The organism is Arthrobacter sp. EpRS71, from assembly GCF_001512285.1.
Classification (GTDB): Bacteria; Actinomycetota; Actinomycetes; order Actinomycetales; family Micrococcaceae; genus Arthrobacter.
Genome location: NZ_LNUV01000006.1, coordinates 1,873,295 through 1,930,116, shown reverse-complemented (window position 1 = coordinate 1,930,116; position 56,822 = coordinate 1,873,295). Strand labels below are relative to the sequence as shown.

The following is a 56,822-nucleotide window of genomic DNA, read 5'->3' as shown; positions in this document are numbered from 1 at the left end:
TCGTTCCCAGCGCTGAGAACGACCTCAACTGCGACTTAGTTGGGTGCGGAGGCGTCGGAAACAGACATCCGATCATTCGTGGCTACTATTGGTCCATGGCTGTCACAGACGAGGCGATCAGCAAGATCAAAGACATGCTGATCCGCGGCGAACTCAAGGCCGGCGATCGACTTCCGCCGGAAAAGGAACTGAGCGAACGGCTCGGTCTTTCAAGGAGTTCGTTGCGCGAAGCCGTGAAAGCCCTTGAGCTGATCCGAGTGTTGGATGTTCGCCGCGGCGACGGCACCTACGTGACCAGCCTTGACGCGAAGCTGCTCAACGAAGCCGTGGCCTTTGTGGTGGACCTGCACCAGGACCGTTCCATCTTGGAGCTCTTTGAGGTCCGGCGAATCCTGGAACCCGCCACCGCGCACTTGGCGGCCGGCAAAATCACGCCGGACGAGCTCCTGGCGCTCAGAAGCACCATGGACGGCATCGACGAGAACACGGACGTCGAGGAACTCGTGGCCCATGACCTGCAATTTCACAGCATCATCACCGAGGCCGCGGGAAACGACTACCTCGGGAGCCTCTTGGAAGCCCTGTCCAGCAGCACGGTGCGGGCCCGGATTTGGCGTGGGCTGACGCAGGAAAAAGCGGTGGCGCACACTTTGGCCGAGCACCACGCGATCGCGGACGCCCTGGAACGGGGCGACGCCGAACTGGTGCGGGCCTTGGTGACCGTGCACATCAGCGGCGTGGAGAACTGGCTGCGGCAGGCACTCTAGACTGCGGCAGGCAGTCACTCTAACCCTGGGCCGAAGGGGTGGCTCCCAAGCCGTAGACCCGGATGGCCGTCTCCTCCAGAATCAGTTCCTGCTCCGAGGGAGTCAACGAGGACACCAGTTCCAGCAGCACATCCAGCGTCCGGCCATAGGGTGCACCCAACGTACTCACTGGCCAGTCACAGCCAATCATCAAGCGTTCGGGACCGAAAGCCTCCAACGCTGATTCGAACAGGGAACGCAACGCATCCGGGGTGTACTCAACCCCGGGCAGGTGCAGTCCGGACAGTTTGGCCACCGAGTTCGTTTCCCGCCCTAGCGCCATGAAGTCCGCCCGCCACGAGACCATGAGCTCAGGATCAGCCAGCGGCGGCTTACCCAGGTGGTCCAGCACAACGGTCAGTTCCGGCATGTCGCGGGCGAGCCGAACCGCAGAACCAAGATGCCTGGGGAACGCATCCGGGATGTCCAGGGTGAGCCCGCGCTGAGCCATCAACGCCAGGGACTCCCGAACAGTGGGTAGATCCAGAAAGTCGCTTCGCGGATCAGCGTGCAGCAGGTGCCGCACTCCCTTGAACACCGGGTGGGCAGAGAACCGGTGCAGCTGCTCCGCAGCTTCGGCCGGCGCATCCAACCTGATCCAGCCAACCACTCCAAACACCCAGGGATTCCGCGCGGCAATGGCCATCATGCTCTCGGTGTCGGCAACGGCGTCGTCGGCCTGCACCAGAACGGCTCCCCTGACCCCGGCAGCGTCCAACGCCTCGCGCGCCTCATCTTCGCCGAAACTGCGGAAGAGAGCACCATGCTGCGGACCAAGCCACGAATAGGGCCGCGCACCGCCGGTGACGAAAGAGTCCAGGGTCCACAAGTGGAGGTGCGAATCAATCACCGCCCAACACGCCCCAAAGCCTCCCACAGCCCTTCCGGTACGGGCGCCTCCATACGGGCCGAGTTCGTGGCCACCTGTTCAGGGGAAGTCGCCCCGGCTGTCACATTCACCACTGCCGGATGCCGCAACGGGAACTGAAGTGCCGCCGTCGGGAGTTCCACGCCGAAATCGCGGCAGACGGCCGCGAGCGCACGCGCCCGTTCCAGCACCTCCGGCGGGGCCTGATCGTAGTTGTAATGGGCGTCTTCGGGGACGTCGGGCCGGGCCAGGAGGCCGGAGTTGTAGGCGCCAACGCTGACGACGCCGATGCGGCGCTCCAGACAGCGTTCAAGCAGCGGGACGTCGGGCTGCTCAAGCAGCGTGTACCGTCCGGCGAGCATCACGAGGTCCAAGTCGGCGGCTTCGACGCATTCCAACGCTGCCTCGGCGGAGTTGATGCCGACACCAATGGCCCGGACCAATCCCTCGGAGCGCAGCTTCTCCAGAGCAGGAAGGCCTTGGGAGATTCCGGCCTGCAGATCGTGGACGTCGGGGTCGTGGAGGTAGGCGATGTCCACCTGGTTCAAACCGAGCCGTTCCAGGGAGTCCTCGATGCTGCGCCGGATGCCCGCTTCGGAAAAGTCCCATACACGCCGGGTGGCGGCGGGGACGTCGAAACCCTCGGGGTCCTGTCCACCGCTGGCGTTGGGTTCCAGAAGCCTGCCCACCTTCGTGGAGATGACGAACTCCTCGCGGGGCTTGTCCCGGAGAACAGCGCCCAATCTTTGCTCCGACAGGCCCAGGCCGTAGTGGGGTGCGGTATCGAAGTAGCGGATTCCGGCGTCCCAGGCTGCCAGCACTGTTGCGAGCGCTTCTCCGTCGGGGATGGCCCGGTAGAGGTTTCCTATGCCCGCCCCGCCGAAGCCGAGCTTGCCGAAGCCGAGCTTGCCGAAGCCGAGCTCGCCGAGCTCATGTGCGTTCATGGCAGTTCCCATACTTTCTGGATACCCGCATCCTCCCCTGAGTAATCGTCCTGGACCTCCAAAAGTTCGGCCATTCGCGCTTGCCACGGCACGTTGGCCGGATGGTGGGCGAGTGCATGCCGCATCGCTTGGTAGTCGTCCACGTCCACCACGTGGAAGAGGTCGAGTCCGCTGCGCCAGATCCGCCAGTTCCGTACGCCGGCCTCTTTGAGCGCTGCTACCAGCTCAGGGGGAATGTTGGCGTGGGCGTCGGCGTACTCTGCTTCCGTTCCGGCCTTGAGGCGGGTGTGGAGGGCGATGCTTTCAGTCACGAGCCGCGTCCTTGAGGTAGAGCTCCAGGACGGGAACCGCCACATCAGGCCGTTGAACGGGGAGTTTCACGGTGAGGGTGCCCGGCGGTTGGCCCCCGGGAATAGTGTTGAAGGCTTCCTGGTCCGGGTCCACTTCCTGGAGGAATACCTCGGATGCGTCGTTGAGGAGTTGGGCGTACTCCACCTTCCCTGCGAGCCCGGGGAGGTGAATGTACTCGAAGGGCCAGGCGAACAGGTGGACGTAGAGCCGGTTTCCCCGCTGGGTGTACCGGGCATCCGGCGGAGCGATGAACTGTGCGGGACCGGCTCCGTAGATGGAGCGGGAGTGCAGTTTCATCCACTCTCCGATGCCCTTCAATGAGGACAGCGCACGCGGATCGATGCTCCCGCGTCCCGTGGGGCCGATGTTGAGCAGCAGGTTCCCGTTGTTGGATACCCCGTCAACCAGCATGCGGATGAGCAGGTCCACGGTCTTGTAGTTGAGGTTGTCGCGGTGGTACCCCCAACTCCCGTTCAGCGTTTGGCAGGCCTCCCAGGTGACCGCTTCGCCGTCGAGCATCATGGGTTCGGTGGGCTGGTACTGCTCAGGTGTGACCACATCCCCGGGGATACCCAGGCGATCGTTGACCACGATCCCGGGTTGAAGTTCCCGTACCATCGCCAGCAGTTTCCCGGAGTCCCAGTCATCGCTGCCCTTGCCGCCCCAAAATTCGGCGATCTTGGTGTCGGCGTAGGAGAAGTCGAAGAACAGGTAGTCGATGGTTCCGTAGTTGCTCAGGAGTTCCCGCACCTGGCCGTGCAGATACTCGCGGTAGCGGCCCATATCGCGTCCGGCGTTCAGGCTCTCGACGTCGGCGCTGTTGCGTTGCGGATGTACCCCGTCAATGGTGAAGTCCGGGTGGTGCCAGTCGATCAGCGAGTGATAGAAGCCCACCCTGAGCCCTTCGGCGCGGAGTGCCTCCACATAGGGCGCGATCAGGTCACGGCCGGCGGGCGTGTTGGTGGCTTTGTAGTCCGTGAGCGCGGAATCCCAGAGGCAGAAGCCGTCGTGGTGCTTGGTGGTGAGGACTACGTACTTCATGCCGGCGTCCCGGGCAGCACGAGCCCACTCGCGGGGATCATAGAGGTCCGGATCAAAGCGTTGGAAGTACTTGGAGTACTCCTCCACAGTGATTTCTTCCTGGTTCATCACCCACTCGTGCCGTGCCGGGAGCGCGTAGAGGCCCCAATGCACGAACATGCCAAGGCGTGCTTCTTCAAACCAAGGTGCGTGCCGGATCAACGGGATTCCTTCCAGACGGGGCCGTGGGGAAAGCTGTACGCGGCCAGTGTTTCACGGAGCATTTCGTTTCCAGCGCCAGGGTTCGACGGCGGCCAGTACGCGCCGCTGTGGACCACCACGGGTGTGATGAAGTGTTCGTGGAGGTGGTCCACGAATTCAATCGTGCGATCCTCTTTGGTTCCGGACACGGCAACAAAATCAAACATGGACAAATGCTGCACGGCTTCACAGAGCCCAACGCCGCCAGCATGCGGACATACGCGCACGCCGAACTTGGCAGCGAGCAGGAGAATGGCTATGTTCTCGTTCACTCCGGCCACGCGGGCGGCATCGATCTGCAGGACCTGGAGCGAGCCTGCCTGGAGCATTTGCTTGAACACCACACGGTTCTGGACGTGCTCGCCGGTGGCCACGGGGATTGGCGCCACTCCCCGGGCGATGGCGGCATGGCCCAGGATGTCGTCCGGGCTGGTGGGTTCCTCGATCCAGGCGATGTCATAGGGGGCAAGGTGGGCCATCCAGTCAATGGCTTCCTGGACGTCCCAGCGCTGGTTGGCGTCCACCGCGATCTTGATGTCAGGCCCCACGGCTTCACGGGCTGCCCGGACGCGGCGGATGTCGTCCTCCAAGGAGGCGCCCACTTTCAGCTTGATCTGGGCGAATCCGTCAGCCACGGCTTCCTTGGCCAGCCGCGTCAGTTTCTCGTCGCTGTAACCCAGCCATCCCGGCGTCGTGGTGTATGCGGGGTAGCCCTCAGCGCGAAGTGCCGCTGTGCGCGCTTCCCTGCCGGGCTCGGCGGCGCGAAGGATGGCCAGCGCTTCGTCCGGAGTCAGCGCGTCCGTGAGGTAGCGGAAGTCCACCAGTGCTACGAGTTCTTCGGGTGTCATTCCGGCCAGCAACTCCCACAAGGGCAGTCCTGCACGCTTGGCTTTCAAATCCCACAGCGCATTCACCACGGCGCCGATTGCCATGTGCATGACGCCTTTCTCGGGCCCCAGCCACCTCAGTTGGGAGTCGTGTGCCAGCAGCTTCCACGTGGCGCCCATGTCATTGAGCAGCTCCTCAACTGACCGGCCGAGGATGTGACCGCGCAAAGCATCAAGCGCTGCGGTTTCCACCTCGTTGCCGCGTCCAATGGTGAAAACGAAGCCATGGCCTTCGAGATGATCGCCGGCGTCGGTGCGGATGATCAGGTACGCGGCGGAGTAGTCCGGGTCCGGATTCATGGCATCCGAGCCGTCCAGTTCCAGGGATGTGGGGAAGCGGATATCGAACGTATCCACGGCGGTGATGGTGCTCATGCGGCTCCTGAAGTGCGTCACGATTCTTCACCGAGCCTAAACATCCGATGTCTACCTTGTCAATGGGTCACATTTCCGTATTATGGGTGAAAACACCACACTAGAGCTCGGATGTTAGTCCCGAACGCACGGAGGAAGCCATGACCTTGAAATTCGCCAGGCTGGGTACAGCCGGAAACGAACAACCGGCCGTCATTGCCCAGGACGCCGACGGCACCGAGAAATACTTCAGCCTTACGGCCCTGACTACCGACATCGACGGCGGTTTCCTCGCCTCCGACGGCATCGGACGGACCCGCGAAGCCCTGAACAAAGGGGAACTTCCGGAAATCTCACCGGAGGGCCTGCGCATCGGCGCACCCGTGGCACGTCCCGGCGCCGTAGTGGCCATCGGTCTCAACTACACGGCCCACGCCGCCGAATCCGGCGCCACCCCGCCCGAAGTTCCCGTGGTGTTCCTGAAGCCGAGCAACACCATCGCCGGGCCGTTCGACGCCGCCCCCATCCCGCCGTCGTCGGAAAAGTACGACTGGGAAGTGGAACTAGCCATCGTGATCGGCCGGGAAGCGTCATACCTTTCCTCCGTCTCCGACGCCGAAGACTGCATCGCGGGCTACGCCGTGGCCAACGACCTCTCGGAGCGCGACTACCAGATTCCTGGCGCTGCCGGACAGTGGACCAAAGGCAAGTCCCTCCCCGGTTCCACTCCCCTGGGCCCGTGGCTGGTTCCCGCTGCCGACCTCGACCCCCGCAGCCTGCGCCTCCAGACACTGGTCAACGGCGAACCACGCCAGGATTCCAATACCTCGGACATGATCTTCGACCCCGCCACGATCGTCCACCACCTCAGCCAGTACATGGTCCTGGAACCGGGCGACATCATCATCACCGGCACCCCCGAGGGCGTGGCACTGTCCGGCCGTTTCCCCTTCATCCAGCCCGGCGATGTGGTGGAGCTGGAAATCGAAGGGCTGGGACGCCAGCGGCAGGAGTACTTCCGCGCACAGGCCGGCTCCCGGTCCGGGGCAACCGCCCCCGTCAGCATCAACGCCTGAGCCCGCCATGACACCCTCGGTGAGCAACGAGTTCCACGGACTGACAGCACTTGTGACCGGCGGCGCCTCCGGAATCGGGGCAGCCATCGCGGACCGCCTCGTCGCCGGGGGTGCACAGGTTGCGGTCCTGGACCTCGCACCCGAAAGCAGCCCGCACTTCGGGGTGCAGTGCAACGTAGCCGACGACGCGTCGGTGCGTACCGCCGTCGAGCACGTAGTGCAGCACTTCGGTGGGCTGGACATCGTGATCAACAATGCGGGCATCGGCGCGCAAGGAGACATCTCGGCCAACGATGACGACGAATGGCTGCGTGTCCTGAACGTCAACGTGGTGGGCATAGCGCGCGTCAGCCGCGCCGCCCTGCCGTATCTGCGCACATCCCCGGCGGCCGCGATCGTGAACACCTGCTCCATCGCGGCCACGGCCGGCCTCCCGCAGCGTGCCCTGTATTCGGCATCGAAAGGTGCAGTGTTGTCGCTGACGCTCGCCATGGCCGCGGACCACATCCGTGAGGGCATCCGCGTCAATTGCGTGAACCCCGGCACCGTGGACACCCCGTGGGTCGGCCGGTTGCTCGACTCCGCAGCCGACCCCGCAGGCGAGCGCGCTGCCCTTAACGCCCGCCAACCACACGGCCGGATGGTGGACCCTGCCGAGGTGGCCGGCGCCGTCGCTTACCTGGCGAGCCCGCTGTCCGGTTCGACGTCGGGAACCTCACTGGCGGTCGACGGCGGCATGCAAGGTCTGCGGCTGCGGCCGGTTCAGTAAGGGCTGGTTCAGTCCGGCTTTCGTAACGCAACCCCGTTTCGTAACGCAACGGGCCCGCAACCTCCTGCAGCGATGCTTCGCCTATGCTCAACTCCAAGAGATCAACGGCGACTCACTTAACAGACTCAGGAGATACAGCCATGAGCAACTGGCGCATCAGGGACTTTCACTCGTCCGATTTGGACGGCATCCTGCACCTCTGGGAGTCACTCAAGGCGGACGGCGTGGAGCCTGTGTACGCGTTGTCGGAGGTCCTGGCGTCCTGCGAAAAGGACCATGCGGTGGTAGCGGTGCAGGGAGAGCAGGTGGTGGGTGCCGCCGTCGGACGCGCCGCGCACGACCAAGGCTGGATCGTCTTCCTGGCCACGCTCACTGAGTTCCGCGGCCGTGGGATCGGCACCTCGCTGCTGTCCGCCGTCGAGAACCGTATGGCGCCGCACGGCCTCAACAAACTCTCCGCGCTCATGCCGGAAACGGAAACGCGGGTGGAAGCGTTCCTGGGCCGCGGCTTCGTGGTGAAGAAGAACCTGCGCTACTTTGAGCGGACCATTCCCGTTCAGCGGCAGGAACTCGGAGCGTTGGGGCTGCTGGGTGGCCGCATCCTTGCCCGCGATCTCTGGGAGAACGTGGCGGGCATGCGCCGCGAGAAGGAACTCCTGGAACGTCGCCTGGTACTCCCCCTGGCCGAGGCCGACCTCGCCGACGAATACGGTGTGGTTCCACCCCGGGCCGTGGTGCTTTTCGGCCCTCCCGGCACCGGTAAAACCACCTTCGCCAAGGCCATCGCTTCCCGCTTGGAGTGGCCGTTCGTTGAGGTCTTTCCCTCCCGCCTGGCCGCCGATCCCAAGGGCCTGGCGGGTGCGCTGCGCGAGACCTTTCTGGAAATCGCCGAGCTGGAACACGCCGTAGTGTTCATCGACGAAGTGGAGGAGATCGCGTCCCAACGTGCCGGTGATCCGCCGTCGCCGTTGCAGGGCGTCACCAACGAGCTCCTCAAAATCATCCCGGCCTTCCGCGAACAGCCCGGCCGTTTGCTGGTGTGCGCCACCAACTTCATCCGCGCACTGGACACCGCGTTCCTGCGCCACGGCCGGTTCGATTACGTCATCCCCATCGGACTCCCGGACGTCCATGCCCGCGAAGCCATGTGGCAGCGATTCATCCCTGCCTCCGTGGTGGACTCGGTTGATATTGCCCAGCTGGTGGAACGGACCGAGGGCTTCTCACCCGCGGACATCGAGTTCGCCGCCCGCAGCGCCTCCCAGCGGGCTTTGGAAAAAGCCGTGTACGACGACGACCCTGCTTCGGGCGGTTCGGCTGGCGTTGCGTCCAACGGGCGGAAGGGGCCGGTCACCCAGGACTACCTCGACGCGATCGGCGACACCCGGACCACCGTCAGTCCCGAGGTGCACCAGGACTTCCTCGAAGACATCGACGTTCTGGGGCGCGTATAGCCTTCTCTCTTCCCGAGTTCGCCGGAACCGTGTCAGATCGCCGGAACTCTCCAGCGGTCTCGACGCATTCCGGCGATCTCGGCGAGGAGACATGGGCAGCGGTAATCTTTGAGCCATGTCCTTGAATCCCCTTCGCCATGCGCTTTCCCGCATGGGCGGCCGTGATCCCCATGAAAAGCACCGCACCGCGACTCCGCTGGAGCTCTTCTTCGACCTGACCTTCGTTATCGCCTTCGGTGTTGCCGGTAACCAGTTCGCCCACGCTGTGGCGGAAGCGCATTTCTGGCCCGGTCTCCTCGCCTTCTCCTTCGCCATGTTCGCGGTCATTTGGGCCTGGATTAACTTCACGTGGTTCGCCAGCGCCTACGACACCGACGACTGGGTGTTCCGCGTCGTCACCATGGTGCAGATGGTCGGTGTCCTCATTCTTGCCATGGGCATTGAACCCGTTTTTCACTCCATCATCGAGGGCAGGCACGTAGATAACTTCACCATGGTGCTGGGCTACATCGTCATGCGGGTGGCCTTGATCTTCCAATGGCTGCGTGCAGCGCGGCAGGATCCCGAACGCCGAGAAACCTGTTTGCGCTATGCCAAGTACGTGGCGATCGTCCAGGTGGGCTGGGTTGTTGTGCTGCTGGTGGACGCGAGTGTCCTGAACACCTTCCTCATGGCCGCCCCGTTGTTCGTCATGGAAATGGCGGCACCCTACTTCGCCGAACGCAAAATCCGAACCCCGTGGCATGCCCACCACATCGCGGAACGGTACGGGCTCCTGGCGATCATTGCCTTGGGCGAATGTTTGATTGGTGCCATTGAAACCCTGCGAGCCATTGTGGCCACCCACCAGTGGTCCATGGATGCAGCGCTCGTTGGATTGAGCGGCACCGGCCTGGCCTTCGCCATGTGGTGGATCTACTTCATCCTGCCCTCAGGCCCGGCTCTGCACGTTCAACGGCACCGTTCATGGGTGTTCGGCTACGGGCACATGCCGATCTTCGCAGCGATTGCCGCTACCGGCGCGGGATTGCACGTTGCTGCCTACTACATTGACCACGAAGCCCACATTCCCGCGGCCGCCGCCGTGGCTTCCATCGCCATCCCCATCATTGTGTTCAAGGTATCGCTCAGTACCCTGTACGGCATCCTGCTCGGCGTGGATCGGGAACACTTCTGGAGCACCACGCTGGTGGTACTGGGACTGGCTTCAAGCATCGCCATAGCCGCTGCGGGCGCTTCCGTGCCCATCTGCATGCTAGCCATGATGCTGGTCATGGGCCTGTCCATCGCCTACGACGAGCGCCGCGGGCACAAGGGCCGGGCAGCCGCCCTCCGTCGGCTGGAAACCGCCGCGGGCTAAGCCCTCCCACTCGCGTTGCGAGGCCCGCTCTACGCCCCAAATCCCCCGCCAAGCACGCAAAGCAGGCCCCACAACTCAGACCACTCGCGTTGCGAGGCCCACTCTGCACCCCAAATCCCCCATCAAACACGCAAAACAGGCCCCACAACGGGCGGCTAAGTGCAACCGGGGCTACTCGGGAACGATCTCGTCCAGCTCCGGGATCAGGTACGGGTTGATCCGCTCCAGGATCATCCGGACCTCTTCGCGCGGAACGGCCGTGTACAGCACAGGGCGGGCATCGGCGTAGCGGGTTACCGGAGGCTTGTCCGGCCACTTCTCGGCAAGCGCTTTGACCCTCTCGGGCAGGGAGTTGTGGGCGTTGTCGGCGATCTTCACCAACGTTGCGTCGTGGTCCTCCGCGACGAAGCGGATACCGGCGTCGTAATCATCCGGATCATCATGGAAGCGGCGGGTGACGCGCTCAATGATGTCAACCGCACGCTCGGACACCCCCATTTCCAGCAGGGCTTGCCGGGTGATGGGGGTGTCTTCGGCGATGTCGTGAAGGTAGCCGGCGATCTGGATGTCTTCATCAAAGTCGGCGAGCGCATCACCCACGGCCAGGACGTGATCCCGATACGGCCGTTTGAGCTTGTCCTTCTGCCGATTGTGAGCCACCTCGGCCAAAACCTGGGCTGTCTCTACGGTAAAGCGTGGTTCGGTCATGCTGGCCTCCGGCTTGAAGAGGGACCGGCGGGGATCGGTCCTCCCCTTCAGGCTATCCGCTGTTCCGAAACCCGAAACACCGGCCCGCCACTGAAGACCGGCCCGCCAGTCCTACCAGTCCTGAACGGCGCGAGCAGCAATGGCGACGGTGACGGCCCTGGGCAGGCGCTGCGCGAAACCTGCAGCGACGCGGTTGACCCAACCGGAGACCACGCTGCCGGGAGTGTCCTTGCGATCCAAAGCCTTGAGCGCTGTTCCCACAACCTGCGCGGAGGTCTGCATCTTGCCGACGGCTGCTGAGTCGCCGCCAAGGACGTCGAAGAACTCAGTGCGCGTCGCACCCGGGCAAAGGGCCAGGACGTTGAGCCCGGAGTTTTTAGTTTCGTGGGCCACTGCTTCGGTGAAGCTCAGGACGAAGGCCTTGGTGGCGCCGTACACGGCCATGCCGGGAATGGGCTGGAAAGCGGCAGTGCTGGCGACGTTCACCAGCGCACCCTTTCCGGAGGCGAGCAGAGCTGGCAGGAAGGCGCGGGTTATATCCACGAGGGCGGCCACATTCAGCGAGATCTCAGAGGCAATGGTGTCCGGGTCTTCCTCCACCAACGGACCATGGGTTCCGAATCCCGCGTTGTTGATCAAGGTGTCCACGGTGATTCCCCGCCCGGACAGTTCGCTGAAGAGCTCGCGTCCGGCACCGGGCCGGCCCAGGTCCAGGGGAACGACAGTAATGGTGACACCGTGCCGGGAGCGCAAATCCTGTGCCAACTCTTCAAGACGGTCTGCACGCCTGGCTACCAGGACAAGGTTAGAGCCCCGGGCAGCAAACTGTCCGGCGAACTCGGCGCCGAGGCCGGAGCTGGCACCGGTGATGAGTGCAGTGGTTCCTGCGTAGGTCATGGTCATTGGTGGGTCCCATCGGTTGAGGCGTACCTAATGTAGTCGCTGTCTACATGGTAGGCAGTGTCTACTTTGTTGTCAATGACTACATTGGCCTAGACTTAAGCCATGACTGACCAGCCCTACCACCACGGCAAACTCCGGGAAGCCCTCCTGGAACGCGCCATGGAAACCATCGAAGAAGCTGGCGTGGATGGACTCTCCCTGCGGCAGTTGGCCCGCGACGTGAACGTCAGCCACGGCGCCCCGGCCAAGCACTTCCGCGACAAGCAGGCCCTGATCGACGCCGTGGCACTGGCTGGCTTCGAGTCAATGAACCGCCTCATCCAGGACGCCGCCCAGTCCGGTGAAGACCTCCGCGACCGTTTCGTCAACGTTGGGAAGGCCTACGTCCACTTCGCCGTGGAACACCCCGCCCTACTGACGGTGATGTACTCCACCAAGCACCACCCAGACTCCAGCGATGAGCTGCGGAACACCGGAGTACAAGGAATACACCTCGCCCAAGCCATGATCGCCGAGGCACAAGAGGCCGGCGCCCTGGCTGCCGGCAACCCCGAAACACTGGCCATGGTGTGCTTCGTGAGTCTCCATGGCACAGCCCTTCTGGCAGCTGGCGGGCAGGTGGACGGAAATTCAGTGGAGGACGTCATCACCGCTACCACCGACACTTTGTGGGCAGGAATGGCGTCCGGAGTCCCGGCCGCACAGCTCCAGCTTCCCTAAGCCGCGAAGCCAGCAATCACTTCCCTGACCGCCGAGCTCAACAGGAAGTTGCGGCACCCCACGCCCCCGGGCTCGGCAGTCTGCGGCACGTACCCAAAGCCGAGTTCATACACGGGGTCCGCGAAGCCCAAAGACGCGCTGGCGCCGTCGTGCCCGAACGCGCGGTAACTGCCGAACGGCATCCGCGTGTGGGACTTCATGAAAACGGTGCCGAAGCAGCCCGTCTCGCCAAACACGCGGTCGATCCCGAAGACCTGCTCAGCGGACACAGTTCTGATGGTCTCCTCCGTCAGAAGTGGCGGCATGGCAGCTTCGCCTTCCAACCCGGTCAATGCGGCCGCATAGATCCTGGCCATGCCTTCGGCGCTGGCAACACCGGCCACCGAACTCATGCCGGCAGCCCGGACATCCCTGATGTTGGGAAGATCAAGGATGTCTCCCACGGCCGCGTTGGCGGCCAAGCCGAAGTGGCTGGCCGGGTCCACCCATGGCCACGAGGGATCGGCCGCCCAGCGGAACGGCTCAAAGCGGGCCTCCTCGGAATCGGGCAGGCCAAGGTAGAAGTGGGCGCCGGTCACGGCACGGATCCGCTGCTCGAAGACCTCCTGCAGCGTGGAACCAGTGATGCGGCGGCACAGCTCTTCCATGAAAATGCCAATGGTCAGCGCGTGATATCCGAACGCGGCTCCGGGCTTCCACAGCGGCGGCAGTGGGGCGAGCTTGGCGGCTGCGAGCTCGGAGTTGTTGACCTCGTGGAGGGTCAGGCCGCCTTCCACGCCAAGGAGCCCGGCCTGATGCGAAAGAAGCTGGGCAACGGTCACGGACGACTTGCCCTCAGCACCGAATTCGGGCCAGTACTTAACCACGTCCGCTTCAAGGTCCAACTGGCCGTCTTGGACGAGCAACGCCATGACCAGGCCGGCCATGCCTTTGGAACACGAGAAGACGCCTGTGACCGAATCGGGGCGGAGGTGCGGACCGCCGCTGAGGTCCAGTACTTTGACGCCGCGGTGGTAGGCCGCAACTTGCGCGGAGTAGTCAGGGTCCTGCTCGAGAAAACTGCCGAAGAGCTCGGCGACGGGTTCGAAACCTGGGGCGATCAGCTGTGACTGCATCCAGACAGCCTACGCGGCAACGGGTTCAGGCCCGGGGAGTTTTCCACACCCAAGGCTCTCCGGGGAGCTCCTGTGGGCGGAATCGCGGCAAGGCCTCTTCCAGTGTTCCGGCAGGCAAGCGGAGGGACGCAAGGACCAGGTCACGCACGCGTTCGGCGGGAATTCCGACGGCGGCGAGGTCGCTCAGCGTGACGGCACCGTCGCGCTTTGCCAGCCTGACGCCGTCGTGGTTTACCACCAGCGGAACGTGGGCGTATTCAGGGGCCGGCAGCCCCAACAGCGTCGCTAAGTAGGCCTGCCGAGGGGTGGACGGGAGGAGGTCATCGCCCCGCACCACCTGGTCAATTCCTTGGGCTGCGTCGTCAACAACTACAGCGAGGTTGTAGGCTGTGACGCCGTCATTTCTCCGCAGGACAAGGTCGTCCACAACACCCACATAGTGGCCGTGCAACTGGTCCTCAACAGCCCACTCTGAAACGTCGGACCGCAGGCGGATGGATGCCGGGCGCGTCGCTCGCCGGATCTCGCGTTCGGCGTGAGAGAGTCGCCGGCACGTCCCGGGGTAGGCGCCTTGCGGCGCATGCGGCGCGGACGGCGCTTCCTGGATCTCGCGCCGCGTGCAGAAACACTCGTAGGTCCGGCCTTCGGCGGTAAGACGCTCAATCGCCGCGGCGTACAGCGTGCCTCGCTCAGTTTGGCGTACGACGGCGGCGTCCCACCTGACGCCCACAGCCTGCAGGTCGCGGAGCTGCTCCGCTTCAGCGCCGGACCGGGCACGGTCCAGGTCCTCGACGCGCAGCAGGAAGTCCCGGCCACTGGACTTCGCGAACAGCCAGGCGAGAATTGCTGTGCGAAGGTTGCCGACGTGCAATTCGCCGGAGGGGCTCGGGGCGAAGCGGCCAGCTGGAGTCATGATCCAAGCCAACCACAAGAGCCCCTCAGCTACCGCAACGATCCGGTAGCTCAGGGGCTCTTGCTGTGACGCCCGGGTGAAGGGGCGGGTGCAGAATGACAATGCTGTGAACAAGAGTCAATCAGCGGCTGCTTCCTTGCGGGAAACCTGTGCAGGGCTCCGGGTGGTGTTCCGGGGTCCTGGTGCCTGCGGGTTTCGGCGGTAGCCTCGACCTGCTTCGTTGTCACCATTTGAGCAGGAGACATACAGTTGGTGCAACGGACATCACAATCATTGGTCGATCTGACCAGTCTGGTGCGAAAACTTAGTCAGGGAGTGGTCACATTGCAGGAACTCGACGCCACGGACCGCCGGATCCTCGCTGCTTTGGACGAGGATCCACGCGTGCCCATCATGGTGCTGGCCCAGAAGCTGCACCTCGCTCGTGGAACAGTTCAGTCGCGCCTGGAACGAATGACGGCGTCCGGAGCCCTTCGCCCCAACAGCAGCCGGGTCCTGCCCTCGGCTTTGGGGCGTGGTGTGGCTGCGGCTGTCAGCGCCGAATTGGACCAAAGCCACTTGAACGAGGCCATCGCGGCCCTGCGGGACATCCCCGAAGTCCTTGAATGCCACGCCCCCGCTGGAGATACCGACCTCATCATCAGAGTGGTGGCCAAGAGTCCGGACGATCTTTACCGGGTATCCGAAGAGATTCGCCTGTGCCCCGGGATAGTGCGCACATCCACCAGCATGTTCCTCCGGGAAGTGATCCCGTACCGGACCACTGGCTTGCTCAAGGAGTAGGGCCCTAGACCGGCGGTCCGACGTTGGTTTTCAGGTTCTTCATCACCAGCGTCGACGTAAGCCGCTCCACCGCGGGAAGAGCCGCCAGTTCGTCGTCGTAGAACCGCTGATAGGCGGGGAGGTCCGCAGCAATGACCTTGAGCAGGTAATCCGGGGACCCGAAAAGCCGCTGGGCCTCCACGATGTTGGGACTGGCTGCCACACGCTCCTCAAACTCCGCCATGATGGTGCGTTCCACCTGTTTGAGCGTGACAAAAACAATCGCTTCAAAACCCAACCCCACAGCCGCAGGATCGATGTCTGCACGGTAGCCGCGAATCACCCCCGAGGACTCCAGATCACGGAGACGCCGATGGCAGGGAGCCACCGTCAAGCCCACCTTCGAGGCAAGAGCCGTGGCAGTCATCCGGCCGTCTTCTCTGAGGTGGCGCAAAATACTTCTGTCGATTCCGTCGATCACGCAATAATCTTACCCAGAACAGGGAATAGCGGGCTAAAAATGGGAACACTTATGGGCTGATTTTCCCTAGAGTTTTCCTACCACCTAGCCCTGGAGAGAAAACGTGAACCCCCAGCTGTTCCTGGCCTTCATGATCGTCGCCGTGAGTTTGGCGTGCACGCCCGGCGTCGACTGGGCCTACTCGATCTCGGCCGGGCTCAAGCAACGCAGTTTCGTCCCCGCCGTCGCCGGGCTGTGCAGTGGATATGTGATCCACACCTTGCTGATGGCGGCCGGGTTGGCGGCCCTGCTTGCTCGAGTTCCCGGGCTTCTCGGGTGGCTGACCATCGCGGGAGCCGCCTACCTCCTGTGGCTCGGCGTGGCTACCATCCGCTCCTGGCGAGGCGCGAGCTACAGTGCGGAAGGCGGCGTCGTGCAGTCCGATAACCAGCTCCGCACGTTCCTTCAGGGCATGGGCACCAGCGGTATCAATCCCAAGGGCCTGCTTTTCTTCGTGGCGCTGGTGCCTCAGTTCGTGAGCCCCGAGGCAGCACTGCCCGTTCCGGTCCAGTCGGGCCTCTTGGGCCTGACCTTCGTCATCCTTGCCGGGATGGTCTACACGGCCGTCGCCTTGACCTCCAGGAAGCTGCTGGCATCCCGGCCCGGCGCTGCCCGCGTGGTGACCCTTGTCAGCGGGATCATCATGATCGGGTTGGGGACAGTGCTGCTGTCGGAGCAACTCCTACCGCTTCTACAGCCGGCGGGAGCTTAGGCGGCAAGCAGTTCATCCAACCGCTCGTATCCTTCGATCACGCCGTAGTCCATTCCCGTGGCCAATGCCATGTCCCGGGCTTCAACGGAGGGGTAAACCTCGTGGGCTGACATCCGCGTTCTGCCATCGATTTCCTCGAACGTGGTGGTGCTGATGACCACCTGGTTGGGTGCGCCCTCGAACTCGATGGTCTGGATGATCAGGGCGTCGGATTCAACGGTGTGGAAAACGCCGCGGAAGCCGTACATCCCACTATCGTCACCGCTTTCGTAGCGCCAACTGCCGCCTGTGGTGGCGTTGTACTCGGTAATTTTGGTCGTCGTGCTGCGCGGACCCAACCATTTGGCCAGGAGGTCCGGGTCAACATGGGCTTTGAAAACTGCACTGACGGGAGCGTCGAATTCGCGGACCGTGTCAACGAACGGCACGCCACTATCAGCGGTGATGGTTGTTGGATTGCTCATTTCGGTTCCTCTTTCCTTGTTTGTTCCTCGTGCGGAATGCCTGCACCCAGCAGCTGGTCCAGCTGCCGGAAGCGGGACTCGGCAATGAGCCGGTACTGGTCAATCCAGGCGGTCAACCGCTCCAAGGCGGCTGCATCCAAATGGACAGGCCTGCGCTGGGCGTCCCGCGATCGGGTGACCAATCCTGCGTGTTCCAGGACCTGTATGTGTTTGGAAACCGCCTGCTTGGTGATGGCGAATGGTTCAGCGAGCTCGTTGACCGTGGCGTCCCCCCGGGACAGCCGGGCCACCATGGCCCGCCTCACCGGATCCGCCAAAGCCATGAACGCCCTGTCCAGGGTGTCCGGGCCCTGAGTATCTGATTCCATTGCCGCGTGCGCCTTTCGTAGCAATCAATCTATAATCAACTAAATCGTTGATCAACTGATTGGTTGATTAAGAGAGTACGCCTCTCCCACGGAAGGCACAATGGCTTTTCTACCCGCCGCCCAGATTCCGGAAGTCGTTCTCCCAAAGACGCCGCATTTCAGCGTCCTTACGGATCACTTCCAAGGTCTCCAACTCAGCAGGCGGGGCCTGCCGTTTGGACCGCGGAGTCAGCGTACGGCGGCCCTGGTCAAGGGCTAACAACGCCCGGTCCGTCAACGCGTCATTCTTCAACGCCAGATTAGTCTTCCTGCGCCGAAGCACTTCCTTCAAGGCCACCTGGGCCGACTCGAAGTCACCCCTCGCCCGCTGTGACCGCGCACGTATTAACAGAAGCGCCGCCGAGAGATCGTCCGTGTTCAGCAAACCCTCCGTCCACAGCACCACGTCGCGGTGGCGCTCCACAGCGAACGCCGCCGTGCAACGCGCCAACGCAGAAGGCAACGACGGCGGCAACGTCACCACCGCTTCCAACGCCGCCTCGGTCATGCCCATTTCGCGGAGGCAATGGGACAACGCCAGGAACACGGATTCCTCGCTGAAGAGGACCGGAACCTCAATGCGCTCGGCCACCTCAACCCGGGTGACCACCTGCCCAAGGTACATTGCCGAGAACTGGCTGGCGTCGTCGTCGATCCTTGTTGTTAAACCGCGCTGCAGCAGCTCGGAAGCGCGCAGGAACCCGCCGTGCTTGTAGGCGAGCAGGCCCGCCATGACGTGGCACAGCCCCGCCCATCCGGGATTCATGCGGCCGAAAGCCAACAGAGGATCGGGGTCGGTGGACGTAAACACGGCCTCGTGCATGGCCTTCGCCGTCTTGGAGGACAGCATCTTCAACCGCGGGACATTTCCGGTAACGGACAAACGCGCCTGGTCACGACCACCGAGCACCCCGGAAAGCACGTCGTTCATGCCGTCAGCCAGTCCTCGCACAGGCGTACGAACATAGCCCTCGCGGAAAGGCGTCAAATCCCGGGTGTCATGGAAGATCGTGTGCACACGTCCGTTGGGAGCTTGGCTCATAAATCCATGCTAACCGCCGCTGAACTGGGCACATCCCCTGCTATCGGAGGCATTTCAGGAGTATTATGGCGGCGTCGGCAAGGTTTTGCCACACCCCTTGCCGCAGGTCGGCTCTCCATGAGAAGAGCCGGGTAACAGCGTGAAAGGGAGGACTTGATGACCACCGCTTCGCACCCCGCCGAACACCACCACATGATGGGGTTGACACTTCACAACACCGCCATGGGCGTTGGCATTGTATTTCTGCTGGTAGGCGTCCTGGGCTTCATCCCGGGGATCACCACCAATTTCGGCGCCATGACCTTTGCGGGACATGAATCCGGCGCCATGCTGCTTGGAGTCTTCCAAGTGTCCGTACTCCACAACATCGTTCATCTGCTGTTTGGCGTGGCCGGCTTGGCCATGGCAAGGAACGCTCGCATGGCCCGCCTGTTCCTGTTGGGCGGCGGCGCCGTATACATCGTTCTTTGGATCTATGGCCTGGTCATCAACCAGGAAACAGGTGCCAATTTTGTCCCGTTCAACACGGCTGACAACTGGCTGCACCTCATCCTTGGTGTTGCCATGATCGGTCTGGGCGCCTGGTTAGGCAGGGATGCCATGGACGAAACCCCGGCGCGACGGAAGATTTAAGCCCCTTCCGCACGTCTTATAGAACAACGACGGCGGCTGTCCCCTTTGAGGGATGGCCGCCGTTTTGTTTCGGCGCCCCCCCTTCGCCGAGATGCCACTTAATGACAATGTTCGCGCCCGGGATTGTCATCACATGCCAACTCGACGGCGGTTTACGGCTTAGCGCGGCGCGCGGCCACCCAGCCGTGTGGTGACCTTGGCCGCGGCTGCGGCGCAGGCTTCACCGAGGCTGTTCAGGGTGTCCTGCGAAACACGGAATTTCGGCGCCGGAATGAGGACGGACGCAACGATGTCGCCGCGATGATCGTAAACGGGCGAGGCCACGCCCACTTCCTCAATGGACGTCTCCCCGAAGTTCACGGCCCAGCCGCGCTTCATTGACTCCCCCACCCGGGCCAGATAGGTCTCAATAGCGTCCTCGTCCAGACCGGGAAGGGTGATGGAACCGCTGCGCAACAGCTGACGCACACGGTCCTCGTTCTCCGAGCCAAGGAACACCTGCACTGAGGAGCTCAGTGCTTCGTTGTACCTGGCACCCAAGGGGGTGAGGTGCTTGACTTGGTGACGGCTGGGAATCTGTTCCACGCACATGGACTCGTTGCCGTTCCACACCATGAGCGCGCTGGTCTCCCCCGTCCGCTCAGTCAGTTCGCGCAGCACCGGGTAGGCCACGCGGCGCTCTTCGAGTTCCGCCAGGAGGGGGCCCGCCATGGCGATCATCCCCAGGCCCAAGCGGAACCTGCGCGAATCGACGTCGCGCTCTACAAGGTTTTCCTGTTCCAGCGTCGCCAGGATGCGGCTGACGGTGCTCTTGTGCAGGCCGATCCGCCCAGCGATTTCGGTGACTCCCAGAAGCGGTTCATCAGCTGTGAAGCTCCTCAACACGGCAATGGCGTTGACGATGACGGAGGTGTTTTTGCTGTCGCCGTTGCCGTTGCCGGTATCAGGAGCTTCGCTGGAATCAGTGGGAGTCATGGGTTCACTATATTTCGCCGGGGCACGGGGTTTAGTTGGGAAGGGAGGTGCGGCCGGTGGACACCACGCTGTATCCACCGGCCGGACCACTAGGCTCCGATGATGTTGTACTCGGGACCGAACGGGAACTTGGTGATGTTCTCCGCACCGTCCTCGCCCACCACCAGGATGTCGTGCTCGCGGTAACCGCCGGCTCCCGGCTGCCCGTCCAGCACGGTGATCATCGGCTCCATGGAAACCACCATGCCCGGCTCCAGCACGGTGTCGATGTCCTCGCGCAGTTCCAGTCCGGCTTCGCGTCCGTAGTAGTGGCTCAGCACACCGAAGGAGTGGCCGTATCCGAACGTGCGGTTGGCCAGCAAGCCGTGGCTGACGTAGATCTCGTTGAGCTCGGCAGCGATGTCCTTGCAGACGGCGCCGGGTTTGATGAGTTCAAGGCCGCGCTTGTGGACCTCCACGTTGATGTTCCACAGTTCCAGGGATCGGGCATCCGGTTCGCCGTAGAACAGGGTCCGCTCCAGCGCCGTGTAGTAGCCGCTGGTCATGGGGAAACAGTTCAGGGACAGGATGTCGTGTTCCTGGATCTTCCGGGTGGTGGCCCAGTTGTGGGCGCCGTCGGTGTTGATGCCCGACTGGAACCAGACCCATGTGTCGCGGATTTCGGAGTCCGGGAACGTGCGGGCGATCTCGTGAACCATGGCTTCGGTGCCGATCAACGCAACCTCGTACTCGGTAATGCCTGCCGTGATGGCGTTGCGGATGGCTTCACCGCCCAAGTCGCCGATGCGGGCGCCGTGCTTGATAACCGCGATCTCCTCATCCGACTTGATCATGCGCTGACGCATCGCCGCCTGCGCGACGTCGACCAGCGTCGCTCCGGAGAAGGCTGCCTGGATCTTGTTGCGGTTGTCCAATGGCAGGGAGTCATCTTCGACGCCGATGCGGCGCGGGTTGATCCCGCGGGTCCGCAGGACTTCCTGGATGGCGTGGATGTAGTTGTCCCGGCGCCAATCCGTGTACACCAGGTTGTCGCCGTAGCTGCGGCGCCAAGGCATACCGGCGTCGATGTTTGCCGTAATGGTCACCGTGTCATCTTTGGTGACCACCATGCCGTAGGAGCGGCCGAAGTAGGTGAAGAGGAAATCGGAGTAGTACTTGATGGAGTGGTAGCTGGTGAGGACCACGGCGTCGAGGTCCTTCCCGGCCATGATCCGGCGGAGGCCTGCGAGGCGGCGCTGGAACTCCGCATCGGAGAAGGTCAGCGAAACTTTGTCGCCATTGTTGAGGACCTTGGTGCGCTCGAGCTTGGCCACGTCGTTGACGGCCTCGTTCTGGGTGATGGTCATGGTGGTTCCTTTCAATGGGTGGGTTGTCCTAGTCCTGCAGCAGAGGCTTCTTGGAAGTCTCGGCGGCGAACAGGACTGCGATGAGGGAAACTACGGCGGCGGCCACAAGGTACCAACCGGGTGCCAGCTTGCTGGCGGTCATACCGATCAGGAGGGTGGCCATGAACGGCGCGGTGCCGCCGAACAAGGCGTTCGAGAGGTTGAAGCTGACGGCGAAGCCCGTGTACCGGACCTTCGTTGGGAAGAGTTCGGCGAGGAAACTGGGCAGGGTGCCATCGTTGAGGGTGAGCATTCCGCCCAGAAGGATCTGAACCAGGACGATCACCAGGAAGTTGCGGGTGTCCAGGAGCATGAACGCCGGCACCGTCAGCAGTATGAAGAGGACCGACGCGGTGATCAGCATGCGTTTGCGGCCTAACTTGTCCGAGGCAATGCCCGTCAGGAAGATGAATCCGATGTAGCTTGCCAGGGCAATGGTGGTGGCCAGGAACGACTCCGTTGCACCGAAGCCCAACTCCTCCGACAAGTACGTGGGCATGTAACTGAGGATCACGTAGAAGCCCACCGCATTGAGCAGCACCGCACCCGTGGCAATGATGAGCTGCTTCCGGTACGTCCTGAACATTGCCAGCGCGGGTGCCTTGACGCCGTCGTCCTTCTCGGCCAGTTCCCGGAACGCCGGGGTGTCCTCCAGCTTTGTTCGGATGTACCGGCCAATCAGGCCCATGGGCGCCGCCAGCAGGAAGGGCAGCCGCCAGCCCCACTCGTTGAGCTGCTCCGCGGTCAGGACTGAACTCAGCAGGGCGGCCAGGAGGGATCCCAGCAGCAGTCCCGCTGCGGTACTGGCAGGCACGACGGCGGCATAGAGTCCGCGCCGGTTCGCCGGCGCATATTCCACCAGGAAGGCGGACGCCCCTGCGTACTCGCCGGCCGCGGAGAAGCCTTGGACGACCCTTACGAGGAGGAGCAGAATCGGCGCCATCACGCCGATGGTGGCGTAGCCCGGTATCAGTGCGATGCAGAACGTGGCCACTGACATCAGCACGATCGAAAGGGAGAGCGCCTGCTTTCGTCCGAGGCGATCACCGATATGGCCCCAGATGAACCCACCAAGCGGCCTCACGAAGAAGCTGATGGCGAAGACACCGAAGGTTGCCAGGAGAGCTGTCTGCCGGTCCGACTCCGGAAAGAAAACTGTAGAAATGATGCCGGCCAGGTAGCCGTAAACGGCGTAGTCGAACCACTCAACAAAGTTGCCGATGAAGCTGGCAGTGACCACTCGCCGTCGAGTGTCCTTGCTGACCGTGTGGTTGGGGCTGGGGGTTTGGCTGTTGTTGTGGCTGGCGCCGGAAGCAGGTGCTGTGCCTTGCTCGGCTGCCACAGAGGATTCATTGCTCATGTGTCCACCAAAATCATTGGGGTTGCATTCAACGCAACGCTGTTGCACCAGCGTATGTGTGAGCGACGCCACGGTCAAGGGTTGTTTTGAGAGATTAAGTAAGTCACTTGCGATAGAGCGGCACATCGTGTGCGAAGGAGTTTTGTTGTAATGAGCGCATCGACGTTGCGCAGAACGCATTATTCGCCCATTCGATGCTCTCTCACATCCCTAGCCCTTCAACCAATCGCTCTCTCACTTCCTTGAAGAAAGTTCGCCGTAGTTAGGCACCGGCAGCATCGAGGCCTGAGCCCTAGTGCGCACCCGGGCGATGGAATAAGCACCCCAAAGGAGAAGAGGGGCGGGCCCACGCACTGGGACGTGAGAGAGGGGCGGGCCCAAACCCGAGGGACGTGAGAGAGCGACCCGCTCAAACACGAGGGACGTGAGAGAGGATCGGGAGGGGGTGGGGTTGTCCCGGCAGCGCGCGTCTAAGGGAGGAACGACCGAGCGCGCAGAGGATGAGCCCGCCGCCGGAAGGCGGGAGTGCGGCAGGACAGGAAGCCTAGAGGACCTTGCGGATGGTCTCTTCGAAGCTGACCACGTGGTGCAGGGCAAGCTCGGCGGCGCGGTCTTCGTCGCCGTCGGCAATGGCGGTGAGGAGGTCTGCGTGTTCGGAGATGTGCCCGGACACGGAGGGCATCTTCTCGAGCATGTGGCACCAGATGCGGGTGGCGAGGTTGTCGTAGCGGATGAGGACGTCTTCAAGATGCGCGTTGGCGGAGGCCTTGTAGATGAGCCTGTGCACTTGGATGTCGTAGCGCATGAGTTCCTGGGAGGAGTTGTCCTGCCCTTCAAGATCCCGGATCGCGGCGGCGACGGCGCGGAGCTCGGTACGCATGGCGGGGCTGGCCATGCGGGCAGCTTTCCTGGAAGCGAGCGGTTCAAGCAGTTCGCGGATTTCGGAGACTTCGGCGAGCTGGGTGATGTCCACGCCGGTGGCGAACGTGCCGCGCCGGGGGTAGGACACCACGAGGTGGTCGCTTTCGAGGCGTTTGATGGCTTCGCGGACGGGAGTGCGCCCAATGCCGAGCTCCAGGGCAATTTGCCCGTCGTTGATGGGGTCGCCGGGTTTGACGTCCAGCATGATGAGCCTGTCGCGCAGCAGCAGGTAGGCGTTCTCCGCGAGGGACGTACCCTGCGGAGCTGATTCCAGTGCTTCCAGTGCGGCGCTCATTGCTCTCTCCCGTTGTCACAACCACGGTCCCATGGATGAGTTTCCCGGACCTGTTGACGACTATGTGATCTCCAACATACTATGGCAATAGTTCTAATATATCAGTTGCCTAACAGTCGGCCACTAGACAAGCTTTTGAAGGAGAACACCATGGTTGAACCGCTGATCCGCCCGCTCGCACAGGCGGACCCGGAGGTCGATCAGGCGATCGCTCAAGAACTCATCCGCCAGCAGTCCACGCTGGAAATGATCGCCTCTGAGAACTTCGCACCCACGGCCGTCATGGAGGCTCAGGGATCGGTTCTGACCAATAAGTACGCCGAGGGCTACCCGGGCAAGCGCTACTACGGCGGCTGCGAACACGTTGATGTGATCGAACAGCTCGCCATTGACCGCCTGAAGGCCCTGTTCGGCTCAGAGTTCGCCAACGTGCAGCCCCACTCCGGCGCCCAGGCCAACGCCTCGGCCATGCACGCACTGATCACTCCGGGCGACACCATCATGGGTCTGAACCTCGCACACGGCGGGCACCTGACCCACGGCATGCGGATCAACTTCTCCGGCAAGCTGTACAAGGTTGTTCCCTACGGAGTTCGCGAGGACACCCACACCGTGGACATGGCCGAAGTTGAGCGCCTGGCACTGGAAAACAAGCCACAGCTGATCGTCGCCGGCTGGTCCGCATACTCCCGCCAGCTGGACTTCGCTGAATTCCGCCGCATCGCGGACCTGGTGGGCGCCTACCTCATGGTGGATATGGCCCACTTCGCGGGTCTGGTGGCTGCAGGGCTCCACCCGAGCCCGGTCCCGCACGCGCACATTGTCACCAGCACCACCCACAAAACCCTCGGCGGTCCCCGAGGTGGCGTGATCCTCACCAACGACCCAGACATCGCCAAGAAGGTGAACTCCGCGGTGTTCCCCGGTCAGCAGGGTGGTCCGCTGGAACACGTCATCGCCGCAAAGGCCGTGGCCTTCAAGATGGCTGCCGAGCCCGAGTTCCAGGAACGCCAGGTCCGCGTCCTTGAAGGCTCCAAGATCCTCGCCCAGCGCCTCCTCCAGGACGACGTTGCTGCAGCCGGCATCTCCGTTGTCAGCGGAGGAACTGATGTCCACCTGGTGCTCGCCGACCTCCGCCACTCAGTCCTTAACGGTCAGCAGGCTGAAGACACCCTGCACCGCATCGGCATCACCGTCAACCGCAACGCCGTCCCCTTCGACCCCCGCCCGCCGATGGTCTCCTCGGGCCTGCGCATTGGCACCCCCGCCCTCGCCGCACGCGGTTTCAAGGCTGAGGACTTCACTGAAGTCTCGGACATCATTGCGACGGCGTTGATCGCCGCAGCGAAGAGCGGCACCACCGCAGACGGCACCGAAGGCGACGTGACCTTGGACGACGCCACCGCCGTCGAACTCCGCCGCCGCGTCACCGCACTGGCAGAGAAGTTCCCGCTGTACCCGCACCTTTCCAAGAACGGCAATGGCGCCGCAACCGCAACCGCAGCAGAACTGATTGGAGCAGCCAAGTGAGTGCAGACCACCTCCCCGAACACCCGGACTTCCTCTGGCGCAACCCGGACCCGAAGAAAAGCTACGACGCCGTGATTGTGGGCGGCGGCGGGCACGGCCTGGCCACCGCGTACTTCCTGGCGAAGAACCATGGCATGACGAATATCGCCATCCTGGAAAAGGGCTGGCTGGCCGGTGGAAACATGGCCCGCAACACCACCATCATCCGTTCCAACTACCTGTGGGACGAGAGCGCAGCCATCTACGAGCACGCGCTGAAGCTCTGGGAGATCCTTCCCGAGGAACTTGAGTACGACTTCCTCTTCAGCCAGCGCGGCGTCATGAACCTCGCCCACACCTTGGGCGATGTCCGCGAAAGCGTTCGCCGTGTGGGTGCCAACAGGCTCAACGGCGTGGATGCTGAATGGCTTGACCCGCAGCAGGTCAAGGAACTCTGCCCCATCCTGAACATCAGCGACAACATCCGCTACCCCGTCATGGGCGCCACGTACCAGCCGCGGGCAGGCATCGCCAAGCACGACCACGTGGCGTGGGCCTTCGCCCGCAAGTGCGATGAACTGGGCGTGGACATCATCCAGAACTGCGAAGTTACCGGCTTCATCAAGGACGGCAACCGGGTGACCGGAGTCCAGACCACCCGCGGCACCATCAACACCGAAAAAGTTGGTCTTTGCGCCGCCGGCCACAGCTCGGTCCTGGCAGAAATGGCCGGCTTCCGCCTGCCGATCCAGAGCCACCCGCTCCAGGCACTGGTGTCTGAACTGCACGAACCCGTCCACCCCACGGTGGTCATGTCCAACCACGTCCACGTGTACGTCTCCCAGGCCCACAAGGGCGAACTGGTGATGGGTGCCGGCGTCGACTCCTACAACGGCTACGGCCAGCGCGGCTCGTTCCACGTGATCGAGGAGCAGATGGCAGCAGCAGTGGAACTCTTCCCGATTTTCGCCAGGGCCCACGTGCTCCGGACCTGGGGCGGCATTGTGGACACCACTTTGGATGCCTCCCCGATTGTTGGACTCTCCCCGGTGGAGAACATGTTCGTCAACTGTGGTTGGGGAACGGGCGGCTTCAAGGGCACTCCGGCGGCAGGCCTGACGTTCGCGCACACCATCGCCACGGGCGCTCCGCACCAGCTGAACAAGCCGTTCGCACTGGAACGCTTCGAGACCGGCGCCTTGATCGACGAACACGGCGCCGCAGCCGTAGCCCACTAGCCAGGACAGGACAAGACATGCTCCTCATTTCATGCCCCAACTGCGGGCCACGCGACGAAACCGAATTCCACTACGGCGGCCAGGCACACGTCGCCTACCCGGAGAGCCCCAACGACCTCACGGACCGCGAATGGGCTGAATACCTGTTCTACCGCGAGAACACCAAGGGAACCTTCGCCGAACGGTGGGTCCACAGCACCGGATGCCGCCAGTGGTTCAACATGCTCCGCGACACCGTGAGCTACGAGATCCACTCCATCTACGGGATGGGTCAGCCCCGGCCGGACATCAAATCCACCGGCCAAAGCAGCGAACCGACTCAGCCAGGCGAGTTCACCCAGGCCGGCGAGTTCGGTCAAGCCGGCGAACCAGGCCTCGCCCCCGGCGCCGCTTCACCTACGGCCACCACCCCCATCTCCTCGGAAGGAGTCTAGAAGTGACCAGCAAGAACGCACGCCTCGCCACCGGCGGACGCATCGATCGCAGCATCTCTTGGCGCTTCACCGTGGACGGCCAGGAATTCACCGGCCACCCGGGCGACACCATCGCCTCGGCACTGCTGGCCAATGGCCACATCAACGCCGGCAACTCCCTCTACGAGGACCGACCCCGCGGCATCATGGCCGCCGGCGTGGAAGAGTCCAACGCCCTGGTGAAGATCGCCCCCCGCTTCCGCGGTCACGTCGCCGAGTCCATGCTTCCCGCCACGGCAGTTTCGCTGGTGGATGGCATGAACATTGAACTCCTGTCCGGCCTGGGCAAGCTCGACCCCAACGAGGATAAGGCCGAGTACGACAAGAAGTATGTCCACACGGACGTCCTGGTGGTCGGCGGCGGTATCGCAGGCCTTGCACCGGCCCGCGAAGCTGTCCGCACGGGTGCCCGCGTCATCCTCATCGATGACCAGCCCGAGCTCGGCGGCTCGCTGCTGTCCGGTTCCACGGCTTCGGATCTGGCAGAAGAAATCGAAGGCAAGCCGGCCCTGGAATGGGTTGCTGACGTGGAGGCCGAGCTGGTTTCCGCTGCAGAATGCACGGTGCTGAACCGCACCACCGCTTTCGGCTCCTACGACTCCAACTACTTCATCGCAGCCCAGAACCGCACCGACCACTTGAGCGTGCCTGCGGCATCGGGTGTCTCCCGCCAGCGTATTTGGCACATCCGTGCCAAGCAGGTTGTCCTGGCTCCGGGCGCCCACGAGCGTCCGCTGGTCTTCGAGAACAACGACCGCCCGGGCATCATGCTCGCCTCGGCAGCCCGCACCTACCTGAACCGTTATGCCGTGGCAGCAGGATCCCGCGTGGTCATCAGCACCACCAACGATTCCGCGTACGCTCTTGCCGCGGATCTGAAGGCAGCAGGCGTGGCGGTTGCCGCCGTCGTCGATGCCCGTCCGCAGATCAGCGCGAAGGCCGCTGCCGCCGTCGAGTCCGGTATCCGGGTGCTCGTCGGCAGCGCCGTGGCGGATACCTCCGCAGATGAGAATGGCCGTCTGAGCGGTGTCACCGTCCGCAGCATTAACGACGACGGCGAACTCACCTCGGGCGTCGAACAGCTGGCTGCCGATCTCCTTGCAGTTTCCGGTGGCTGGAGCCCGGTGGTTCACCTCCACAGCCAGCGCCAGGGCAAGCTGCGTTGGGATGACGAGCTCGCTGCCTTCATCCCCACCAAGCCGGTCCGCGACCAGCAGGTTGTTGGCGCAGGCCGTGGCAGCTACGAACTCCAGGACTGCCTGGCAGAGGGCATCTCCGCGGGAGCGGCCGCATCCATTGCTGCCGGCTTCGAGTCCGCCACCACCCCGGTGGAGTTGCAGGAACCCGTGGCCAGCGCGCCGAGCCGCCAGCTCTGGCTGGTCCCCGGCCAGAGCGGTGAGCCGGGCGAGTGGCACCACCACTTTGTGGACTTCCAGCGCGACCAGTCCGTGGCCGACGTCCTCCGCTCCACCGGGGCAGGCATGCGGTCCGTGGAGCACGTCAAGCGGTACACCTCCATCAGCACAGCCAACGATCAGGGCAAGACGTCCGGCGTCAACGCAATCGGCGTCATTGCCGCAGCGCTGAAGTTCGGCGGCGCAGAGAGCATCCCGGGCGTCGGCGAGATCGGAACCACGGCGTACCGTGCACCGTTCACCCCCGTCGCCTTCGCAGCCTTGGCCGGTCGCCAGCGCGGCGAACTGTTCGACCCCGCCCGGGTCACTTCCATCCACCCGTGGCACGTGGCCCAAGGCGCACTGTTCGAAGACGTTGGACAGTGGAAGCGCCCCTGGTACTACCCGCAGGGCAGTGAAGACATGGACACGGCAGTCCTGCGTGAATGCGCCGCCGTCCGCGATTCCGTGGGCTTCATGGACGCCACCACGCTGGGCAAGATCGAGATCCGCGGCAAGGACGCAGGCGAATTCCTGAACCGCGTGTACACCAACGCGTTCAAGAAGCTCGCCCCGGGATCCGCCCGCTACGGTGTGATGTGCACCTTGGACGGCATGATCTTCGACGACGGCGTGACCCTCCGCTTGGATGATGACCGCTACTTCATGACCACCACCACCGGCGGCGCAGCCAAGGTGCTGGACTGGCTGGAAGAGTGGCACCAGACAGAGTGGCCGGAACTCGACGTGGTCTGCACATCAGTGACGGAGCAGTGGAGCACCATCGCCGTAGTTGGCCCGAAGTCCCGTGCAGTGATCGCCAAGGTTGCACCCCAGCTCGCCGAAAACGGTGGCCTGGAGGCAGAGAACTTCCCGTTCATGACCTTCCGCGAAACCACGCTGGCGTCCGGAGTTCAGGCCCGCGTTTGCCGCATCTCCTTCTCCGGCGAACTCGCCTACGAAATCAACATCCCGTCCTGGTACGGACTCAACACCTGGGAAGCAGTTGCTGCCGCGGGTGCCGAGTTCAACATCACCCCGTACGGCACGGAAACCATGCACGTGCTCCGCGCCGAAAAGGGCTACCCCATCGTGGGGCAGGATACCGACGGCACGGTCACCCCGCAGGACGCCGGCATGGACTGGATTGTCTCCAAGGCCAAGGACTTCATCGGCAAGCGTTCCTACCTCCGCCAGGATGCAAGCCGCGAGGACCGCAAGCACCTGGTAAGCGTCCTCCCCGTGGACCACTCGCTCCGTTTGCCCGAAGGCACACAGCTGGTGGAAAAGGGCATCCCGGTCAACCCGGCCAACGGACCCGTCCCCATGGAGGGCTTCGTGACCTCCAGCTACCACAGCGCCGCGCTGGGCCGTTCCTTCGCCCTGGCTCTTATTCAAAACGGCCGCAACCGCATCGGCGAGACCCTGGTGGCCTCGCTGGGAGACCAATTGGTGGACGTGGTTGTTGGCGAAACCGTACTTTTCGATGCTGAAGGGACCCGCAAAGATGGCTGAAACAGCAACACCAGCAGAAACCGTGAACAGTGTTCGTGGGGCACGCCGTAGCCCGGCCGAGCACCTGGCTGACGCTTTCACCTCCGGATCCGTGCCGGGCACGGTGACTATCACCGAGATTCCGTACCAGGCCATGGTGGGCGTCCGGGTGGACCGAGCGTCCGACGCCGGTGCCCGCGTAGCGTCCGTAACCGGCGGCTTGCCAGCCGCTTGCGGTGAAGTGACGGGGACCGGATCCGTTCACACCCTGTGGCTTGGTCCCACCGAATTCATGGTGGTGGCACCGGAAGAAGCCCACGACTCCCTGGGTGGCTCCTTGGTCAGCGATCTGACCACGGCGCTGGGCAACGACGCGGGCCAGGTGGTGGACCTTTCCGCCAACCGCACCACGTTCGAGCTTTCCGGCAGCCATGCCCGCGCAGTGCTGGAGAAGACCTGCGCTTTGGACCTGCACCCGCGCGTTTTCAAGGCCGGCACGGCTGTCTCCACTGAGCTCGCCCACATCCCGGTGATGCTCTGGAAGACCTCGGCGGAGTCCTACCGGATCTTTCCCCGGGCCTCGTTTGCCGATTTCCTGGGACGTTGGATCCTGGACGCCATGCGGGAGTACGCCTCACCTGAGGTCCCCTGATGGCACTGAGTGTGCTTGATCTGTTTTCTGTTGGCATCGGGCCGTCGTCTTCACACACGGTTGGCCCCATGCGCGCGGCAAAGCAGTTCACGGACGGTCTTGAATCGTCCGGCCAGCTTCCGGCCACGGTGCGCGTCCAGGCTGAGCTCTTCGGCTCGCTGGGCGCCACCGGCCGGGGCCACGGCTCAGACAAAGCCGTGGTGCTGGGGCTGCAAGGCCACTCCCCCGAAACTGTTAACACACATACCGCAGACGACCAGGTTGCAGCTGCAGCCCTCGACGCCGAACTGCGCTTGGGCGGCAACCACCGGGTGGACTTCAACTGGGACGAGGACGTGGTCCTGCACCGTCGCAAGTCGCTGCCTGCACACCCCAACGGCATGACGTTCCGCGCGTTGGACCACACGGGCGCCGTGCTCCGGGAACGCAGCTACTACTCCATCGGTGGCGGCTTTGTGGTGGACGGTGACGTCTCCGGCGCAGACAAAGTGGTGGCCGACGACACCGTCCTCCCCTACCCCTTCACCACGGCAGACGAACTCCTTGCCATCTGCCTCCGCGAAGGCAAGTCCATCTCGGACATCATGCTGGCCAACGAGCTCGTGTGGCGTTCCGAGGAGGAACTGCGTGAGAAGTTGCTGGGCATCTGGGCTGTCATGCAGGAATGCGTGGACAACGGCTGCTCTGCCGAGGGAATCCTGCCCGGAGGCCTGAAGGTCAGGCGACGGGCGCCGTCGTTGTTCAAAAAGCTTTCCGAAACCGACGCCGACCTGAACGGTAGTGCCTCAGCGGACCCGCTCCTCGCCATGGAATGGGTCAACCTCTTCGCCTTGGCAGTGAACGAGGAAAACGCTGCGGGCGGCAGGATCGTCACCGCGCCCACCAATGGCGCCGCCGGAATTGTCCCGGCAGTGCTGCACTATTACACCAAGTTTGTTCCAGGAGCCAACGACGACGGCGTCGTGCGGTTCCTGCTGGCGGCGGCCGCCGTCGGAATCCTGTTCAAAATCAACGCGTCCATTTCCGGTGCCGAGGTGGGCTGCCAGGGTGAAGTGGGTTCCGCCTGCTCCATGGCGGCGGCCGGCCTCTGCGAAGTCCTGGGTGGAACGCCCGAGCAAGTGGAAAATGCCGCCGAAGTTGGCATTGAACACAACCTGGGCCTCACCTGCGATCCCGTGGGCGGGCTGGTGCAGATTCCCTGCATCGAACGCAATGCGATCGCCAGCGTCAAAGCCATCAACGCCGCCCGTCTTGCCCTGCACGGCGATGGCAGCCACAAAGTTTCCCTCGACAAAGCCATCAAAACCATGCGCGAGACAGGCGCAGACATGAAATCCAAGTACAAAGAGACCTCCCGTGGGGGCCTCGCCGTCAACGTAGTGGAGTGCTAGCCATGACTGCCATCCAAACCGAAACCACTACCGGCTCCACCGCGGAGACCACTGTGGAACACGTCCTCACCCTCGACTGCCCCGAAGGTCCCGGAATTGTGCACGCTGTGTCCGGCTTCCTGTTGGACCACGGCTGCGACATCATCGACAACAAGCAGTTCGGTGATCGTGCCGAAGGCCATTTCTTCATGCGGGTGCATTTCGCCTCCTCCGGCGACGAATCCACCGTGGAAACGCTGCGTTCTGCTTTCTCCCCCGTTGGCGAAAAGTACGGCATGAACTGGCAACTGGAACGCCAGGGATACAAGCGGCGCGTGCTGATCATGGTCTCCAAGTTTGGGCACTGCCTGAACGACCTCCTGTTCCGCGCACGGATCGGCGAGCTGCCCATCGATGTAGTGGGCGTAGTGTCCAACCACACCGATCATCAAGGTTTGGCGGAGTGGCACGGGATCCCGTTCTTCCACATCCCTGTCACTGCCGCCACCAAGCCGGCCGCCGAGGGGCGCTTGCTGGAGATCATTGACGAGCTGGACGTGGAACTCATTGTGCTGGCCCGCTACATGCAGGTGCTCAGCGACGACCTGGCCCGTAAACTCGACGGCCGCGCCATCAACATCCACCACTCGTTCCTGCCGAGCTTCAAGGGCGCCAAGCCCTACCACCAGGCATACGCACGTGGTGTGAAAACTGTGGGCGCCACAGCCCACTACGTGAACGGCGAGTTGGACGAAGGTCCCATCATCGCCCAGCAGGTAGTGGAAGTGGACCACACGTTCGGGCCGGACGATCTCGTAGCCGCCGGCCGGGACACCGAATGCAAGGCCCTCAGCAACGCCGTTCGCTGGCACTGCGAGGGGCGGATCATCCTGAATGGGAACAGGACGATCGTGTTGAAGTAGGGCTTACTTGCTGCCGAGATCGCGGGTCGGCTGCGAATTCGCTGTCCTTAGCGGGCGAATTCGCAGTTGACCCGCGATTTCGCGCTATACAGGAGTTGCATGGTTACGGGCCTCCGTACGCCACTTCCACCCACACGCCGATGATCCACGTGCTCGCGGCGGCGCAGGCCAAGGCAAACTCCACCAGCATCCCTATGCCGGTCGCTTTCAGCGCAGCACCGCTGGACCGCAGCGCGGCCTGGAAGTTGCGCGTGCGTTGGACTTCGCTGAGGAGGAGCCCCAGCGCGAACCCCACAAAGAGACCCACCACCGGGATCACGAACATTCCCACGACGCCCAGGACCACGCCAATCAGCACCGACCTGTTGGGGATTCCATGCTGCTTCATTTTGCGGCCGGTCAACACGGCACTGGCTGCCATTCCGGACACCACAAACAGCATGCCCACAGCAAAGATCACCCATCCCATGCCACCGGCGCCGCCCCAGATGGCCCACGCCAAGAGGCTTGCGCCGATCAGGATGCTGCCCGGAAGTACAGGGATGATGGTCCCGGCGACACCCACTGCTATGGCCAGGCCGCACAGGATGGTCACGATAAGTTCGGCGTTCATGGTCCTCAGTCTAGGCACAGCAACGCGGGGTCACTTACGCCCCCTTCAACGCAGCATAAGGGGGCATAAGTGACCCCGCGTTGCTTCAAAACCACAAACGACGGCGACGCTCCCCAGCACGGGAGGCGTCGCCGTCGTCGGACTTGCGTAAGTAGCCGCTACTCGGTGACGGCTGCGGCAACTGCCGCGGTGACGGCCGGTGCAACTCGAGCGTCCAGCGGGCTCGGCACGATGTAATCCGCGGAGAGGTCTTCTGCAGCCAGTTCAGCGATGGCGTTGGCCGCGGCGATCTTCATGGCGGGCGTGATGCGGCGGGCCTTGGCATCGAGCGCGCCGCGGAAGATCCCGGGGAAAGCCAGCACGTTGTTGATCTGGTTGGGGAAGTCGCTGCGACCGGTGGCAACAACGGCTGCGTACTTCTGGGCAACCTCGGGCAGAACTTCCGGGTCCGGGTTGGACAGGGCAAACACGATCGACTGATCGCTCATGAGCTTCAGGTGTTCTTCATCCAGCTTGGAGGAGGAGACCCCCACAAAGACGTCGGCGCCGGTCAGTCCCTCACCGGGACCGCCGCTGATGCCGCGGGGGTTGGTGCGCTGAGCCATGCGGGCTTTGACGCTGCCCGGATCTGCCACGAGATCGGCACGATCGGCGTTGACCACGCCCTTGGAGTCGAGCAGGATGACGTCCTTGATGCCCACGGCGAGAAGAATCTCGGCAATGGCGATGCCAGCGGCACCTGCGCCGGAAACAACAACCTTGAGGCCGGCGAGTTCGCGTTGGGTCACCTTGGCCGCGTTGGTCAGGGCGGCGAGGACCACCACGGCGGTGCCGTGCTGGTCGTCGTGCATGACCGGGCAATCAAGGGCTTCAATGAGGCGCTCTTCGAGTTCGAAGCACCGCGGAGCCGAAATGTCCTCGAGGTTTACGGCGCCGAAGCTCGGGCGGAGGCGGACCAGGGTCTCGATGATCTCGTCCACGTTGGTGGTGTTGAGGACCAGCGGGATGGAGTCCAGGTCGCCGAAGGACTTGAACAGGGCGGACTTGCCTTCCATGACCGGCAAGGAAGCGCTCGGACCAATGTTGCCGAGCCCCAGCACGGCGGTGCCATCGCTGACCACAACAACCAGGCGTTCGGCCCAGGTGTGGGTGCGGGCAAGCTCGGGGTTGGCGTGGATCGCCCGGCTGACCTGGGCGACGCCCGGGGTGTAGGCGATGGAAAGGTCGCGCTTGTTGTTGAGCGGAACGGTGCTGGAAATGGTCAGCTTGCCGCCTTCGTGGGCTGCGAAGATCTCTTCTTCGCTCAGTACCAACGCTTCGTTATCAGGTGCAATTGTCTCGATGGACACGTCTTTGTCTCCTCAGGCTAGCCGTGGACCCACGGCACGATGTCGGGCAGGAACAGAACTGCTGGTGCGGGCCAAGGGTGACTGGTCCGGCATTGCTTCTGCAGATAGGGGGCTGCTAGCCGCTTCGGTGTTTCCAGCTTAGGTAAGCGTCGGGGGTACAAGATTCAATACCAACAGAGACGATTCGAGAGTAAAACGTTCAACCAAGCTAAAGTGTGATCCGCGTCATGCCAAAATCGGTGTTCTGCGGTCCTAGTGGTCTAGACCAGTACGTGCTTTGTTACTCCCCGGTGAGCAGCGTGCACGCTTTTTTCAAATCCTTCTCCGCCTCAAACAGAGACAACCTGCGGCAGCGGACCGCCTGTACCAACCCGCTCACCAAATGCAACAGGATACGGGCCCTGACGGTGTCCTTGCCGGTGTCCTTACTCAACGAGCCCACTATTTCCTCGGACAGAGCGTCAATCTCACGCAGCAGCTGAGCCGTGTCATCATCCTTGCCGGCAGGACGGATAAGGCAGTGTTCCACACCTGGCTGCATGACCCGCAGGTGGAAAATCTCCATCATCAAACCAGCGAGGGCGTGGCCTTTGCCCTCCCGCAGACGGACGCCGTCGCGGAGTTCGCGCAACTGCTGCCTGTAGACCGCCAGCATGAGATGCGCTGTGGAGGGAAAATAGCGGTAGAGCGTACCGAGCGGAATGTCAGCCCGCGCCGCGACGTCGGAAAGACTCAGGGTATCGAATTGCCGCTGGGCAAAACCGGCCGCCGTCTTCAAGATGCGGGCATAGCGCAACTGCTGCCGCGGTGTGGTGGGCGCGGCAGCCATACGGGGCAGCCCCGTCGACAGGTCAAGGGAGTAAGGTTCCAGTGAGTTTGTTGCGGGCATTTCCGGCGATCTCTTGGCAGGCTGACAAGGAAACGGCCGGCGGGGTCAGTGACCGCGGCTGGCCGATCGCATCAATGATACGGGAGCAAAATGACCGTTTCCTGAGAGCCCACTTTGTGCCCACAAGCCATGCCTTTCCCGTCTATCCGGGCCTGCAGACATACACTTCATGCAGGTTTGGAAGCCACTCGGGAGGAACACGCATGGGGACATTACGACGCCGGATTGCAGCTGCGCTGCTGGCCGCCACCGTGGCGGCCATGGCACTTAGCCCCCTGCCGGCGTCGGCCGCGCCAAGCAACGGGCCGGACCCCATAGTCAACGGTGAAGCGTTTGTGGGGAAGACGCTGACCGCGGACATCGGCCCCTACACGTTTTATGGCTGCGGGGGCGGCAAAGGCCCTGACTTCACGGTCTACTGGACCCGGGACGGCTTCCTCGTAGCCGGTGAAACAACACGCAATTACACGCTGGAGCGGGATGACACCGGCGCCCGCATGGCCGCGCACGTTACCGCCAGCACAGCAGCCTGCGGGGGAGAGTCGCTGCACAGCAACGAAACCAAGCCCGTTGGTGCCGCGAACCGGGCGGCAGGTTTCACTGGACGCAGCTTTGAACTCTTGACACGCGCCAATGACGGTTCGCTGGTGCTCTACGGGCGAAGCGGGGGCGCTTGGGCCCCCGCCCGGACAGTGGGATACGGCTTCAACATCTTCAATACTGCGTTCTCCCCCGGCGACTTCGATGGTGACGGCAAAAGCGACATGCTGGTGCGTGACTCCGCCGGCGGGCTCTACCTCTTCGGCGGAGACGGCGCCGGTGGCTGGAAGCCCGCCAAGTCCATCGGCAACGGCTGGAACGTGTTCGACTCCATCGTCAGCCCGGGCGACTTCAACGGAGACGGCCACAACGACGTCCTCGCCAGAGAACCCGGCGGAGCCCTCTATCTCTACCCTGGCAATGGTGCCGGAGGCTGGCTGGCTCGGTCCGCCGTCGGGACCGGATGGAACGTCATGGACACCATAGTGACCCCCGGCGATTTCAATGGCGACGGCAATGTGGACATCCTGGCGCGCGACCGCAGCGGCTATCTGTATTTCTACGGCGGCAATGGCTCAGGAGGCTGGTCGCGGTCCTGGATGATCGGCGTCGGATGGAACGCGCTCAAGTTCGTAGGCGGCGCCGGTGACTACAACAGCGACGGCTTCCCCGATGTTCACGGGGTGGACCAGCAGGGCCGCCTGCTGACCTACTACAGCGACGGCAGGACGGGCTGGAAGGGTTCCGAAGCTGTAGGAGCCGGTTTCGGATGGTTCACAGCAATCTTCTAGGAAGATCCCAGTCGCGGTACCATTAACCGCATAAAGTCTGGGGAGGACACAATGTTTGCTTCATCACGCCCTACGTCCGGCGTGCGCCGGATAATGGCCGGAATCGGGGCTGCGGTCTTAGCGGCAGTAGTGCTGGCCCCAGCGCCCGCCATGGCCACCATGGACCCCGAACCGCCCGTCATCACCGGAGCCCCCTATGTAGGTGCGACGCTCACCGTCACTTGGGATCCCATGGCCTACAAGGGCTGCGGCGCTGCGGCGGGCCCCGACACGCGCATCTACTGGACGCGCGACGGCGAAGTGGCAACGGACCACCCCACCTGGCCTCATTACCTGCTCGGCGAGGAAGACCGCGGCAAAACCATCGCCGCGCACCTCGTAGCCAGCTACCCCTGCGAGGATTTGGAAGTCGCCAGCGAGGAAACCGCGCCGATTTCCGCTTCCAACCGGCCCAATGGATTCACTGGCCGCGGCGCTTTTGAGCTATTGGCCCGCCGTTCCGACGGTGCACTGATGATGTACCCGCGGGTGTACAACAGCTGGGAACCCGCGCGGACCGTGGGTGCCGGGTGGAACATCTTCCCCACAGTGCTGTCCCCCGGCGACTTTGACGGCGACGGCATCAACGACGTCATCGGCAAGGACTCGGCCGGTGGTCTCTACCTGTACAGCGGTAACGGCTCCGGCGGCTGGAACGGCCCCCGAAAAGTCGGGACGGGGTGGAACATCTTCACTTCGCTGGTCTCTCCCGGGGATTTCAACAGCGATGGCACCAATGACGTCCTGGCCCGCGACGCCAACGGGATTCTATACCTTTACCCGGGGGACGGAAACGGCGGATGGCTGCCCCGGTCCGTGGCGGGACAGGGCTGGAACGCACTGAACGCGATCATCACCCCCGGCGACTTCGACGGCGACACCAACGTTGACATTCTTGCCCGCGATTCCGCCGGGTATTTGAGGCTCTACAGCGGCAACGGTTCCGGCGGCTGGAACGGCATGACCGTAGTTGGCCAAGGCTGGAACGGTATGAGCAAGATCGGCAGCGCAGGCGACATCAACGCCGACGGAAACCTCGACGTCTTTGCCGTGGACGGGTCCGGCCAGCTGCGCGCCTACTACGGCAACGGCACCGCGGGTTGGGCTGGCGCTGAGGTGGTCGGCTGGGGTTGGGGCGGGTTCACGGACCTGTTCTAGCGTCAAGCCGCCATTTCGCGGGTTCCCTGCGCATACGCTGTTGCGAACGGCATTGTGAGCAGGGAACCATCGAATTGGCGTGTGTTCGCCAACTCTGTGCCGCCCCGCCGACTGCTTGCACTCATCACCGCTCCGGCCTTGGCCGCTGGCCTCGTGGCCTCGGCCCTCCCTGCTTCCGCCGCTGAAAAAGCAGTGGATACCACGGCCTCCCACACACAAGATGCGGTGCCCAGCAAAGAAACCGCCCAGGGGCTTCCCCCCGAAGATCGAAAGGTTTCGACGGCGACGGAACCTTCGATCTGTTCGCCCGGGGACAACGCGGGCCGCTTGCTCCTCTACCCCACCGATGGACGGGGTAATTGGCGGGCGCCGCAAGTGATCGGCAACGGCTGGCACATCTACAACCTCTTGGTTTCACCGGGCGACTTCGACGGCGACGGAACAGTGGACGTCATGGGCCGAGACGGCTACGGACGCCTCTTCCTCTACCAAGGAAATGGCGCCGGAGCGTGGAAACAGGCGTTCCAGATCGGTCAGGGATGGCAGGGTTTCGTCAACCTGATCGCACCCGGTGACTTCAACGGTGACGGCACCAACGACATCCTTGCCCAGGATGCTGCAGGGGCGGGGCATTTCTATGGCACACCCGAAGCCGTGGTCCTCGCGCGCACCCGCTTTGGCGATTTGCAGGCCCGTTCATCTCAGCGCAACGGCTTCTTCTTCGATTACGGTAGCCCCGATTCCTTTGACGGAACCATTGGCAGGGGTTGGGAGGCGCTTAGCCGCTTCGGGATTGCCGGTGACTTCAACGGAGATGGCTACAACGACGTTTACGGCATCAGCCCGAACGGCCTGCTGACGATGTACCTCGCCGATCCTTCAGGCTTCAGCAGCTGGGGCATCTACGGTTTCACATGGAAAGGGCAGCCGGTAGTAGGAAGCGGCTGGAACGTCATGAACTACGTCTTCTAGGCCTAGTCCACGCTCTTGATCTTCACCACGAAGACGGCGCCCAAGAGCCCGATGATTGCGGCGGCTACGTACAACGAGACGTAGCCGCCCCAGAAAAGGACAAACGGAGAGGCGATCAAGGGGGCGATCACCTGCGGCAAGGAGTTGGCGATGTTGATAACGCCCAAATCCCGGCCGCGGTCCATCCCAGTGGGAAGGACCTGCGTGATGAGTGCGAAGTCAACGGCGAGATACGCTCCGAATCCGATCCCCAACACCACCGCACCGGCAAGCCCGCCGATCCACGTCGGCGCGAAGGCCAGGATCAGTGACGCCAGCGCAATGATCACCGACGAAGCGATCACCAAAGGCTTCCGCTTGCCCATCCTGTCGCTCAGCCTTCCCCCGAGCACGCTGGTGACAATGACCGAGACTGCGTAAAGCCCGGTAAGAATGAGGACACCAAACGACGGGTCGATTCCCTCGGTTTCCTTGAGACGCACAGCATCACTCAGGAAGAACAACAGATACAACGTGACCATGTGGTTGCCGGTGCTTACCAGAAGGCGAGTCAGCCAAGCCCACGCGAAATCCGGGTAGCGCTTGGGAGAGACCCAAAAGCCTTTGAGGAATTTCGCCATCTTGAACGGTGGTCGCTCGGTTGGCGGAAGCTGCTGGTCATCATTCTTAAAGAGATAAACCACGACGCCGGCGAGCAGCGCTGCAGCGCACAGCCAGTAACCTGCGGCAAAGTTTCCAACAACGACCGCAGCGATCACGGCTCCGATCAGAATGCCTACAGTCTGTCCCATGGCGGCCAGTCCACCCACAGTCCCCCGCTGTGGAACCGGGACACGATCAGGTATGGCGGCCGTAATAGCGGCGTACATGGCGTTGGCTCCAGCCTGCACAAGGCACCACAGCAAAGTCATTGCCGCAACGTTGGGAGCACCGGCCAAAGCGACGAGCGCAACGGCTCCCAGGATGGCGCCCATCAGGACCCAGGGAACACGGCGACCAAACCTGGAGGTAGTGCGATCGCTGAATGCCCCGAAGAGCGGGTTTGCCACCATGGAGACGGCCGCACCGCAGCCCGTGACCAGAGCAAGGATCGCTTCCTTCTGGCCTTCGTCAAAGTGAGCTGCCTGCAGGCCCAAGAGCACTTGGAGGGGGCCAAAGAACGCTGCGTTGATGCCCAGGTTGACCAGCACCACGCCAGTGACCCAGATCGGCCGGACACGGGTGACAGGCTCGGCCAGGGCCGTGGCGGTCCCGCCCCGGACTACGGCTGGATCCGGCACCGGGCCCGGTAGATCGGACAAGCTCATAGCAGGTTCCCCCTCATTCAATGTTTGGATTCAGCCTAGCGCGACGGAGCGACGCTGAACCGCCGTCGGGATTTTTATCCACATAGGCCGAAACATGTCCTGCCCTGGCCCTGAGGCAAGGGTTAGTGTGGCCTCAAACCGATAGAGGAGCAGCATTGTGAGCGAGCAAGTAAATACCGCCGATCTTTACGACGAGCGCGGAGAGGAACTCGAATCCATCGCCATCCAGTTTCAAAGCCTGGGCGGACGCACGCATTTCAGCGGGCCTGTCCGCACTATTCGGTGTTTCGAGGACAACGCCTTGGTCAAGACCGTCCTCAATACACCTGGCGAAGGTGCCGTCCTGGTCATCGATGGGCAGGGGTCGCTGAGGACCGCACTCATGGGAGACATGATTGCGGAAAGCGCTGTGGCCAACGGCTGGGCAGGCGTAGTGATCAACGGCGCCATTCGAGACCGCGAGGCGATTTCCCGCTTGCCTCTGGGCGTCAAGGCACTCGGCAGCAACCCGAAGAAGAGCGCCAAAACAGGTGTGGGCGAGGTGGATGTTCAGCTGGTCATCGACCGCGTCCGCATCCAGCCAGGGGTGATGATCTTCTGCGATCCGGACGGCATTCTGATCGAGCACTGATCCTTAGGGGGCTGCCGACTTAGAGGGAAAGTGGAAGAAATATTCTCCCTTCGGGAATCAACCGGGCTGTAAGATAGTTACTGAAAGCAACTATCCTGCTTAATCCACTTTTCTGCCACCTCTGGAGAAGATATGTCCAAAACTGCGCCTGTACGGGCTGCCGGAGAGGTCCTGACCCATCGTCAGACACTCACGGTCATGGTGGGGCTCATGCTCGGCATGTTCCTGTCCTCGCTGGACCAAACCATCGTGTCCACCTCTATCTACACCATCGCCAACGACCTCGACGGCCTGTCCCTTCAGGCGTGGGCCACCACGGCGTACCTCATCACCTCCACGGTCAGCACTCCGCTCTACGGCAAGCTCAGCGACATCTTCGGCCGCCGCCCGCTATACCTCGTGGCAATCGTGATCTTCCTTGCCGGCTCCCTCTACGCGGGATCTGTCCACTCGATGACCGAGCTCGCCATCGCCCGCGGCATCCAGGGCCTCGGCGCCGGCGGTTTGCTGGCTTTGGCGTTGACCATCATCGGTGACATCGTGGCGCTGAAGGACCGAGCGAAGTACCAGGGCTACTTCATGTCCGTCTTCGGCATTTCCTCCGTTCTCGGTCCGGTGATTGGCGGCGCCTTCGCAGGCTCGGCAAACATTCTGGGCTTTGACGGCTGGCGTTGGGTCTTCTTCATCAACCTCCCCATTGGGCTTGCCGCCCTTGTGGTGGTGTTCATGTACCTCCACCTCCCGGCACGGCATGTGAAGCAAAAGATCGACTACTGGGGCGCCGCTGCGATCACCCTTGCCATTGTTCCGCTGCTGCTGGTCGCAGAACAGGGCCGCACCTGGGGTTGGGCTTCCGGCGCAGCCTGGCTCTGCTACGGCCTTGGTGTCATCGGCATCGTGGCCTTCCTCCTGGCCGAGAAGCGCGCCGGGGACTACGCGCTGATTCCGCTGCGCCTCTTCAAGAACATGACATTCGGGCTGTCATCGCTGCTGAACTTCATCATCGGCATCGGAATGTTCGGCGCCATTGCCATGCTGCCCATGTATCTGCAGCTCGTGAAGGGGCTCACCCCTACCGAGGCCGGCCTGATGATGATCACGTTCACTGTGGGCATCCTCTTCGGCTCCATCTCTGCCGGCCGGACCATTTCCTCATCCGGGGTATACCGGATCTTCCCCATCATGGGCACGGCAGTGCTGGCTGCCGCCGCCACTGTGATGGGCCTGGTCCTCGGCGTCGATACCGGTTTGTGGGTTCCCGGCTTGATCGCTGTGTTCTTCGGCGTCGGTTTGGGCTTCTGCATGCAGCCGCTGACACTTGCCATGCAGGTTTCCGTCCCGCCGAAGGATATGGGAGTGGGCACCTCAACAGCCGCGTTCTTCCGTTCCATGGGCGGCGCAGTAGGCACGGCTGTTTTCATCTCCATGCTCTTCAGCACAGCCGCTGACAAGATCGCCGACGGCATGAAGACTGCCGCAGCCAACCCGGACTACCAGGCTGTCATGAAGGACCCGGCTGTGGCTTCCGATCCGGCCAACGCCAAGCTCTTCGATTTCTTCAAGAACGGCGCCAACAACGACTCCCTGAACGACACCAGTTGGCTTCACACGGCCAACAGCACGCTCACGAGGCCCATTACCGAAGGCTTTGCCCAAGCAATCGACATCGTGATGCTGACGGCGGCCGGACTCATGATCATTGCCTTCCTGATCAGCTTCGCCTTGCCCAACAAGAAGCTCACGGATCCCAAGGCCGCAGCCAAGGAATCCGTTCCCGCGCACTAAGCCTGGTCGCTAAAGAGTTGGTCACGAGCCAGCTGATTAAACGAGCTAGTTGAACTCAAAGAACGGCAGGCAGTCCCCGGGCTGCCTGCCGTTCCTTGCGTTCAAGTAGTTCCGCCAACGACGCCTTTTCACCCTCTCGAAGGGACACGGGGGCGCCACTCAGCGAGCTCCCAGCCAACAAACAGGCGTACATACGTTAACAGCATGAATGCATGTCACGTCGGTCACTTGACTGGAATTGGAGCGATATGACGTGCCACACTGTGTAGCGCGAGTGCACCGGCGTCCCCGTCGGACAGCCGACGACGTCCCGCACATCGCTTCCAAACCCACATTCCCTAAGGGAGACCCATGTCCAGTTCCAGCACCGAAGGCGCGCCCCCAGTTTCACGGAAGGTGATCGGCCTGGCCGTCGCCGGCGCGGTGGGAGGATTCCTCTTCGGCTTCGATTCGTCCGTGGTCAATGGTGCCGTGGATGCGATGGCTGACGAGTTCGTCATGAGCGAGGCCGTCACAGGCTTCGCCGTTGCCGTCGCCCTGCTGGGCTGCGCGGCCGGCGCCTACTTCGCCGGCAAGATCGCCGACCGCTATGGACGCATCCCCGCCATGAAGATCGGCGCGCTGCTGTTCTTGGTGAGCGCTGTGGGAACGGGCCTCGCCTTTGGTGTGTGGGACCTCATCTTCTGGCGCTTGGTGGGTGGCTTGGGGATCGGACTTGCCTCCGTTATTGCCCCGGCATACATCTCCGAAATCTCACCCCGGCACGTCCGTGGCCGTTTGGCTTCGCTCCAGCAGCTCGCCATCACCACGGGTATCTTCGCAGCGCTTCTCTCCGACGCGGTGCTGGCCAACTCGGCTGGCGGCGCCGGCGGCACGTTGTGGCTGGGCATTGAAGCCTGGCGCTGGATGTTCATCGCCTGCGCCGTGCCCGCCACGGTGTATGGCTGGATCGCTTTCCGCTTGCCGGAGTCCCCGCACTTCCTGGTCCTCAACGGCAAGGAAGACCAGGCCCGCAGTATCTTCAACAAGATCATCCCGGGGGACGACATCGAGCGGCACATCCGCGAGATCCGCGAATCCATCCAGGAAGAAAAGCTCTCCACCAAGAAGGGCTCCCTCCGCGGCAACAGGTTCGGTCTTCTTCCAGTGGTGTGGATCGGCATCATCCTCTCCGTCCTGCAGCAGTTCGTCGGCATCAACGTGATCTTCTACTACTCCACCACCCTGTGGAAGGCCGTGGGGTTCCAGGAGAAGGACTCGTTGACCATCTCCGTGGCCACCTCCGTCACGAACATCCTGGTGACTCTTGTTGCCATCGCCCTGGTGGACCGAATTGGCCGCCGTCCCATCCTGCTCACCGGTTCCATCGGCATGGCTGCTTCCCTCGGCGTCATGGCCATGGCCTTCTCCTCCGCAGTCGGTACGGGCTCCGAGATCAGCCTCCCGGGCGCGTGGGGGCCGGTGGCACTGGTGGCAGCCAACGTCTTCGTGATCAGCTTCGGCGCCTCGTGGGGTCCGCTTGTTTGGGTGCTGTTGGGCGAAATCTTCCCGTCCCGGATCCGCGCCCGGGCCCTCGGCTTGGCCGCAGCGGCACAGTGGATCGCGAACTTTGCCATCACGCTCAGCTTCCCCATCATGGCGGCAGGTTCGCTGCCACTGACGTACGCCATGTACGCGGCGTTCGCGGCGGCGTCGTTCTTCTTTGTCATGTTCAAGGTTCCGGAGACCAACGGCATGTCCTTGGAACAGGCCGAAACCCTGTTCGTTCCCAAGGGAGCCCCGGTGGCACCCCTGCCAGTCACCAGGGACGAAGCGAAGTAGCGCACAAAGAAGCCCGGCGGATTCCGCCGGGCTTTTTGTGTTTGCGGGAGATTTACACCAGGTGAGGCTCGTGGGATTTCAGGTAGCCGCGTCCTCCAAAAGCAACGAGGATGGCGACCACCATGGCCACTGCGCCGGCGAAGAACGGCACCTGCGGGCCGAAGTGCTCGCCGAGCTGGGCCGCCGCGAACGGTGCCAGCGCGCCGCCCATCCACCGCACAAAGTTGTAACCGGCAGAAGCAACGGGTCGGGGCGAATCAGAAACACCCATGGCCAGTTCCGTATAGACCGTGTTGTTGATGCCGAGCAGGGCACCGGCCACGATGACCAGCACGACGACGGCCGTCACCGAGTGCCCGGCAGCCAGTCCCAGCCCGATCAGGTCGAGCATGAGCGCGGCCAAGGTGCCGGTCAGGACTTTTACGGCGCCAAACCGGTTCTGGAGGACGGGAGCGACGAAGACGGAGAACACAGCGACGGCGACGCCCCAGCCGAAGAACACTCCCCCGATGCCGTAGGCGTCCATGCCCAGGATGAAGGGGGTGAAGGCAAGGATAGTGAAGAAGCCATAGTTATAGAACAAGGCGCTGGCTGCAGTAGTGCGGAGGCCCTTGTGTCCCAGTGCCAGCAGCGGATCCCTCAGACGGGACTTCGTCGCCGGGGCGGGTGTTTTGGGAAGCAAAGCCAGCAGCGCGATGAAAGCGGCGGCCATGAGGACTGCGGTGCCGAAGAATGGGGCACGCCACTGCCAGCCACCCAAGAGGGCACCCAGCAGCGGGCCGAGGGAGATACCCAGGCCGAGCGCTGCTTCGTAAAGGATGATGGCCGTGCCGGTTCCACCACTGGCGACGCCGACGATCACGGCAAGTGCCGTTGCCACGAACAACGCGTTACCAAGACCCCAACCGGCCCGGAATCCCACCAGCTGTTCAACGCTGCCGGAGAGGCCGGACAAGGATGCGAACACCACGATGATGGCCAACCCGATCAGGAGCGTCTTCTTTCCGCCAATCCTTGAAGACACGAATCCGCTGATCAGCATGGCGATTGCGGTGACCAGGAAATAGCTGGTGAACAGCAACGAGACTTCACTGGTGGATGCCTCAAGATTCTTGGCAATCGCGGGAAGGATCGGGTCTACGAGTCCGATGCCCATAAACGCGAAAACGGCCGCGAGCGCAGTGGCCCACACCGCCTTGGGCTGCTTGAGGAGGGAAGCCTTCTCGGCTTCCAAGGTGGTTTCGATGGTTGTTTCGGCGCTTGCTGAAGCGTCAGCCAACTGGCGTGACATTCAATTGCTCCTTGTCGGTGCTTTTTCTGTTTAGTTCTGGAACGAGCTGTTGAGCTTGGCGATCACAGGCAGCGCGGACGCGAGATGCTCGATTTCTTCGCTGCTGAGGTCTTGGAGCAGTTCGGCCACCATGGCGTTTCGCCGCTGGTTGGCGGATTCGACGGCGGCCGTTCCGGCTTGGGTGATTGCTACCTGGACGGCCCGTGAGTCGTCGGGGTCAGGTTGCCGGGTGACCAAGCCTGCCCGCTCAAGTTTGATGATCTGCTCCGTGGCGCTGGGGACTTTGATGCCCAGGTTCTTGGCGATATCGCCCACGCGGAGGCCGCCGTCGGAAATCATGGACAGCAGGCTGAGCTGCGCTGCGGTGAGCTCACCTTCGGGATCCAGGCGGCGGAACATGTACACGCCGAGCCGAAGTGACTCGCGGAATTCCTGGGCGAGGTCCAGCAGCCGGGGATCAAAGGTGTTCATATTTAGGTAGCCTAATAGTTAGGGTGCCTAAATGTCAACGACCCACGCACCCAACTAGGTCGCAGATCAGGTCGTTCTCAGCGCTGGGAACGACCTGATCTGCTACTCAGTTGGGTAGGAAGGTGAGCTTCATGCCCTCGTGGCTCGCGACGAATCCCAGGCGCTCATAGAAGCGATGGGCTGCAACCCGGGACTTGTCCGTGGTGAGCTGCATCAGCGAACAGCCACGCTCCCGGGCCTGGTCAATCGCCCACTGAATCATCAGCGCACCAACGCCCTGTCCCCGCAGCGAACCGGCCACCCGAACAGCCTCAATCTGCGCACGCCAGGATCCCCTGCGCGACAAGCCCGGAATATAGCTGAGATGGAACGTCGCAACCACCTCACCGCCCAGTTCGCCCACCACCAAAAGGTGCGCGGGGTCGGCATCGATCGCGTCAAAAGCCAGCTCATAAGGCGCTAAATCGTCGGCATTCTCACGAGTGGCACCCAGTTGGTCATCTACGAGCAACGCGAGGATGCGCGGCAGATCGCCCTTGCGGGCGCGCCGGAGGGTAAAGATTCCATGCTCGACGGCGGCAGTCAGCAGGGCCGGTTCGGCGCTGGATGGAGTAGTCACCACCCCAGCATGCCACTTCGGCCCGAACACCTCGGAACTCAGTATTGCTAAGTACCGGTACTTAGTTCTACTATGTACCGGTAGCTAGTGATACTGAGTAGCGAGGGAGGTGTCCGATGGGCAAGCAAATGACGGAGATGCTCAAAGGCACATTGGAGGGCATCGTTTTGGCCCTCCTCACCGGGAAGGCAGCGTACGGATACGAAATCACCACGCAGCTCCGGGAGCAGGGATTTACTGAGATCGCTGAAGGCACCGTGTACGCACTGCTGGTCAGGATCGAGCAAAAGGGGCTGGTTGACGTTGAGAAGCGCCCTTCCGAGAAAGGGCCGCCCCGCAAGGTCTACACGCTCAACACTCAGGGCGAAAAGGAACTGAACGAATTCTGGAACACCTGGAGCTTCTTGTCCGGACGGATTGAAGAGCTCCGCAAGGAAGGAAAATAACATGGCCGCAAAATGGATCGAACTGGTCACCGGACCGCTCGAGCAGAAGAAACAGTACAAGCAGGCAAAGGCCCGGCTCGATGCCCTGCCTGAGCCGTACCTCACCGCAGCAACCGCCTTCAACCGGTACCTGATGTACTACGGCGGCGTCACCGACGGCGACACCATGGTCCAGATGCTCACGGACTTCGCAGACCTTTGGGAACGCGCCGCAGTAGACGGCACTCCCGTCAGCGAAATCGTGGGCGAAGATCCGGTGGAGTTCGCCGAATCCTTCGCCCAGGCCTACGGCGGAAATCGCTGGATCGACAAAGAACGCGAGCGCCTCAACAAGGCAATCAATAAAGCGAGGGAGGCGGAATCATGACCGCTGCAGCAATCCGCGTAGAGGGAATTGAGAAGTCGTACAAGGACCTCCACGTACTCCGGGGTGTGGACTTCGAGGTAGCGTCCGGCAGAATTTTCGCGCTGCTTGGTTCCAACGGGGCGGGCAAGACCACCATGGTGAAGATCCTGTCCACCCTGCTTAAAGCGGATGCCGGCTCGGCCGCCGTCGGAGGCTTTGATGTGGCCACCGAGTCGCTCAAGGTGAGGCAGGCCATCAGCCTCACCGGGCAGTTCGCGGCAGTGGACGAGGTTCTCTCCGGCAAAGAAAATCTGGTGCTGGTGGCTAAGCTGCGTCATTTGAAGAATCCCGGTGACATCGCCGACGATTTGCTGGCGCAGTTCAGCCTCACCGAGGCAGGGTCCCGCAAGGTGGCGAGCTATTCAGGCGGCATGCGTCGTCGCCTGGACATTGCGATGAGCCTGATCGGCAACCCGCAGGCGATTTTCCTGGACGAGCCCACCACAGGCCTCGATCCCGAAGCCCGCCTTGAGGTGTGGCAGATCGTCAAGAACCTTGCCAGGCAAGGGACCACGGTCCTGCTCACCACGCAGTACCTCGACGAGGCTGAACAACTGGCGGACCGGATCGCCATCCTGCATGAGGGCCGGATCATCGCCAACGGCACCCTGGCTGAACTCAAGCAGTTGCTCCCGCCAGCCAAGATCGAGTACGTCGAAAAGCAGCCGAGCCTGGAGGACATCTTCCTGGCCCTGGTGGGCGGCGGCAGCACTGCTGCCGGGAACAACGAGTCAGTAAAGGACAGGTCATGAACACCCATTTCTTCGCAGACACCTCGGTCCTGCTGGGCCGGTCCATGCGGCACATCTTCCGGAGCGTTGACACCATCATCACCACCGCGATCACCCCGATCGCCCTGATGCTGCTGTTCGTCTACGTCTTCGGAGGGGCCATCAGGACCGACACCGAGAACTACGTCAATTACCTGCTTCCGGGGATCATGCTCATCGCCATTGCATCCGGCATTGCCTACACCGCAGTCCGGCTGTTCACCGACATGCAGAGCGGCATCTTTGAACGGTTCCACTCCATGCCGATCGCACGCTCGTCGGTTCTCTGGGCACACGTCTTGACCTCATTGGTGGCCAACGGACTTTCGCTGGTGATCATCGTGGTGGTGGCACTACTCATGGGATTCCGCAGTTCCGCCAACGTCCTGGACTGGCTGGCCGTGGCTGGCATCCTGGCACTCTTCACGCTGGCACTGACCTGGATCGCGATCATCGCAGGCCTCTCGGCGAAGTCCGTTGACGGCGCGGGCGGGTTCTCCTACCCGCTGATCTTCCTTCCGTTTATCAGCTCGGCCTTTGTCCCGACGGAAACCATGCCGGGCCCGGTCCGGTGGTTTGCCGAAAACCAACCAGTCACCTCCATCGTGAACACCATCCAGGATCTGCTCGCGCAGCGTCCCGTGGGTGGCGACATCTGGGTGGCCCTGGCGTGGTGCTTGGGGATCCTTGTCGTCTCCTACGCCTTCGCCACCGCAGCCTACAAGCGCCAGATCGCTTAGGTCCCACCCGGCCACAACAACGGCTAAAGCTCCTCTTTTCCACAGAGGAGCTTTCGCCATGCAGACCGATTCGCCATTGGTCAGACATTAGCTATAGCTTTATCGAACAGATTTGTAACGGCCGTCACCATTGTGGCTGATCCTTCGAAGGGTTCTTGAACTAATGTCCGACCAGACAACACCGGAGTTGCTCCACGCCTCCAGCAGGGACAGCGAACCTCACCTGTCACGTTCGCTCAGCAACCGCCACATCCAGCTCCTGGCCATCGGCGGCGCCATTGGAACCGGTCTCTTCATGGGCTCCGGCAAGACCATCTCGGTAGCCGGCCCCTCCGTGATCTTCGTGTACATGATCATCGGCTTCATGCTGTTCTTCGTCATGCGCGCCATGGGCCAGTTGCTCCTTTCCAACCTGAACTACAAGTCCTTCAGCGACTTCGCGGGCGACCTCCTTGGACCCTGGGCAGGCTTCTTCACCGGTTGGACCTACTGGTTCTGCTGGGTAGTCACCGGCGTGGCAGACGTCATCGCCATCGCAGGCTACGCCGACGAACTCTGGCCGGGAATCCAGCTCTGGATCCCGGGCCTGGCCACCATCATCATCCTGCTCCTCCTGAACCTGCCCACGGTGAAGGCCTTCGGAGAGACAGAGTTCTGGTTCGCGCTTATCAAGATCATTGCCATTGTGGCGCTGATCGTCGTGGGCCTGGTGATGATCTTCACCGGCTTCCAGTCCAACGCAGGAACCGCGAGCTTCACCAACCTCTGGAGCCACGGCGGCTTCTTCCCCAAAGAGTTCATGGGCTTCGTAGCCGGCTTCCAAATCGCCGTCTTCGCATTCGTGGGCATCGAGCTGGTGGGTACGGCCGCCGCCGAAACCAAGAACCCTGAGCACAACCTCCCCCGCGCCATCAACGCAATCCCCCTGCGCGTCATGCTCTTCTACGTAGGCGCCCTGATCATCCTCATGTCCGTTACCCCGTGGACCGAGTTCAGAGCCGGCCAGAGCCCGTTCATTGCCATGTTCTCCCTGGCTGGCCTGGGAATGGCAGCTACCGTGGTGAACCTCGTGGTCCTCACCTCGGCCATGTCCTCCGCCAACTCGGGCATCTACTCGACCTCGCGCATGGTCTACGGCCTGGCCAACGACGGCGACGCACCCAAGCTCTTCGGCCGTCTCTCCAGCCGCAAAGTACCCCAAAACGCACTGTTCCTGTCCTGCGTCCTGCTGCTGGCCGGCGTCGCACTTCTCTACGCAGGCAAGGATGTGGGCGTGGCGTTCGACATGGTGACCACCGTGTCCGCCGTCTGCTTCATGTTCGTATGGTCCATCATCCTGGCCAGCTACCTGGTGTACCGCAAGCGCCGCCCCGAACAGCACGCGGCCTCACCGTTCAAGATGCCGGGCGGCATCCCCATGGTGTGGGTGGTGTTCGCGTTCTTCGCATTCCTCGTCTGGGCGCTGACCACCCAGCCGGACACGCTCACCGCCTTGCTGGTCACGCCCATCTGGTTCGCCATCCTTGGCGTGGCCTACGCGGTTGTCCGCAGATCACCCCTGCACCAGGCCCGTGTGGCTGAGTGGAAGGCGATGGCTGAAGCCGAAACCACGGCAGCACACTAAGTCTTAGACCGGAAAGCACGACGTCGGCACCCTGGCTTGGGTGCCGACGTCGCTGTTTCTACTTCACTTCATTCCCTGCGGCTAGGCGGCCCTACGCCGACGGCTGGCCAGCAGGGCCAAGCCTCCAGCGATCAAGAGCACTACGGCGCCCCCAAGTCCAAGCATGACGCCGGAGGCACCGGTGTCAGGCAGGTTCCCGGTGGCTGCAGCGGGAGCCGTGGGACTCGGCGCAACGGGAGCGGCGGAAGGGGCAGGAGCCGTGGGACTCGTCGTCGCGGGAGGATCAGTGACTGTCGCGACCGGAGGAACAACCACCACCGGCTTTACTATGACCTCACTTGAGTCAGTCCCCGTAACCTCGTCTCCACCGGGCGCCGTTGCAGACGCTGACACTACGTTGATGTAGGACTGCGTGACATTGCTTTGGGCTACGACCCGACTGGCCGTCTGTCCCGGAGCGAGAGTGGCAACCGGCTCGATGGACCCCAGAGCGGGGTCTTCGAATCGGACATCCGTTAGTACGGTATTGCCGGTGTTGGTCACGCTGAGTTGCCAGTAGACAGTCTCAGCCGGATTGATGGTGACAGATTCGCTCCATGGTCCCTCCTGATGCGTGGAGACGAGCTTGTCCACCTTCAACCCGGGGATGGCCCCGAAGTAATACGAATCATCAGTGGCGCTTAGCTCAGGACCGCCATGCGGGCTTGCAGCCGAAGCTGTCACCGTGTTCTTGTACTGACCTTCAACAGCCTTGCCCTGCGCCGACAACTCGACAGAGGCACCCGGTGCCAATGAAGGAATCGTCCCGGAAAATACCTCCTTGCCAGCACTGTCCTTATCAACCACCAGGACATCAGTCAGGGCAAGGTCGCCACTGTTCTTCACTGTGTACGTCCATTCCACATCACTTCCAGGAACCACCTGCGGCCCCGGAGCAGCTTCAACATCCTCACCATTTGTTGTCTTCACAACAGTCAAGCCGGCGTTGCCGCTGAGATACCAGGACTCGTCAGTGACCGGTGCAGGCTGCTGGGCCAGAGGCATCCCTTCTGCGTCCGTAGCCGTAGCCGAAGCCGTGGCCGTGTTGTGGTACTGACCTGCCACGGCGGCACCATGGGCGGTGAAGACACGGGTGTCGCCGGGAGCCAGCGCTCCTGTGTCACTCGACGTGGGAACAAGAGTGCCCGTGCTGCCATCCCCTGCCGCGAAGGCATCTGAAACTGCCACGTTTGCGAGCGGGGTGTTGCCCGTGTTGGTTACTTCGTAGCTCCAGCTCACGTCCGATCCGTTGGCCACGATGGCACCGGGAGATGACGAGTAGGAGGTTCCGTTGGTCTTCTTCACGATTCCCAGGGAAGGCGTACCGGCCACCTTCACGGCTGCCTCGTTGGTGGCGAACTGTACCGTTTCCCCGTTGTAGGTTCCCGTGGCGACGAGTACGTTGGTTGCCTTCTGCCCGAACCCGGGGTGACCCGGGACTTTGGTGGGAACCACCAAAGTGAAATCTTCCCCGGTTGCCAGGACGTCAACGAACATCCGGAAGGCTGTGGCGTTCACCGGATTGGTGGTCCAGCTGCCCGAGGTGGCATCCGTGGCGTCGGTGGAGTATTCGATCTTGGCCCCCGCCGGCGCGCCGGTGACTGCCCCAGACAGGATGACGTCGAAATCGTCGCCTGTCGCCACCGCCGGCAACCGGTCAAAGAGCGTGGCGCCGGTGACCGGGTTTGGCAGGACGTTGCTGACGTAGACCTGCCAGAACGCGGCGTCGTCAACGGTGGTGGCCAAGGACCACGGACCTGTTGCCGAGGAACTGGACAGTTTATCGAGCAGCAAACCACCAGCGATGTTGATCGACACACGGCCAACGTCTTTGGCAACACTTGCCCGTGCAGCGTCGAAATTGTAGATGTCGTCGCTGAAGAACGGCGCGTAGCCAATCATCGGCACTGTCTGCTCGGCGGTGCCGCCGTCAGCAACTCCTATGAAACGCGGGTCTCCTGTGGAGACATACGATTCGACCTGAACGGAAGAGGTACCGGGGTCATAGGCCTTGGCCAGGACAGTGACCGGAATGTCGTACTGCCATCCGGTGTTCTCAACCTGCCGGTCAGAAGGTTCCTTCGGATCCCGCATGGGGCTGATGTGGTCGTACGTGAAGGTGATGACCTGCAGTTCACAACCATCTGCATCAGTGACCCGTGATGTGGAATCCACCGTCACACCGTTGCCGATGGTTGGGATGGGCTCCACGCCCACTGAGAGGTCCGTGATGGGCGTGATGGTCTTCGTGGGATCGTACTGAACGCCGCAGGGAAGCACCACGGACATCGAGGCGTCCGTGTAGGTTTCCGAGGGGTTTTGGTTGACGATACCGGCCCTGACGGTTCCGGTGTCACCCACACTCAGGACCGACGGAACGGAGACGTTGGTGGTCAGGTACACCGAATCCACAGGGGTAAAGACGTCGGACGCCTCGCCTGTCAGGTCGCCTGCCTTAAGAGTGGCCGTGTTGTTCACGGGTCCTGGTGCAATACCTGCAGGGCTGTTGGCGGCAAGCACACCCTCGGTGATATCGCGGAAAACCGGCACGCTTCCCACAGTGACCCGCATTTCAGAGCCGACGGGCACTGTTTCATGACCCGGCGCAACGGAGATGCGCCATCCTGTCAGAATGGAGCCCGCCGGGAGGTCGAGCGTATTGTTCCCGTTGAACGTCTCCCAGCCGCTTGAACCCGTGTTCTGGACGGTCAGCGCCAAATTGTTGGCGGTGGACGGGTCGGCGGGCGTGAAGGTCTGCCACTCAGCGGAGAAGTCGGTCTGGTACTCAAAGCTGTAGGGCAGGTTTTCCGTAGCCAACACCGGGCTGAAGGCCACGTTGATAGCCGTGACATCGTTGTGGTGGAACCACTCCTCCGACGGGCTGCCGGCTGCACCGCTATCGGTGATGACGAGGTCCTCGGCCTCAGGACTGTTCCGGGGCCCCAGGTAGGAGGCATTGACGTAAGTGCTTCGGGCTATCATTCCGGCTGAGGTCTGCCCTCCTGAAGATTTCTCAATGGCCGTTGTTACACCGCCGGGAGAAGTGAAAGCAGGACCCTGTGCTTCGGCGGGTGTACCTGCTCTGACCACACCGTTGGCGTCTGTGGTCTCCAGCGTCACAGTGTTGACCGGCGGCCGCTGGCCGTCTTCCCAACCAGCAACGTGGTCCGGGTACCGGACGGTCAGCCAAATGGCAGAGTTGCTTCGGTCCAGGCAGTATCCGGTGTGGTCGTAACGTTCGTCGTTGGTCCACGTGGCTGTGGGCCAGGCGCTCGTGTCCCAAGTGCCCAGGCCAGTCGAGGCGGAGGCGAACTCCGCACCGGCGGGGAAGACATCAGTGAGTTTCTGCGCGTAGGCGGAGAAACTCAGGTAGCTTTCCTCCGAGCACACGTTGAACCGGTATGTCACCTCACGATGGATGGAGCCAGTGATGGTGGTGGCCGTCTTCTGCGCCCGGTAGTCATGGGAACCGGTGACTTTTGACGTGACAGGCCCGGAGGTTACTTGGCCACCGGGTCCGCCCGTGCCGGTCATCACGGTGTTCAGCGGAAAGCCCTCATATTTTCGCTCGTTGTCCACCTGCGAGACCGTGTACACAACGCTGACGAGGTCCTCAGTGGTTTCGTCCAGGATCATCGTCAGCACGCGGGTAGCGGGATCGTACTTATGGCTCAAAACTGGCGAGGAGCTGCCGGTAGGGAGCCCAGCGAAGGTAGTACCCTCCGGAAGTGTTGTGGTCATTTCCACACCGATTGCCGGATGGGAAGAATCGACGCCGCTGAAATCAACGGTAGCCGTGTAGTTGTAGTTCTGGCTCAGTGGGACCGTTTCCGGGGCGGAGAGCGAGATGGTGAAATCCCCGGCGGCTGCCATGGCCGGGGTACCACCCAGCATCAGCGACCCTGCACTGACCGCTACGGCCAGGGCTGCTGCCGGGATCTGCAGGATGGAACGCCTCCGCGATGGGGGTATCCGGGGCCTGGCACTGGAATCCCTCCTCACTCCCGGCATCTTTTCACTCCGGCCGAAACGGCCCCATGACGGTAATACAGACATTCATAGCTCCCTTGCTAGTCCTGTGCTACGCCGCCCGGGGTACACACACCACGGTGTGCGGGCGGTTCACTCAGGGTTTGGAAAGTGAGCGTTCGCTCTCTTTCTCTCATCTAGTGAGGGTGGTGCCGTAAACGTGTCGCGAAGTTTTCCATCCGGAACCATATGTTGATAACCGGGGCAACGAGTGTCAGGCGAAGTAGACACCGATGCGATGACCGTCGATTTCCTCAATGCGGATATCGATGTCGTAGACGTCGTACAGCATTCCCGCACGCATGATGTCCGAGGGCGTGCCCTGATGGATGAGGCGGCCGTCTTTCATGGCCAGGATGGTGTCCGAATAGCAGGATGCGAAGTTGATGTCGTGGACCACCAGGACAATGGTCTTCCCGAGCTCGTCAGCCAAGCGCCGTAACAGTCGCATCATTTCCACGGAGTGCTTCATGTCCAGGTTGTTCAGGGGCTCGTCGAGTAACAGGTACTCGGTGTCCTGCGCCAGGACCATGGCAATGTAGGCGCGCTGGCGCTGGCCACCGGAGAGTTCATCCACGAACTTGTCCGCCATGGAGGTGAGGTCCAGCTGCCGGATGGCTTCGTCCACGTGCTCAAGATCCTGAATTGTTGGCCGGCCACCACTGTGCGGGAAGCGCCCAAACGCCACGAGGTCGCGGACGGTCAACCGCATGGTCAGGTGGTTTTCCTGCCGCAGGATGGCCATGGTCTTGGCCAGTTCCCTGCTGGGCGTCGCGGTGACATCCAGGCCAGCCACGGATACTCCCCCTGCGTCCATGGGCTGCAGGCGGCTGATCAGGGAGAGCAGCGTGGATTTGCCGGCGCCGTTGGGGCCGATGATGGACGTGATGCCGCCGCGGGGGATCTCGCAGCTGACGTCGTCCAGCACGGTGGTGCCGCCGTAGCGCTTGGTCACGTTCCGGACGGTAATCATTTCAACGAGCCTTTCAGCAACAGGTAAAGGAAGAGGATGCCGCCGGTGAATTCGATAATCACGCTCAAGGCGGTGGCGAAACCGAACACGCGCTCCAGGAGCAGCTGACCGCCCACCAGCGCAATCGCACCGATGAGCACCACCATCGGCAGCAGCCAGGCATGCCGGAACCCGCGGCAGAGCTGGTATCCGAGGCTCACAACCAAGAGCCCGAAGAACGTCACCGGACCCACCAGCGCTGTGGAAATTGCCACCAGCAGCGAGCACGCAAGCAAAACCCGCATCACCACGCGCTTGTGGTCGACGCCTACGTTGATGGCCACTTCGCGGCCCAGCGCCAGGACGTCCAGGGTGTGCCTCGTGCGCCACACACCGACGCATACCAGGGCCACCAGCACGGCGGAAACACCCAGCAGGCCCGGATCCACATTGTTGAAGCTGGCGAAGAACAAGTCCTGCAGAATGATGAATTCGCTGGGTT

At 62.6% G+C, this 56,822-nt stretch carries 54 protein-coding genes (1 of these 54 cut by a window edge); 27 read left to right on the top strand and 27 right to left on the bottom strand.

Features of this window, described 5'->3' with window-relative positions; all coding sequences use genetic code 11:
* Positions 1-95 precede the first annotated feature (95 nt).
* Positions 96-767: a FadR/GntR family transcriptional regulator gene (locus AR689_RS19305; RefSeq protein WP_024818473.1), complete on the top strand. Its 672-nt coding sequence runs from the start codon at positions 96-98 to the stop codon at positions 765-767.
* Between the two features lie 19 nt (positions 768-786).
* Here AR689_RS19305 and AR689_RS19300 read toward each other — a convergent pair whose 3' ends face one another.
* The 5 genes from AR689_RS19300 to AR689_RS19280 are packed head-to-tail and all read right to left on the bottom strand — an operon-like array spanning position 787 to position 5,512.
* The gene (locus AR689_RS19300; RefSeq protein WP_062072757.1) at positions 787-1,656 is read right to left on the bottom strand and encodes an amidohydrolase family protein; all 870 of its coding nucleotides are present in this window, start codon (positions 1,654-1,656) and stop codon (positions 787-789) included.
* The gene (locus AR689_RS19295; protein ID WP_062072756.1) at positions 1,653-2,618 is read right to left on the bottom strand and encodes an aldo/keto reductase; all 966 of its coding nucleotides are present in this window, start codon (positions 2,616-2,618) and stop codon (positions 1,653-1,655) included. The genes AR689_RS19300 and AR689_RS19295 overlap by 4 nt, the downstream gene beginning before the upstream one ends.
* Entirely contained in the window at positions 2,615-2,929 is a 315-nt protein-coding gene (locus tag AR689_RS19290) for an L-rhamnose mutarotase (RefSeq protein ID WP_082698074.1), read from the bottom strand. The genes AR689_RS19295 and AR689_RS19290 overlap by 4 nt, the downstream gene beginning before the upstream one ends.
* A complete protein-coding gene (locus tag AR689_RS19285; RefSeq protein ID WP_062072752.1) occupies positions 2,922-4,211 on the bottom strand; it encodes an alpha-L-fucosidase in 1,290 nt (429 codons plus the stop codon). Before AR689_RS19285 ends, AR689_RS19290 begins: the two co-directional genes overlap by 8 nt.
* Positions 4,208-5,512, bottom strand: a complete 1,305-nt coding sequence (locus AR689_RS19280; protein WP_062072750.1) for an L-fuconate dehydratase — start codon at positions 5,510-5,512, stop codon at positions 4,208-4,210. The genes AR689_RS19285 and AR689_RS19280 overlap by 4 nt, the downstream gene beginning before the upstream one ends.
* Before the next feature lie 140 nt (positions 5,513-5,652).
* Between AR689_RS19280 and AR689_RS19275 the strand changes: the two genes are divergently transcribed.
* From AR689_RS19275 to AR689_RS19260, 4 genes are all read left to right on the top strand, one after another.
* Positions 5,653-6,567, top strand: coding sequence for a fumarylacetoacetate hydrolase family protein (locus tag AR689_RS19275; RefSeq protein WP_062072749.1), 915 nt, complete (start codon positions 5,653-5,655; stop codon positions 6,565-6,567).
* Positions 6,568-6,574: 7 nt separating this feature from the next.
* Positions 6,575-7,336, top strand: coding sequence for an SDR family NAD(P)-dependent oxidoreductase (locus AR689_RS19270; protein WP_062072747.1), 762 nt, complete (start codon positions 6,575-6,577; stop codon positions 7,334-7,336).
* 140 nt (positions 7,337-7,476) lie between these two features.
* Positions 7,477-8,790 (top strand): ATP-binding protein, encoded by a 1,314-nt coding sequence (locus AR689_RS19265; protein WP_062072743.1) that lies wholly within the window; start codon positions 7,477-7,479, stop codon positions 8,788-8,790.
* A gap of 115 nt (positions 8,791-8,905) precedes the next feature.
* Positions 8,906-10,150, top strand: coding sequence for a low temperature requirement protein A (locus AR689_RS19260; protein ID WP_062072742.1), 1,245 nt, complete (start codon positions 8,906-8,908; stop codon positions 10,148-10,150).
* 171 nt (positions 10,151-10,321) lie between these two features.
* On the opposite strand, the gene AR689_RS19255 is transcribed toward AR689_RS19260, so the two are convergent.
* Positions 10,322-10,858 carry an HD domain-containing protein gene (locus tag AR689_RS19255; protein ID WP_062072740.1) on the bottom strand — a complete coding sequence of 179 codons (537 nt, stop codon included), beginning with the start codon at positions 10,856-10,858 and terminating at the stop codon, positions 10,322-10,324.
* A 111-nt stretch (positions 10,859-10,969) separates the two neighbouring features.
* Positions 10,970-11,761 carry an SDR family NAD(P)-dependent oxidoreductase gene (locus tag AR689_RS19250; RefSeq protein ID WP_062072738.1) on the bottom strand — a complete coding sequence of 264 codons (792 nt, stop codon included), beginning with the start codon at positions 11,759-11,761 and terminating at the stop codon, positions 10,970-10,972.
* Positions 11,762-11,863: 102 nt separating this feature from the next.
* On the opposite strand from AR689_RS19250, the gene AR689_RS19245 reads away from it, so the two are divergent.
* Positions 11,864-12,481, top strand: a complete 618-nt coding sequence (locus AR689_RS19245; RefSeq protein WP_062072736.1) for a TetR/AcrR family transcriptional regulator — start codon at positions 11,864-11,866, stop codon at positions 12,479-12,481.
* Here the strand turns inward: AR689_RS19245 and AR689_RS19240 are convergent.
* Positions 12,478-13,596 (bottom strand): serine hydrolase domain-containing protein, encoded by a 1,119-nt coding sequence (locus AR689_RS19240; protein WP_062072734.1) that lies wholly within the window; start codon positions 13,594-13,596, stop codon positions 12,478-12,480. The genes AR689_RS19245 and AR689_RS19240 overlap by 4 nt on opposite strands.
* A gap of 25 nt (positions 13,597-13,621) precedes the next feature.
* Entirely contained in the window at positions 13,622-14,509 is an 888-nt protein-coding gene (gene gluQRS, locus AR689_RS19235) for a tRNA glutamyl-Q(34) synthetase GluQRS (protein ID WP_062073899.1), read from the bottom strand.
* 324 nt (positions 14,510-14,833) lie between these two features.
* On the opposite strand from gluQRS, the gene AR689_RS19230 reads away from it, so the two are divergent.
* The gene (locus AR689_RS19230) at positions 14,834-15,292 is read left to right on the top strand and encodes an Lrp/AsnC family transcriptional regulator (protein ID WP_197412971.1); all 459 of its coding nucleotides are present in this window, start codon (positions 14,834-14,836) and stop codon (positions 15,290-15,292) included.
* 4 nt (positions 15,293-15,296) lie between these two features.
* Here AR689_RS19230 and AR689_RS19225 read toward each other — a convergent pair whose 3' ends face one another.
* The gene (locus AR689_RS19225; protein WP_082698072.1) at positions 15,297-15,752 is read right to left on the bottom strand and encodes an Lrp/AsnC family transcriptional regulator; all 456 of its coding nucleotides are present in this window, start codon (positions 15,750-15,752) and stop codon (positions 15,297-15,299) included.
* A gap of 103 nt (positions 15,753-15,855) precedes the next feature.
* Between AR689_RS19225 and AR689_RS19220 the strand changes: the two genes are divergently transcribed.
* Positions 15,856-16,503 carry a LysE family translocator gene (locus tag AR689_RS19220; protein ID WP_062072730.1) on the top strand — a complete coding sequence of 216 codons (648 nt, stop codon included), beginning with the start codon at positions 15,856-15,858 and terminating at the stop codon, positions 16,501-16,503.
* Here AR689_RS19220 and AR689_RS19215 read toward each other — a convergent pair.
* The 3 genes from AR689_RS19215 to AR689_RS19205 form a co-directional block, all read right to left on the bottom strand.
* Positions 16,500-16,967 (bottom strand): SRPBCC family protein, encoded by a 468-nt coding sequence (locus AR689_RS19215; RefSeq protein WP_062072729.1) that lies wholly within the window; start codon positions 16,965-16,967, stop codon positions 16,500-16,502. The genes AR689_RS19220 and AR689_RS19215 overlap by 4 nt on opposite strands.
* Positions 16,964-17,335 (bottom strand): ArsR/SmtB family transcription factor, encoded by a 372-nt coding sequence (locus tag AR689_RS19210; RefSeq protein WP_062072727.1) that lies wholly within the window; start codon positions 17,333-17,335, stop codon positions 16,964-16,966. The genes AR689_RS19215 and AR689_RS19210 overlap by 4 nt, the downstream gene beginning before the upstream one ends.
* Before the next feature lie 109 nt (positions 17,336-17,444).
* Positions 17,445-18,416: a hypothetical protein gene (locus tag AR689_RS19205; RefSeq protein WP_062072725.1), complete on the bottom strand. Its 972-nt coding sequence runs from the start codon at positions 18,414-18,416 to the stop codon at positions 17,445-17,447.
* Positions 18,417-18,572: 156 nt separating this feature from the next.
* On the opposite strand from AR689_RS19205, the gene AR689_RS19200 reads away from it, so the two are divergent.
* Positions 18,573-19,049 (top strand): DUF4383 domain-containing protein, encoded by a 477-nt coding sequence (locus tag AR689_RS19200; RefSeq protein ID WP_062072723.1) that lies wholly within the window; start codon positions 18,573-18,575, stop codon positions 19,047-19,049.
* 159 nt (positions 19,050-19,208) lie between these two features.
* Here AR689_RS19200 and AR689_RS19195 read toward each other — a convergent pair whose 3' ends face one another.
* The 4 genes from AR689_RS19195 to AR689_RS19180 all read right to left on the bottom strand — a co-directional run bounded on the left by AR689_RS19195 (position 19,209) and on the right by AR689_RS19180 (position 23,985).
* Positions 19,209-20,024 carry an IclR family transcriptional regulator gene (locus AR689_RS19195; protein ID WP_062072721.1) on the bottom strand — a complete coding sequence of 272 codons (816 nt, stop codon included), beginning with the start codon at positions 20,022-20,024 and terminating at the stop codon, positions 19,209-19,211.
* Between the two features lie 89 nt (positions 20,025-20,113).
* A complete protein-coding gene (locus AR689_RS19190) occupies positions 20,114-21,370 on the bottom strand; it encodes an aminopeptidase P family protein (RefSeq protein ID WP_062072719.1) in 1,257 nt (418 codons plus the stop codon).
* Between the two features lie 28 nt (positions 21,371-21,398).
* Positions 21,399-22,769 (bottom strand): MFS transporter, encoded by a 1,371-nt coding sequence (locus AR689_RS19185; protein ID WP_062072717.1) that lies wholly within the window; start codon positions 22,767-22,769, stop codon positions 21,399-21,401.
* 544 nt (positions 22,770-23,313) lie between these two features.
* Positions 23,314-23,985 carry a GntR family transcriptional regulator gene (locus AR689_RS19180; RefSeq protein ID WP_062072715.1) on the bottom strand — a complete coding sequence of 224 codons (672 nt, stop codon included), beginning with the start codon at positions 23,983-23,985 and terminating at the stop codon, positions 23,314-23,316.
* A 150-nt stretch (positions 23,986-24,135) separates the two neighbouring features.
* Between AR689_RS19180 and glyA the strand changes: the two genes are divergently transcribed.
* Genes glyA through purU form a run of 7 tightly spaced genes read left to right on the top strand, consistent with a single transcriptional unit; the run spans position 24,136 to position 33,038 of the window.
* Positions 24,136-25,515, top strand: a complete 1,380-nt coding sequence (gene glyA, locus AR689_RS19175; protein WP_062072713.1) for a serine hydroxymethyltransferase — start codon at positions 24,136-24,138, stop codon at positions 25,513-25,515.
* Positions 25,512-26,732: a sarcosine oxidase subunit beta family protein gene (locus AR689_RS19170; RefSeq protein ID WP_024818500.1), complete on the top strand. Its 1,221-nt coding sequence runs from the start codon at positions 25,512-25,514 to the stop codon at positions 26,730-26,732. Before glyA ends, AR689_RS19170 begins: the two co-directional genes overlap by 4 nt.
* 17 nt (positions 26,733-26,749) lie before the next feature.
* Complete coding sequence (locus tag AR689_RS19165; RefSeq protein WP_062072711.1) at positions 26,750-27,166, top strand: sarcosine oxidase subunit delta; 417 nt, start codon at positions 26,750-26,752, stop codon at positions 27,164-27,166.
* Positions 27,167-27,168: 2 nt separating this feature from the next.
* On the top strand, positions 27,169-30,114 hold the full coding sequence (locus AR689_RS19160; RefSeq protein ID WP_062072709.1) for a sarcosine oxidase subunit alpha family protein: 2,946 nt from the start codon (positions 27,169-27,171) through the stop codon (positions 30,112-30,114).
* On the top strand, positions 30,107-30,745 hold the full coding sequence (locus AR689_RS19155; protein ID WP_062072707.1) for a sarcosine oxidase subunit gamma: 639 nt from the start codon (positions 30,107-30,109) through the stop codon (positions 30,743-30,745). Before AR689_RS19160 ends, AR689_RS19155 begins: the two co-directional genes overlap by 8 nt.
* Positions 30,745-32,136, top strand: a complete 1,392-nt coding sequence (locus AR689_RS19150; RefSeq protein WP_062072705.1) for an L-serine ammonia-lyase — start codon at positions 30,745-30,747, stop codon at positions 32,134-32,136. The genes AR689_RS19155 and AR689_RS19150 overlap by 1 nt, the downstream gene beginning before the upstream one ends.
* 2 nt (positions 32,137-32,138) lie before the next feature.
* On the top strand, positions 32,139-33,038 hold the full coding sequence (gene purU, locus AR689_RS19145) for a formyltetrahydrofolate deformylase (protein ID WP_062072703.1): 900 nt from the start codon (positions 32,139-32,141) through the stop codon (positions 33,036-33,038).
* Between the two features lie 103 nt (positions 33,039-33,141).
* On the opposite strand, the gene AR689_RS19140 is transcribed toward purU, so the two are convergent.
* The 3 genes from AR689_RS19140 to AR689_RS19130 form a co-directional block, all read right to left on the bottom strand.
* Complete coding sequence (locus AR689_RS19140) at positions 33,142-33,651, bottom strand: DUF456 domain-containing protein (protein WP_062072701.1); 510 nt, start codon at positions 33,649-33,651, stop codon at positions 33,142-33,144.
* A 158-nt stretch (positions 33,652-33,809) separates the two neighbouring features.
* A complete protein-coding gene (locus tag AR689_RS19135) occupies positions 33,810-35,000 on the bottom strand; it encodes an NAD(P)-dependent malic enzyme (RefSeq protein WP_062072698.1) in 1,191 nt (396 codons plus the stop codon).
* Positions 35,001-35,280: 280 nt separating this feature from the next.
* Entirely contained in the window at positions 35,281-35,889 is a 609-nt protein-coding gene (locus AR689_RS19130) for a TetR/AcrR family transcriptional regulator (protein ID WP_062072696.1), read from the bottom strand.
* Positions 35,890-36,092: 203 nt separating this feature from the next.
* Here AR689_RS19130 and AR689_RS19125 point away from each other — a divergent pair, with 203 nt between their 5' ends.
* The 3 genes from AR689_RS19125 to AR689_RS19115 all read left to right on the top strand — a co-directional run bounded on the left by AR689_RS19125 (position 36,093) and on the right by AR689_RS19115 (position 39,389).
* Positions 36,093-37,220: an FG-GAP repeat domain-containing protein gene (locus AR689_RS19125; protein ID WP_062072694.1), complete on the top strand. Its 1,128-nt coding sequence runs from the start codon at positions 36,093-36,095 to the stop codon at positions 37,218-37,220.
* A gap of 51 nt (positions 37,221-37,271) precedes the next feature.
* Positions 37,272-38,417 carry an FG-GAP repeat domain-containing protein gene (locus AR689_RS19120; protein WP_062072692.1) on the top strand — a complete coding sequence of 382 codons (1,146 nt, stop codon included), beginning with the start codon at positions 37,272-37,274 and terminating at the stop codon, positions 38,415-38,417.
* A gap of 81 nt (positions 38,418-38,498) precedes the next feature.
* Positions 38,499-39,389, top strand: coding sequence for an FG-GAP repeat domain-containing protein (locus tag AR689_RS19115; RefSeq protein WP_231745597.1), 891 nt, complete (start codon positions 38,499-38,501; stop codon positions 39,387-39,389).
* Positions 39,390-39,391: 2 nt separating this feature from the next.
* On the opposite strand, the gene AR689_RS19110 is transcribed toward AR689_RS19115, so the two are convergent.
* Positions 39,392-40,696 carry an MFS transporter gene (locus AR689_RS19110; protein ID WP_062072690.1) on the bottom strand — a complete coding sequence of 435 codons (1,305 nt, stop codon included), beginning with the start codon at positions 40,694-40,696 and terminating at the stop codon, positions 39,392-39,394.
* A 157-nt stretch (positions 40,697-40,853) separates the two neighbouring features.
* On the opposite strand from AR689_RS19110, the gene rraA reads away from it, so the two are divergent.
* The 3 genes from rraA (at position 40,854) to AR689_RS19095 (ending at position 44,933) form a co-directional block, all read left to right on the top strand.
* Positions 40,854-41,327, top strand: a complete 474-nt coding sequence (gene rraA, locus AR689_RS19105; protein WP_062072689.1) for a ribonuclease E activity regulator RraA — start codon at positions 40,854-40,856, stop codon at positions 41,325-41,327.
* 132 nt (positions 41,328-41,459) lie between these two features.
* Positions 41,460-43,112 (top strand): MDR family MFS transporter, encoded by a 1,653-nt coding sequence (locus tag AR689_RS19100; RefSeq protein ID WP_062072687.1) that lies wholly within the window; start codon positions 41,460-41,462, stop codon positions 43,110-43,112.
* Between the two features lie 351 nt (positions 43,113-43,463).
* Positions 43,464-44,933 (top strand): sugar porter family MFS transporter, encoded by a 1,470-nt coding sequence (locus tag AR689_RS19095; RefSeq protein WP_062072685.1) that lies wholly within the window; start codon positions 43,464-43,466, stop codon positions 44,931-44,933.
* A 52-nt stretch (positions 44,934-44,985) separates the two neighbouring features.
* On the opposite strand, the gene AR689_RS19090 is transcribed toward AR689_RS19095, so the two are convergent.
* From AR689_RS19090 to AR689_RS19080, 3 genes are all read right to left on the bottom strand, one after another.
* Complete coding sequence (locus AR689_RS19090; protein ID WP_062072683.1) at positions 44,986-46,224, bottom strand: MFS transporter; 1,239 nt, start codon at positions 46,222-46,224, stop codon at positions 44,986-44,988.
* A gap of 30 nt (positions 46,225-46,254) precedes the next feature.
* Complete coding sequence (locus AR689_RS19085; RefSeq protein WP_062072681.1) at positions 46,255-46,695, bottom strand: MarR family winged helix-turn-helix transcriptional regulator; 441 nt, start codon at positions 46,693-46,695, stop codon at positions 46,255-46,257.
* A 106-nt stretch (positions 46,696-46,801) separates the two neighbouring features.
* Positions 46,802-47,317: a GNAT family N-acetyltransferase gene (locus AR689_RS19080; protein ID WP_062073897.1), complete on the bottom strand. Its 516-nt coding sequence runs from the start codon at positions 47,315-47,317 to the stop codon at positions 46,802-46,804.
* A gap of 113 nt (positions 47,318-47,430) precedes the next feature.
* On the opposite strand from AR689_RS19080, the gene AR689_RS19075 reads away from it, so the two are divergent.
* The 5 genes from AR689_RS19075 (at position 47,431) to cycA (ending at position 51,300) form a co-directional block, all read left to right on the top strand.
* The gene (locus AR689_RS19075; protein ID WP_062072679.1) at positions 47,431-47,760 is read left to right on the top strand and encodes a PadR family transcriptional regulator; all 330 of its coding nucleotides are present in this window, start codon (positions 47,431-47,433) and stop codon (positions 47,758-47,760) included.
* Position 47,761: 1 nt separating this feature from the next.
* Positions 47,762-48,127: a DUF1048 domain-containing protein gene (locus AR689_RS19070; RefSeq protein ID WP_062072677.1), complete on the top strand. Its 366-nt coding sequence runs from the start codon at positions 47,762-47,764 to the stop codon at positions 48,125-48,127.
* A complete protein-coding gene (locus AR689_RS19065) occupies positions 48,124-48,918 on the top strand; it encodes an ABC transporter ATP-binding protein (protein ID WP_062072675.1) in 795 nt (264 codons plus the stop codon). The genes AR689_RS19070 and AR689_RS19065 overlap by 4 nt, the downstream gene beginning before the upstream one ends.
* A complete protein-coding gene (locus AR689_RS19060) occupies positions 48,915-49,676 on the top strand; it encodes an ABC transporter permease (RefSeq protein ID WP_062072673.1) in 762 nt (253 codons plus the stop codon). Before AR689_RS19065 ends, AR689_RS19060 begins: the two co-directional genes overlap by 4 nt.
* Before the next feature lie 163 nt (positions 49,677-49,839).
* A complete protein-coding gene (cycA, locus tag AR689_RS19055; RefSeq protein WP_062072671.1) occupies positions 49,840-51,300 on the top strand; it encodes a D-serine/D-alanine/glycine transporter in 1,461 nt (486 codons plus the stop codon).
* Positions 51,301-51,381: 81 nt separating this feature from the next.
* On the opposite strand, the gene AR689_RS19050 is transcribed toward cycA, so the two are convergent.
* From AR689_RS19050 to AR689_RS19040, 3 genes are all read right to left on the bottom strand, one after another.
* Positions 51,382-55,350: a CLIPPER-2 domain-containing protein gene (locus tag AR689_RS19050; protein WP_231745655.1), complete on the bottom strand. Its 3,969-nt coding sequence runs from the start codon at positions 55,348-55,350 to the stop codon at positions 51,382-51,384.
* Between the two features lie 232 nt (positions 55,351-55,582).
* A complete protein-coding gene (locus AR689_RS19045) occupies positions 55,583-56,341 on the bottom strand; it encodes an iron ABC transporter ATP-binding protein (protein WP_062072666.1) in 759 nt (252 codons plus the stop codon).
* A protein-coding gene (locus AR689_RS19040; RefSeq protein WP_197412925.1) for an iron chelate uptake ABC transporter family permease subunit crosses the window boundary here: on the bottom strand, positions 56,338-56,822 show its 3' portion. It continues 562 nt past the right edge of the window; the window shows 485 of its 1,047 coding nt (coding positions 563-1,047); its start codon lies off the right edge, out of view; the stop codon is at positions 56,338-56,340. The genes AR689_RS19045 and AR689_RS19040 overlap by 4 nt, the downstream gene beginning before the upstream one ends.

Coding starts and splice junctions, on each gene's coding strand:
- AR689_RS19305 (WP_024818473.1), top strand. CDS start 96: ATGGCTGTCACAGACGAGGCGATCAGCAAGATCAAAGACATGCTGATC.
- AR689_RS19295 (WP_062072756.1), bottom strand. CDS start 2,618: ATGAACGCACATGAGCTCGGCGAGCTCGGCTTCGGCAAGCTCGGCTTC.
- AR689_RS19280 (WP_062072750.1), bottom strand. CDS start 5,512: ATGAGCACCATCACCGCCGTGGATACGTTCGATATCCGCTTCCCCACA.
- AR689_RS19275 (WP_062072749.1), top strand. CDS start 5,653: ATGACCTTGAAATTCGCCAGGCTGGGTACAGCCGGAAACGAACAACCG.
- AR689_RS19270 (WP_062072747.1), top strand. CDS start 6,575: ATGACACCCTCGGTGAGCAACGAGTTCCACGGACTGACAGCACTTGTG.
- AR689_RS19265 (WP_062072743.1), top strand. CDS start 7,477: ATGAGCAACTGGCGCATCAGGGACTTTCACTCGTCCGATTTGGACGGC.
- AR689_RS19260 (WP_062072742.1), top strand. CDS start 8,906: ATGTCCTTGAATCCCCTTCGCCATGCGCTTTCCCGCATGGGCGGCCGT.
- AR689_RS19255 (WP_062072740.1), bottom strand. CDS start 10,858: ATGACCGAACCACGCTTTACCGTAGAGACAGCCCAGGTTTTGGCCGAG.
- AR689_RS19250 (WP_062072738.1), bottom strand. CDS start 11,761: ATGACCATGACCTACGCAGGAACCACTGCACTCATCACCGGTGCCAGC.
- AR689_RS19245 (WP_062072736.1), top strand. CDS start 11,864: ATGACTGACCAGCCCTACCACCACGGCAAACTCCGGGAAGCCCTCCTG.
- AR689_RS19240 (WP_062072734.1), bottom strand. CDS start 13,596: ATGCAGTCACAGCTGATCGCCCCAGGTTTCGAACCCGTCGCCGAGCTC.
- gluQRS (WP_062073899.1), bottom strand. CDS start 14,509: ATGACTCCAGCTGGCCGCTTCGCCCCGAGCCCCTCCGGCGAATTGCAC.
- AR689_RS19215 (WP_062072729.1), bottom strand. CDS start 16,967: ATGAGCAATCCAACAACCATCACCGCTGATAGTGGCGTGCCGTTCGTT.
- AR689_RS19210 (WP_062072727.1), bottom strand. CDS start 17,335: ATGGAATCAGATACTCAGGGCCCGGACACCCTGGACAGGGCGTTCATG.
- AR689_RS19205 (WP_062072725.1), bottom strand. CDS start 18,416: ATGAGCCAAGCTCCCAACGGACGTGTGCACACGATCTTCCATGACACC.
- AR689_RS19200 (WP_062072723.1), top strand. CDS start 18,573: ATGACCACCGCTTCGCACCCCGCCGAACACCACCACATGATGGGGTTG.
- AR689_RS19195 (WP_062072721.1), bottom strand. CDS start 20,024: ATGACTCCCACTGATTCCAGCGAAGCTCCTGATACCGGCAACGGCAAC.
- AR689_RS19190 (WP_062072719.1), bottom strand. CDS start 21,370: ATGACCATCACCCAGAACGAGGCCGTCAACGACGTGGCCAAGCTCGAG.
- AR689_RS19185 (WP_062072717.1), bottom strand. CDS start 22,769: ATGAGCAATGAATCCTCTGTGGCAGCCGAGCAAGGCACAGCACCTGCT.
- AR689_RS19180 (WP_062072715.1), bottom strand. CDS start 23,985: ATGAGCGCCGCACTGGAAGCACTGGAATCAGCTCCGCAGGGTACGTCC.
- glyA (WP_062072713.1), top strand. CDS start 24,136: ATGGTTGAACCGCTGATCCGCCCGCTCGCACAGGCGGACCCGGAGGTC.
- AR689_RS19165 (WP_062072711.1), top strand. CDS start 26,750: ATGCTCCTCATTTCATGCCCCAACTGCGGGCCACGCGACGAAACCGAA.
- AR689_RS19155 (WP_062072707.1), top strand. CDS start 30,107: ATGGCTGAAACAGCAACACCAGCAGAAACCGTGAACAGTGTTCGTGGG.
- AR689_RS19150 (WP_062072705.1), top strand. CDS start 30,745: ATGGCACTGAGTGTGCTTGATCTGTTTTCTGTTGGCATCGGGCCGTCG.
- purU (WP_062072703.1), top strand. CDS start 32,139: ATGACTGCCATCCAAACCGAAACCACTACCGGCTCCACCGCGGAGACC.
- AR689_RS19140 (WP_062072701.1), bottom strand. CDS start 33,651: ATGAACGCCGAACTTATCGTGACCATCCTGTGCGGCCTGGCCATAGCA.
- AR689_RS19130 (WP_062072696.1), bottom strand. CDS start 35,889: ATGCCCGCAACAAACTCACTGGAACCTTACTCCCTTGACCTGTCGACG.
- AR689_RS19125 (WP_062072694.1), top strand. CDS start 36,093: ATGGGGACATTACGACGCCGGATTGCAGCTGCGCTGCTGGCCGCCACC.
- AR689_RS19120 (WP_062072692.1), top strand. CDS start 37,272: ATGTTTGCTTCATCACGCCCTACGTCCGGCGTGCGCCGGATAATGGCC.
- AR689_RS19110 (WP_062072690.1), bottom strand. CDS start 40,696: ATGAGCTTGTCCGATCTACCGGGCCCGGTGCCGGATCCAGCCGTAGTC.
- AR689_RS19100 (WP_062072687.1), top strand. CDS start 41,460: ATGTCCAAAACTGCGCCTGTACGGGCTGCCGGAGAGGTCCTGACCCAT.
- AR689_RS19095 (WP_062072685.1), top strand. CDS start 43,464: ATGTCCAGTTCCAGCACCGAAGGCGCGCCCCCAGTTTCACGGAAGGTG.
- AR689_RS19090 (WP_062072683.1), bottom strand. CDS start 46,224: ATGTCACGCCAGTTGGCTGACGCTTCAGCAAGCGCCGAAACAACCATC.
- AR689_RS19085 (WP_062072681.1), bottom strand. CDS start 46,695: ATGAACACCTTTGATCCCCGGCTGCTGGACCTCGCCCAGGAATTCCGC.
- AR689_RS19075 (WP_062072679.1), top strand. CDS start 47,431: ATGGGCAAGCAAATGACGGAGATGCTCAAAGGCACATTGGAGGGCATC.
- AR689_RS19070 (WP_062072677.1), top strand. CDS start 47,762: ATGGCCGCAAAATGGATCGAACTGGTCACCGGACCGCTCGAGCAGAAG.
- AR689_RS19065 (WP_062072675.1), top strand. CDS start 48,124: ATGACCGCTGCAGCAATCCGCGTAGAGGGAATTGAGAAGTCGTACAAG.
- AR689_RS19060 (WP_062072673.1), top strand. CDS start 48,915: ATGAACACCCATTTCTTCGCAGACACCTCGGTCCTGCTGGGCCGGTCC.
- cycA (WP_062072671.1), top strand. CDS start 49,840: ATGTCCGACCAGACAACACCGGAGTTGCTCCACGCCTCCAGCAGGGAC.
- AR689_RS19050 (WP_231745655.1), bottom strand. CDS start 55,350: ATGCCGGGAGTGAGGAGGGATTCCAGTGCCAGGCCCCGGATACCCCCA.
- AR689_RS19045 (WP_062072666.1), bottom strand. CDS start 56,341: ATGATTACCGTCCGGAACGTGACCAAGCGCTACGGCGGCACCACCGTG.